The sequence below is a fragment of the Streptomyces sp. NPDC048197 genome (assembly GCF_043202395.1).
Taxonomy (GTDB): domain Bacteria; phylum Actinomycetota; class Actinomycetes; order Streptomycetales; family Streptomycetaceae; genus Streptomyces; species Streptomyces siderophoricus.
Window position 1 is genome coordinate 345,148 of the sequence record NZ_JBIDAJ010000002.1, and the last position, 57,671, is coordinate 402,818.

General features: G+C 72.3%; 27 protein-coding genes and 2 pseudogenes (2 of these 29 only partly in view). 21 read left to right on the forward strand and 8 right to left on the reverse strand.

The window, feature by feature from the left end; all coding sequences use genetic code 11:
* Nucleotides 1-1,736: the 5' portion of an RICIN domain-containing protein gene (locus tag ACGF4C_RS04620; protein WP_393563216.1), read on the reverse strand. Its footprint begins 298 nt before the window's first position; only the first 1,736 of its 2,034 coding nucleotides appear in the window; its start codon is at nucleotides 1,734-1,736; its stop codon lies beyond the left edge, outside the window.
* Nucleotides 1,737-1,911: 175 nt separating this feature from the next.
* Entirely contained in the window at nucleotides 1,912-3,498 is a 1,587-nt protein-coding gene (locus ACGF4C_RS04625) for a sigma-70 family RNA polymerase sigma factor (RefSeq protein ID WP_393563218.1), read from the reverse strand.
* Nucleotides 3,499-3,780: 282 nt separating this feature from the next.
* Between ACGF4C_RS04625 and ACGF4C_RS04630 the strand changes: the two are divergent.
* From ACGF4C_RS04630 to ACGF4C_RS04710, 17 genes and pseudogenes are all read left to right on the forward strand, one after another.
* A pseudogene (locus ACGF4C_RS04630) lies at nucleotides 3,781-4,038 on the forward strand (transposase); the annotation flags it as partial.
* 396 nt (nucleotides 4,039-4,434) lie between these two features.
* A pseudogene (locus ACGF4C_RS04635) lies at nucleotides 4,435-4,554 on the forward strand (peptide-methionine (R)-S-oxide reductase); the annotation flags it as partial.
* A 665-nt stretch (nucleotides 4,555-5,219) separates the two neighbouring features.
* Entirely contained in the window at nucleotides 5,220-5,837 is a 618-nt protein-coding gene (locus tag ACGF4C_RS04640) for a response regulator transcription factor (RefSeq protein ID WP_393563220.1), read from the forward strand.
* A gap of 14 nt (nucleotides 5,838-5,851) precedes the next feature.
* Nucleotides 5,852-9,841 carry a type VII secretion protein EccCa gene (gene eccCa / locus ACGF4C_RS04645; RefSeq protein ID WP_393563222.1) on the forward strand — a complete coding sequence of 1,330 codons (3,990 nt, stop codon included), beginning with the start codon at nucleotides 5,852-5,854 and terminating at the stop codon, nucleotides 9,839-9,841.
* 106 nt (nucleotides 9,842-9,947) lie between these two features.
* On the forward strand, nucleotides 9,948-11,345 hold the full coding sequence (gene eccD / locus ACGF4C_RS04650) for a type VII secretion integral membrane protein EccD (RefSeq protein WP_393563224.1): 1,398 nt from the start codon (nucleotides 9,948-9,950) through the stop codon (nucleotides 11,343-11,345).
* A 9-nt stretch (nucleotides 11,346-11,354) separates the two neighbouring features.
* Nucleotides 11,355-12,680: a type VII secretion protein EccB gene (eccB, locus tag ACGF4C_RS04655; RefSeq protein WP_393563226.1), complete on the forward strand. Its 1,326-nt coding sequence runs from the start codon at nucleotides 11,355-11,357 to the stop codon at nucleotides 12,678-12,680.
* Between the two features lies 1 nt (nucleotide 12,681).
* The gene (locus ACGF4C_RS04660; RefSeq protein WP_393563228.1) at nucleotides 12,682-15,465 is read left to right on the forward strand and encodes a hypothetical protein; all 2,784 of its coding nucleotides are present in this window, start codon (nucleotides 12,682-12,684) and stop codon (nucleotides 15,463-15,465) included.
* Entirely contained in the window at nucleotides 15,462-18,719 is a 3,258-nt protein-coding gene (locus ACGF4C_RS04665) for a right-handed parallel beta-helix repeat-containing protein (RefSeq protein ID WP_393563230.1), read from the forward strand. Before ACGF4C_RS04660 ends, ACGF4C_RS04665 begins: the two co-directional genes overlap by 4 nt.
* 105 nt (nucleotides 18,720-18,824) lie before the next feature.
* Nucleotides 18,825-19,277 carry a WXG100 family type VII secretion target gene (locus ACGF4C_RS04670; protein WP_393563232.1) on the forward strand — a complete coding sequence of 151 codons (453 nt, stop codon included), beginning with the start codon at nucleotides 18,825-18,827 and terminating at the stop codon, nucleotides 19,275-19,277.
* A 29-nt stretch (nucleotides 19,278-19,306) separates the two neighbouring features.
* Nucleotides 19,307-19,597: a WXG100 family type VII secretion target gene (locus ACGF4C_RS04675; RefSeq protein WP_393563234.1), complete on the forward strand. Its 291-nt coding sequence runs from the start codon at nucleotides 19,307-19,309 to the stop codon at nucleotides 19,595-19,597.
* A gap of 1 nt (nucleotide 19,598) precedes the next feature.
* The gene (locus tag ACGF4C_RS04680; RefSeq protein ID WP_393563236.1) at nucleotides 19,599-20,270 is read left to right on the forward strand and encodes a hypothetical protein; all 672 of its coding nucleotides are present in this window, start codon (nucleotides 19,599-19,601) and stop codon (nucleotides 20,268-20,270) included.
* Nucleotides 20,271-20,482: 212 nt separating this feature from the next.
* Nucleotides 20,483-24,001 carry a hypothetical protein gene (locus ACGF4C_RS04685; protein WP_393563238.1) on the forward strand — a complete coding sequence of 1,173 codons (3,519 nt, stop codon included), beginning with the start codon at nucleotides 20,483-20,485 and terminating at the stop codon, nucleotides 23,999-24,001.
* A 182-nt stretch (nucleotides 24,002-24,183) separates the two neighbouring features.
* A complete protein-coding gene (locus ACGF4C_RS04690) occupies nucleotides 24,184-24,606 on the forward strand; it encodes a YbaB/EbfC family nucleoid-associated protein (protein WP_393563240.1) in 423 nt (140 codons plus the stop codon).
* A 128-nt stretch (nucleotides 24,607-24,734) separates the two neighbouring features.
* Nucleotides 24,735-25,103 carry a WXG100 family type VII secretion target gene (locus tag ACGF4C_RS04695; RefSeq protein ID WP_393563242.1) on the forward strand — a complete coding sequence of 123 codons (369 nt, stop codon included), beginning with the start codon at nucleotides 24,735-24,737 and terminating at the stop codon, nucleotides 25,101-25,103.
* A gap of 10 nt (nucleotides 25,104-25,113) precedes the next feature.
* Nucleotides 25,114-40,830, forward strand: coding sequence for a hypothetical protein (locus ACGF4C_RS04700; RefSeq protein ID WP_393563244.1), 15,717 nt, complete (start codon nucleotides 25,114-25,116; stop codon nucleotides 40,828-40,830).
* A gap of 388 nt (nucleotides 40,831-41,218) precedes the next feature.
* Nucleotides 41,219-42,268, forward strand: a complete 1,050-nt coding sequence (locus ACGF4C_RS04705; protein ID WP_393563246.1) for a polyprenyl synthetase family protein — start codon at nucleotides 41,219-41,221, stop codon at nucleotides 42,266-42,268.
* A 280-nt stretch (nucleotides 42,269-42,548) separates the two neighbouring features.
* Nucleotides 42,549-45,449: a BTAD domain-containing putative transcriptional regulator gene (locus tag ACGF4C_RS04710; protein WP_393563247.1), complete on the forward strand. Its 2,901-nt coding sequence runs from the start codon at nucleotides 42,549-42,551 to the stop codon at nucleotides 45,447-45,449.
* On the opposite strand, the gene ACGF4C_RS04715 is transcribed toward ACGF4C_RS04710, so the two are convergent.
* The 3 genes from ACGF4C_RS04715 to ACGF4C_RS04725 form a co-directional block, all read right to left on the reverse strand.
* Nucleotides 45,405-45,731 carry a hypothetical protein gene (locus ACGF4C_RS04715; RefSeq protein ID WP_393563248.1) on the reverse strand — a complete coding sequence of 109 codons (327 nt, stop codon included), beginning with the start codon at nucleotides 45,729-45,731 and terminating at the stop codon, nucleotides 45,405-45,407. The two genes, ACGF4C_RS04710 and ACGF4C_RS04715, sit on opposite strands and share 45 nt — an antisense overlap.
* The gene (locus tag ACGF4C_RS04720; RefSeq protein WP_393563250.1) at nucleotides 45,728-46,168 is read right to left on the reverse strand and encodes a hypothetical protein; all 441 of its coding nucleotides are present in this window, start codon (nucleotides 46,166-46,168) and stop codon (nucleotides 45,728-45,730) included. The genes ACGF4C_RS04715 and ACGF4C_RS04720 overlap by 4 nt, the downstream gene beginning before the upstream one ends.
* Nucleotides 46,169-46,303: 135 nt before the next feature.
* On the reverse strand, nucleotides 46,304-49,144 hold the full coding sequence (locus tag ACGF4C_RS04725) for an AAA family ATPase (protein ID WP_393563252.1): 2,841 nt from the start codon (nucleotides 49,142-49,144) through the stop codon (nucleotides 46,304-46,306).
* Between the two features lie 580 nt (nucleotides 49,145-49,724).
* Between ACGF4C_RS04725 and ACGF4C_RS04730 the strand changes: the two genes are divergently transcribed.
* The 4 genes from ACGF4C_RS04730 to ACGF4C_RS04745 all read left to right on the forward strand — a co-directional run bounded on the left by ACGF4C_RS04730 (nucleotide 49,725) and on the right by ACGF4C_RS04745 (nucleotide 55,111).
* Nucleotides 49,725-50,162, forward strand: coding sequence for a DUF485 domain-containing protein (locus ACGF4C_RS04730; RefSeq protein ID WP_393563253.1), 438 nt, complete (start codon nucleotides 49,725-49,727; stop codon nucleotides 50,160-50,162).
* Nucleotides 50,159-51,790: a cation acetate symporter gene (locus ACGF4C_RS04735; RefSeq protein WP_393563255.1), complete on the forward strand. Its 1,632-nt coding sequence runs from the start codon at nucleotides 50,159-50,161 to the stop codon at nucleotides 51,788-51,790. The genes ACGF4C_RS04730 and ACGF4C_RS04735 overlap by 4 nt, the downstream gene beginning before the upstream one ends.
* Nucleotides 51,791-51,866: 76 nt before the next feature.
* Nucleotides 51,867-53,822: an acetate--CoA ligase gene (gene acs / locus ACGF4C_RS04740; protein ID WP_393563256.1), complete on the forward strand. Its 1,956-nt coding sequence runs from the start codon at nucleotides 51,867-51,869 to the stop codon at nucleotides 53,820-53,822.
* A gap of 125 nt (nucleotides 53,823-53,947) precedes the next feature.
* Nucleotides 53,948-55,111 (forward strand): metalloprotease, encoded by a 1,164-nt coding sequence (locus ACGF4C_RS04745; protein ID WP_393563258.1) that lies wholly within the window; start codon nucleotides 53,948-53,950, stop codon nucleotides 55,109-55,111.
* Nucleotides 55,112-55,267: 156 nt separating this feature from the next.
* On the opposite strand, the gene ACGF4C_RS04750 is transcribed toward ACGF4C_RS04745, so the two are convergent.
* The 3 genes from ACGF4C_RS04750 to ACGF4C_RS04760 form a co-directional block, all read right to left on the reverse strand.
* The gene (locus tag ACGF4C_RS04750) at nucleotides 55,268-55,927 is read right to left on the reverse strand and encodes a 4'-phosphopantetheinyl transferase (protein ID WP_393563259.1); all 660 of its coding nucleotides are present in this window, start codon (nucleotides 55,925-55,927) and stop codon (nucleotides 55,268-55,270) included.
* Nucleotides 55,924-56,904, reverse strand: a complete 981-nt coding sequence (locus ACGF4C_RS04755; protein WP_393563261.1) for a metallophosphoesterase family protein — start codon at nucleotides 56,902-56,904, stop codon at nucleotides 55,924-55,926. Before ACGF4C_RS04755 ends, ACGF4C_RS04750 begins: the two co-directional genes overlap by 4 nt.
* A 175-nt stretch (nucleotides 56,905-57,079) precedes the next feature.
* Nucleotides 57,080-57,671, reverse strand: partial view of a PucR family transcriptional regulator gene (locus ACGF4C_RS04760; RefSeq protein WP_393563262.1) — the end only. The gene runs 1,232 nt beyond the window's last position; only the last 592 of its 1,824 coding nucleotides appear in the window; its start codon lies off the right edge, out of view; it ends in the stop codon at nucleotides 57,080-57,082.

The following is a 57,671-nucleotide window of genomic DNA, read 5'->3' on the forward strand; positions in this document are numbered from 1 at the left end:
CACTGCTGGTTGGCGTAGCCGTGACGCTGCCAGCCGATGAGGACCGTGCCGTCGGCGGAGGATCCGCCGTAGAGGTCGGCGGCCTTGCCGGTGAGGGGGTTCAGCAGTGCGTAGGGCTTGCCGGAGGTGATCGTCTTCGTCGGGTCGCCTGCGGCAGTGGTGTGGAACGACGTCTTCGGGCCCGGCTTGGAAGTACGGCCGTCGCGGTCCTTCACGGCGATGGCGACGGTGTAGTCGGTGTCCGGGCGCAGGTTGACGATCCGGGTCGCGGCGGTGGCGACGCTGCCGATGGACTGGTCGTTCAGGACGATGTCATAGCTCGCCGCGGAGTTGACGGCCTGCCAGCTGAGGCTCGCGGTGTCGGCGGTGATCGTGCCGACGACCGGCTTCGGTCCGGCGGTGGGGCCAGGGTCCGGGTCGGGGTTGGAGCCGCCCTTGATCAGGAACTGGTTGTTCGCCACGTTCCAGTGGGTGGCGAGGTAGCTGCCCGGCCGGGGGTCGGTGTTGAAGTAGTCGTCGTGGTTGCAGTCGAGGCGCTCGTCGTGGCCGCGCTCGGGGCAGACGGTGCGCATCTGCGGGTAGTAGGGGGTGTCCGAGTAGCACATGACGTCCCACTCGTCGGTGCAGTGTGCACCGCGGCTGGTGTTGGGAGCGCTGTTGTTGACGGCGCCCAGGTTGTGGCCCAGCTCGTGGGCGGCTGTGGAGGCGCTCCAGCAGCCGGAGTCGGTACGGCCGTAGGACGGGCCGAAGTTGCTCTGGTTGCTCGCGTCGGGACGTTCGTCACCGGCGAAGCTGCCGATGCCGCAGTACACCTGCGCGTCGGCGAAGATCATGTACTTCCGGTCGCGGCGGTTGTAGCCCCGCTCCGCCAGTGCGTTGTTGGTGGCACTGAACTCGCCGAGCGATGAGGCGGGCAGTTCTACGTCGAGGACCGTGGGGGTGCAGTCGGATCCGGTGACGTACCGGATGTGCCGGGTGCCGCCCGTCTCCTTGGCGCTCTCGGCGTAGATGAGGTCGGCGCCGGCCGCCCACTGCTTGAACGAGGCGACGTACTGCCCGTACCGGGACTGGCCGGGCGCGTGTACGTACAGCACCTGTACGCGGTTGCCGGTGGCGCCGTCGCCGTCGCACACGACCTGCTGGCCGCCCGCCGCAGCCGTGCGGTCTCCGTTGCCCGCGGCGGGTGCCTGGGCCGCGGCGGTCTGCTGGCCGGCGTCCTTCTGGGCGTCGAGTACCGGCGGGGCGTCCTTCAGCAGTTCCTTCGACGACGGCGCGTGGGTGTCACCGCTGTTCAGGTCCGGCTTGGGTGCGCTTGCCTTGACAGCCGGCGGGGTGGTGCGGTGGATGTCGACGCCCTTCGGCGGCTCGTCCGGTCCGTGCGTGCACAGTCCGGAGCGCACCACCTTGTAGACGCCCACGCAGGAGTCGCCCTTCGGGGCCGGCTTGAGGCCCTTGTAGACCATGCCGTGCTTCGAGTCGTTCTTGGGCAGCTTCCCCAGCGGTGCGAGCGGCTTCTTGTGCTCGGGGCTGGCGGCCGGCTTCGTCGCCGTCTGCGACGCCGAGCCGGGCGCGGCCGCGGTCTCGCGGTCGCCAGAGGCACCGCCATTGGTCACGCCGTAGACGACGCCCGTGGCGACGATGCCGGTCGCGGCGAGGACCGCGGCGGCGACTATGCCGGTCCGACGACCGCCACCGGCGCTGCGCGCGGCGTGACGGCGTCTGCTTCTCTTCCCCAACTCTCTCTCCTGCCGTGTGGTGTGTGGTGGTGATGAACAGGCGTTGGGCACGTTGCGGCGCGTGAGCGGTGCGCAGGGTGGTGCCGTGGAACGCCCGTGTTGTGGGGGGTGCGGTGGGGGTTCAGGGGGCCCGGGGGGCGCGGCGGTTCGCTTCAGCGGCGCCGCACCGGCGGAGTCACGTCAGCGGAAACGCGTCAGCCGCGTCGTGACGTGCTGTGTCCGGGCACGGGCCGCGCCGGCCCGCAGGCGACGCCGGCTCCGGCCGTCCGTACAGGTGGGGGTGGGCGCGTGGGGGCGGTGCACCGTGCTGTTCTTCCGGGCGCTCGTCGCTCTCACCGGGCCCGGCCGGCGGAGGGCGGTGTTGTCGACCGGGGCGCTCCGGGAAGAGACCGCCGCGGTGATCCGCTCGGCGGGCCGGTGCCGTCCGGGTCGGTGGGGTCGTGGAGGCGGGGGGGTGCTCAGGTCCTCCGGGTGGCGCTGTACCGCCGGCCGGCGCGTCGGGGCGGTGCGCGGCGGTGGCCGGCCGGTCCAGGTTCGCTCGGGGGCGAGCCGGCCGGCGGCCTGTCGGACGAAACGTTTCTTCTCGGGATTGGCCGGATGTGCGGACGAGTTGACCGGCAGGGGACGCGGCGTGACCGGACGGGAAGGCCACGGCCGGCCGCGGGGCGAAGGGTCTTCGCCGTCGGCCCCGGTCGGCCGGGTGGGCGGCGCCCGTGGGGGAGACAGGCAGCGCTGTGGTGCTCGTAGTCCGTCCGGCCCGGCGGCCGTGGGGTATCCGGTGACGACCGTGGCGGTGGCGGGAGCCGGTGCCACGGCGGTGCCCGGCACGCACGGGAGCATGGGCGCTACGGGGCCCGGCGGCGCCCGCGAACGAGCCCGCCTCGGCTGAGGGCAGCGAGGTCATCCCTCCGGCTGCCCGCGCCGTCGCCTCCCCGGCGTCCGCCTTCGCGCACACCGCCTCCAGCAGCGCGGCCGTCCCTGTCATGGGCGCCAGCGTGAGGTTGACGAGGAGTTTCTCGGCGGGGGCCAACTCCGCCCGGTGGCCCGAACAGCCCGCGCACGCGCGGACGTGCCGGGAGAACCGTTTTCGCCACAGTGGGGAGGGCGCCCCGTCCCACCGTTCCGCCATCGACTCCAGTTCCGCACAGGCCCGGGGGCCCGCCTTGCGGGTCGAGTCCAGTGCCCGCACCACCACCCGGGCCGTCTCCAGCTGGCCCTTCATCCGCTGCACCCGGACGCCGACGTGCTGGGGCGAGAGCTCCAGGGCGGCCGCGACCTCGGCGCGGGTCAGTTCACCCGCCGCCTCCAGCCACCACAGCGACATCAGGGCCGTGTCATCGCTGTCCAACCAGCGGGAGGCCTGGGCGAGTTCGCGGCGCTGGCCCTCCAGGCCCAGGCGCGTGATGGTGGCATCGACGAAGTCGGCGCCGGGGTCGGCGATGTCGAGGGAGTCGTCCAGCCCGTCGTACCCGGGGAGGGGCGCGGTCCGCGACTGGTTCTCGCGCCAGTGCTGGCGTATCTGGTTCATAGCGATGGCCACCAGCCACGACCGGAAGTCCGCCGGGTCGCGCAGGCTGTCCAGGCCGTTGATGACGCGGAGCATGGTCTCCTGCACCACGTCGTCGACGTCGGCGTGACCGTTCAGGGCCCGGCCGACGATGTTGTACACCAACGGCAGGCACTCGCCGACGAGTTCGTCCTGAGCCCGGTGGTCGCCGTTCTGTGCGGCCGTGACCACCGCCACCCCGTTTTCCGCGTCCACGCCCCCCCACTCTCTGCGTTTGCTCTCTCGGCGCCGGTGCGCGCGACTGTGTTCCGCCGTACATGTAAGGAGACGCGGGTGACTGGCGGTGCGTAACAGAAATTGGCGAGCAGACTTTCACAACCCTTCACAACAGGTCCCATTTACCTGCGTTTGCCCGGTTGCCCAAGTCATCCCTCTACCGTTATGCGTTCCACCTGACTACGCATGGTCACGAGGGGAAACCGTTCGGCGAGTTCCGCAACGGCTTCACGGAGGCAAACCGACCCCTCATGAGGGGCGCACGCACCCTCCGGCCGTGAAGTGTGGTGTCCCACCACAGCCGACGTCGACCGTCTGTGGCAGGCGTTTCTGCGACGCTTCGACATCGAGCACACCTTCGGCCTGTTCAAGCAGACCCTGGGCCGGCCCTGCCCGAAGATCCGCACCCCTGAAGCCGCCGACCGCTGGACCTGGTTATCGTCGTCGCCTTCACCCAGCTCCGGGCTCGCCCGCCCGCTGGCAGCAGACCTTCGGCGACCGTGGGGAAAGCCGGCCCCGTGGATCGCAACCATCAGCCCGCCCCGCCCACATTGAGGCACCACCGGGATCGGAAACCTGCGCACGTCCGGCAGCAGCACATGACCGTCGAGCCTGGTCGTCACTGATTCGCTGCTGGCGTCGAAGCGTTGGGACGTGGACGTCCACCAGGAGAGCCCGCCGCGGGGTGAGGAAACGGAGGGCCGTTGGCCGGCGGCGGCGAGACGTTCCCGACTGAGGACGTCCAGAGGCAAGAGACAGTCGAGGTGGCGCCGTACGGTATCCGCCAGGTTGGCGTGGACGATGGCGTGTGTGGCTGCTTGGAGTACTGCGGCACGGGCAGTGAGTGCGCCTGCTCAACGCGTGCGGGACCAGGGCGTGGGCGCGGAGGATGAGGCGCCCGAGAAGCGTGCATCCGCGAACCATGCCGGCTGGCCGTCCTTCTACGACCCCAAGGACTCCGACGCCGTCGAGCTCCTGGAAGACCGCTCGCACGGGATGGTGCGAACCTCGGCACCCCTTGCTTCCCGCGCATCCCCACAGGTGCGGGAGGTGAAAGCCCGCACCCGGGAGTGCAGGAGGGCATTACCTGCGAGGACGACGCTGATTCTCCTGCGTCGACAGAAGACCGAGCACGGCCCGTTCCCCGTGGTGGTTACGTCACTTCTCAGCCACCCACCTGTCCTTGGACCTTCCGAGACATGGCATTCATGACCTGTTGGTGGTAGGTGGGCGGCTTCAAGCACGTCTGCGAGGAGCTGTTCCCTGCCGACAAGCGTGGCCGGGTCATCTCCAAGGGCGGCGCCATTGAGTGGATTCACTGGCAGTCCGACACCGCGCAGCTCCTGCACGGGCTCATCGCCGGTCGTCACCACGGCCCGCTCTTCCTCACCGACCGCAAGGCCCCTGCCCGGACGCCGGCTGTGGACACTTGCCCGGTGACCGGGCGGGCCAGGCTGTCATCTTCCGCGGGCACCAGCCACCCAACACCTCGGCGAGCAACCCCTTTCGGTCGTTGCGGCGTAAACCTTTCGGTGAGTGCCGTCATGTGCGGTGAGGGGAGCGGTCTTTAGCGTGCTTCTTGCGGTCGGGCGTCGCGCTCTGCGGTGGAGCGTGGGAAACGTCAGATGCCCGTTCAGTGGCGTGCGTACGGACCGTTGTAGACCAAGGCGCCATCAGGAGAAGTGTTGGAGAGCGTTTCTTTGACCATCCTGGCTGCCGATCCCATCAGCGGTGCCGGGGCCGCCGCCCTGTTGCGGCCGTACCCGACCGTCAGCCTGCTTGCCGGGGAGCGCAGTGCCGAGGCGGACGTGTTGCTGGTGCTCGCGGGTGAGGTCACCGCGGAGACCCTGGACTCCATCGAGCAGGCGGTCCGGGACGCGGCCAACTCGCGGATGCGGGTGGTGCTGGTCGGGGACATGGTGCGCAAGCAGCACCTTCTGCGGGCCGTCAACTGCGGTCTGATCAGCCTGATCCCGCGCCGTGAGGCCAGCACCGAGCGGCTGCTGCGGGCCGTCATCGGGGCCAGGGACGGGCGGGCCGAACTGCCCACGCAGGGGGCCGCCTGGTTGCTCGACTGGGCCAGGACGGTCCAGTCGGACGTGCTGACGCCGATCGGGCTGACGACCACCGGCCTGGTGACCCGGGAGGTGGAGGTCATCAAGCTGCTCGCCGACGGCCTGGAGACCGCCGCCATCGCGCAGCGGCTGAACTACTCGGAGCGGACCATCAAGAACATCATCCACGGGGCCATGAGCAGGTTGCAGCTGCGCAACCGGGCCCACGCCGTCGCGTACGCCTTCCGAACCGGCGTGATATGAGCAGGGGCCATCCGATGAGTACCGTGATCGTCAAGCGTTCGCCGCGCGCCGATGGGCCCCCGATGCCCTCCGGGCGGGTGGAGCTGGCCGAACCGCCGGTGCTCGGCGAGCCCGCAACCGCCGACTTCGGCTCGGTGCTGCTCTATCTGCCGATGGGACTCGGGACCACGGCGATGGTGCTGATGTTCTCCACGGGCGGCAGCTCCCCCACGAGCTACTTGATGTCGGGGGTGATGGGCATCGCCATGGTCAGCATGACCTTCGGTCAGCTCGGCAGGGCGGGCGGTGAGCGCAAGCGCCGGATCCGGGCCGAGCGGCGGGACTACCTGCGGTACCTCGGACAGCTGCGGGCGCAGGCCCGAGCGGCGGCCGAAGAACAGCGGGCGGCGGTGTGCTGGGACAACCCGCGGCCGCAGCAGCTCGCCGTGATCGCCGCCGGGCCCCGGCTGTGGGAACGGCGGCCGGGCCACGAGGACTTCGCCCGGGTGCGTACCGGAGTGGGCATGCGGCGGGCCGCGTTGGAGTTCGTCCCGCCGCACACCAGGCCGGTGGAGGATCTGGAGCCGCTCTCGGCCGTGTCGCTGCGGCGGTTCGCCCGCGCCGGCAGGGCCGTACCCGGGATTCCGGTGACCGTGGCGCTGCGCCGGTTCACCAGCGTGGAGCTGGTGGGGGACCGGGCGGGTGCGCTCGGCCTGGCGCGGGCGGTCGTCGGGCAGCTCGCCACCTTCCACTCGCCGGACGAGCTGCGGATCGCGCTGCTCACCGACGACGCCGGGCGGGCCGAGTGGGACTGGGTGAAGTGGTTGCCCCACAACGCCCATCCGGAGCGGGAGGACGCCACCGGCCCGTTGCGGCTGACGGCCGGGGACCACGACGGGCTGATGGAGCTGCTGGGGGCCGAGTTCGCCGACCGGCCCGGACACGAGCAGTCGGCCGTTCCCGGGACGACGGAACCGTTCGTGGTGATCGTCGCCGATGGGGTGGACCTTCCCGAGCGCTGCCGGCTGCTCGACGGCGGGGTGCGCTGCGCGGTGGTGCTCGACGTCACCGGCGCGCTGCGCGGCGGCCCCAAGGTGCTGCGGCTCACCGTGGAGAACGGCAAGATCACCTTCCCCACCGGCGAGACCACCGCCGACGCGGAGGCGGACCTGCTCACCGCGGCGGGCGCGGAGCGGGTGGCCCGGACCCTCGCCCCCTGCCGCACCAGCGGCACCGTCGATCTGCTCGACAAGCCGCTGGAGACCGACTTCGACCTCACCGCCCTGCTCGGTATCCGTGACGCGCGCGGTTTCGACGTCGCCTCGCTGTGGCGGCCGCGCACCGAGCAGCAGGCCCGTCTCGTCGTTCCCATCGGGGTCACCGAGGACGGCGAGGTCGTCGAGGTGGACCTCAAGGAGTCGGCACAGGGCGGGATGGGCCCGCACGGGCTGCTCATCGGGGCCACCGGGTCGGGCAAGAGCGAGTTGCTGCGGACCCTGGTCGTCGGCCTGGCCGCCACCCACTCCTCGGACGTGCTCAACCTGGTGCTGGTCGACTTCAAGGGCGGAGCGACGTTCCTGAACATGGACCGGCTGCCGCACACCTCGGCGGTGATCACCAACCTGTCGGACGAACTGCCCCTGGTGGACCGGATGCAGGACTCGCTGACCGGCGAGGTGATCCGGCGCCAGGAACTGCTGCGGGAGAGTGGCTACTCCTCACTGTTCGACTACGAGAAGGCACGCCTCGCCGGTGCCCGGCTCGCGCCGCTTCCGTCGCTGGTGATCGTGGTCGACGAATTCTCCGAACTGCTCGCGTCCAAGCCGGACTTCGCCGAGCTGTTCGTGATGATCGGGCGGGTGGGCCGCAGCCTCGGCATCCACCTGCTGCTCGCCTCCCAGCGACTGGACGAGGGCCGGATCAACCGGGTGGAAGGCCATCTGTCGTACCGGATCGCGCTGCGCACCTTCTCCTCCATGGAGTCCCGGAGCGTGATCGGGTCGTCCAGCGCCTACGAACTGCCCTCGGAGCCCGGACACGGCTATCTGAAGATCGACACCACCAATCTGGTCCGGTTCAAGGCCGCCTATGTCTCCGGGCCGTGCCCGGAGCCGCCGGCGGCAGCGACGCCGAGCGCGCGGGCGGCCCGGGTCGCCAGCGAGGTCGTGCCGTTCCGGCTGGAGCCGGCGCCCGCGTCCGCTCCGGAACCCGAACCGACCCACCAGGAAGGTCCGTTGTCCACCGCGCTCGGAGCCGACGGGGAGCAGGAGAGTGGGCCCACCGGGCGCGGCGAGGGCGGCGAGAGCCTGCTGGAAGTGATGGTCGACCGGCTCGTCGACGCCGGCCCGCCGGCCCGGCAGGTGTGGCTGCCCCCGCTCGACGAGTCACCGAGCCTGGACCATCTGCTGCCCGGGATCGTGCCCGACCCGGTCCGTGGCATGGCCGCGGGGGAGTCCGCGCGGCACGGCGCCCTGCGCGTTCCCCTCGGCGTGGTGGACCGGCCGTACGAGCAGCTGCGCGAGCTGCTGGAGGCCGAGCTGTTCGGGGCGGACGGCCATGTGGCCGTGGCGGGGGCCCCGCAGATGGGGAAGTCCACGCTGCTGCGTTCGCTGATGCTCTCACTCGCGCTCACCCACACACCCGCCGAGGTGCAGTTCTACTGTCTCGACTTCGGCGGCGGGCTGGCGTCCGTCAGCGGGCTGCCGCACGTCGGTTCGGTCGCCGGCCGACTGGACCGCGACCGGGTGCTGCGCACCGTGGAGGAGATCTCGCAGTTGCTGGAGGTACGCGAGCGGCAGTTCGCCGACCTCAGCCTGGAGAACATGGCCGGCTACCGGAGGGTGCGCGCCCGGGGAGAGATCGACTCCCCGTACGGCGATGTCTTCCTCGTGATCGACGGCTGGGCCACGCTACGGCAGGACTTCGAGGACCTGGAGACGAGGATCGCCGAACTCGCCGCCCGCGGGCTGGCCTTCGGCGTGCATGTGGTGATCTCCGCGGTGCGCTGGTCGGAGATCCGCCCCCGGCTGCGGGACCTGATCGGCACCCGGCTGGAACTGCGGCTCGGCGACCCGATGGAGTCGGAGGTGGGCACCCGGGCCGCCGGCGATGTGCCGCAGCAGCCCGGCCGCGGTCTGACCAGCGCCGGATACCACTTCAGGGCCGCGCTGCCCCGGCTGGACGGCAGTGCGGAGACGGCCGAGCTGGCCACCGCCACCAGGGCGGCCGTCGCGGAGGTCGCGGCCTTCTGGTCCGGCGCCGCCGTGCCGGGCGTCCGGCTGCTCCCCACCCACCTCGCGGTGGAACGGCTCCCCGCGCCGGAGGACGGCCCGAAGGTCTGCGTGGGCTGGGACGAGCAACGGCTGCAGCCGGTGTGGCACGACTTCTCCCACACCCCGCACCTGATGGTCTTCGGGGACGGCGAGACCGGCAAGTCCAACGCGCTGCGCCTGACGGCCCGGGCCATCACCTCGCACTTCGGTCCGGAACGGGCCCGCATCCTGCTTGCCGACCCCGGCCGGGAGCTGCTGAAGGAGGTACCGGAGGCGTACCGCGTGGGGTACGTGGTGGACACCGAAGCGCTGGCCGACCTGGCCAACAGCGCCGCGGTCTCGATGCAGAAGCGGCTGCCCGGTCCGGAGATCACCCCGGAGCGCCTGCACCGACGCGACTGGTGGGAGGGGCCGGAGCTCTTCGTCCTCGTCGACGACTACGACCTGCTCGCCACCGGTGGCACGGTGGGCGGCCCGCTGGCCCCGCTCGTGCCCTACCTGGCTCAGGGCGTCCACATCGGCCTGCACCTGGTGGTCTCCCGCAGCACGTCCGGAGCGATGCGGGCCATGATGGACCCGCTGCTGCGCCGGATGTGGGAGCTGGGAAGCCCCGCGCTGCTGCTGTCCTACCCCAACGAGGAGGGCAAGTTCCTCGGCGAGGCCAAGCCCCGCACCCTGCCCCCGGGACGGGCCCAGTTGGTGACCCGACGCGGCGTCAAGCTCGTCCAGACCGGCCTGGTCCGTCCGCGGTGACCGGTGCCACGGTCCCGTCCGCGGTGACCCGCGCCGCACCACTGGCCGTCCCACCCCTCTCGCCCCTCCCTCCCCTCCCCTTCCGTTCGCGCATCCGAGGAGCTCCATGACCACCGCGAGCAGCACCACCGTCGCGGGCCGTTCCGACGTCTGCCGGCTGACCGTCGTGGGGCCCGAGCGCCGGGCGGACCTCGCCGTTCCGGCCACGGTGACCGTCGGCGACCTGCTCGGGGCGGTGCGCGGCCACGTGTGCGGCAACCCCGGGCGCAACGACGGCGACTGGGTGCTCCAACGGCTGGGCGAACCGCCCCTCGACCCGGACGGCACCCCGGCCACGCTCGACCTGCGGGACGGCGAGGTGCTGCATCTGCGTCCGGTGGACGACACCCTGGCAGTGCTGCACTTCGACGATGTGGCGGAAGGCGTGGCCGAGGTGGTCGGCACCGCGGCCGTCCGCTGGCGGCCCGAGTTGACGCGTCGGCTCCTGCTCGGCCTGGCCTGCCTGGTGCTCGGCGTGCTGGCGGCCGGGGTCTGGCGGGTCGGACCGGGGCGGGGGATGGCGGTGGCGGCCGCGGTGGTCGCGGTGGCCCTCGGCGCCGCCTGCTTCGTGGCCACGCGGCTGCGCCCCGACCGGGCCATCGGCATGATCACCGGTCTCGGCTGCTGCCTGTTCGGCGCAGTGGCCGGGGCGACCGCCGCGCGCGGCGCCGCCGGCGTGCTCGCCCCGGGCCGGGGCGATATCGCCCTCGCCGGAGCTTGTGTCGCCGTGGCCGCCGCCGGGGCGCTCGCGCTGCGCCGGGCGCCGGCCGAGGTGTTCGGCAGCGTGCTCGCCACGTCGGTGGCGGCCCTCACAGGGGTCGGGATCTCCACCGTACTGGGCCTGGACGCCACCCGCTCGATGAGCGTGCTCGCGGTCGGCGCGTTCGTGACCGCCACGCTGGGGATGCGCATCGCCGTCCGGGTCGCCCGGCTGCGAGTGCCTCAACTGCCCCGTACCGCAGCGGAGTTGCAGGAGGGCATCGAACCGGAGCCGGCGACCCGGGTGGCCCGGCGGACCAGGATCGCGGATGTCTGCCTGACGTCCCTGGCGGTGTCGGGCGCGGCGGTCTCCGCCGTGGCGCTGTGGCTGCTGAGCCGGGAGCCGGCGTGGATCGGCCCGGTGCTCGCCACCGTACTGAGCGGCGCCGTATTGCTGCGGACCCGGGTCCTGGTGGGCCCGTGGCAACGCATCCCGATGGCGGTCAGCGGTGCGCTCGGCCCGATGCTGGTGCTGCTCTCCCTGGTGGCGTCCGCGCCGCCCGTGGTCGGCGCGGCTCTGCTGCTGGTCCTGTTGGCGGCCGCCGGACTGCTGCTGGTCGCCGCGCGCCGGATGCCCGGCTCACGGCTGCTGCCCGTATGGGGCCACGCGGGAGACCTGCTGGAGACCTGGACGGCGGTGGCGCTGATCCCGTTGCTGTTGCAGCTGGTGCACGTTTACGCCGCTGTCCGTGCGCTGGTCGGGTGAGGAGCGGACGTGCGGAGTCGACGCGACCACGTACAGGCGTACCGGTTCTCCATCGGCCGGCTGATATCGGCGGTGGTCACCGGCGACCCGGGAAACGGGGAGTCGCCCACCCGCCGGGCCGACCTCGGAGCCATGATCGGACTGGCGGTCACGGCACTGCTGGTCGGTGGTGCCGCGGTGTACGGGCTGATCAGCCCGGGTGCCGACAACAGCTGGCGCAAGCCCGGTTCCCTGATCGTCGAGAAGGAGACCGGTACCCGCTACCTCCTCCTGGACGGAGTGCTGCGCCCCACCCGCAACTACGCCTCCGCGCTGCTGGCGGCCGGCGCGAACCCGACCGTGCGCACCGTCTCGCGCGACGTACTACGGGACGTACGGCGCGGCGCCCCGTTCGGCATCCCCGACGCGCCCGACTCCGTACCGGCGCCCGCCGAACTGCTCCACGGAGCGTGGAACGTCTGCCTGGACGGGCGTGACAAGGAGGCGGTGCAGATCGACTTCGCACCCGGACCCGACACCGGGCTCGGCGGTGACCGGCGGATCCTGCTCGCCGACCCGGACGGCGCGAAGTACGTGCTGTGGAAGGACACCAAGTACCCGGTCCGCGACTTCTCCGCCCTGGTGGCGCTGGGGCTGGGCGATCACGAGCCGATGGAGGCGCCGACGGCCTGGCTCTCCGACCTGCCCACAGGGACGGCACTGGCTCCGGCGGACATCCCGGGGGCGGGCAAGTCCGGGCCACGGGTGGGCGGTCGGCCCGCCAAGGTCGGCCAGCTGTTCCGGACCGGTCAGGCGGGAGCGAGCCAGTACTTGGTGCTGCGCTCCGACGGCCTGGCCCCCCTCACCCGTACGGAAGCGGCGCTCCTGCAGGCCCGGCCGGGGCACGCGGCCCCGGTCGAGGTGGCGACGGCCGATGTGGCCGCGGCCCGCGGCTCCCACGACCGCACCCTGCTCAGTCGCCTCCCCGACCTGCTGTCGGTCGCCGAATGGCGGGGTGACCCCGACCGGTTGTGCGTACGGCAGAAGGCCGCGGGCACCAAGGTCAAGGCCACCGTGGTCGTCCGTGACCGTGCCGTCTCCTCCGGCGCCGGGGTACGGGTGCCGCCGGGGCGCGGGATGTACGCGGCCGAGCTCGTCCCCAGGAAGGGCGAGCAGGCGCCGCGCCGCTACCTGATCACCGATCAGCGGCGGAAGTACCGGCTCACCGACGACGCGACCGCGTACGCCCTGGGCTACGGGAGGGTGGCGCCGTTGCCGGTGCCGAGGAAGGCGTTGGACGCGGTACCGAGCGGCCCGGCCCTGGCGGCCGCGGGCCGCGGCAGGGGAGGGCGGTGACATGCGGATCCCCGTAGGGAGCCTCCGTCCCACGGCGCCGGCCGTGGAGTGCCTGACCGTCGGCCACGCCCTGCTGGTGCGGCCGAAGGGGACCGATGAGCGGGGCGGCCGCCGGTCCCGGAGCTGGGCGGAGGGGCTGGCACTCGACCCCGACCACCGGTTGGTGGTGGTGGATGTGCCCGCGGCGCTGCCCCTCACGGCCTGGCGGCCGGTGGCGAGCAGGCTCAGCCGCGACGAAGGTGCCGGCCGCGGCCTGCGTCTGGTGCCCGTTCCCGGCAGTACCGGGGAGTTGATGCCCGCCGGACAGTGGCTGGCCGACCGGCTCCGCACCGAAGTGCTCGTCCCGACCGGGGAATTGGTGCGGGTCGACGACGGCTCGCTCTTCGTCCGCGGTGACGCGGAATCCGGCTGGATCCGGCTGCGGCCGGACGCGGCACCGCACTGGGACTCGCGCCGCGCGCCGAAACCGCTGTGGGAGGACTGGATGGTCAACCAGTCCTGGACCCCGGGTCCGTTGGGGGTCTGCGAGCCGCTGCCGGGCGGGGCGTGGCTGCGCCCGGCGTCGGACGCCCTCTGGCACCGAGCGCACCGTTTGCGGTTGACGAGCGTGGTGCCGTGCGACCGCAGGCGGCTGTGCGTGGTGCTGGGCCACCCCGGCGATGCCGCCCTGCCGTTGACCGACGTCGCGCGTTTTTGGCGCGCGGTACCCGAGGAACACCGCGGTGAGGTGCGCTTCGTGGGCTACGGCCCGGTGGCGGCCCCCGGGGAGGAGACGCTGGGGCAGGCCCTGTCCGACCTCCTGGGCCGGCCGGTGACCGTCTACTGCGGGTTGCCGGTCGCCGGTCCGGCGGTCACCGGGGAGCCGGACGTGCACGCGGTGTGCCCCGACGGCTCGCCCGGCTGGCGGCCGTTCGCCAGGGAGCTCGGCTACCTGCCACGCCAGCAGTGTGGCGGTCAGGTCCTGCCGCCCCGTCCGTTCAGCCATCGGCTTCCGGTCCACGGTCTGCCCGAACTCTCGCCCGGGGTCTACGGTTACGCGCCGGACGCCGTGCTGGAGGTGACCCAGAGCGGGCTGTGGATGCGGCCGCCGACCGAGCCCGCGGACGCGCACGCCGTCCGGGCCCTTCCCCTCGACCCGACCGCCGCCAAGATCCTCTACGACACCAGCTCCCGGCAGAGCGCCGAGCGTATGCAGCTGCTCGCCCTGGGGGCGCTGTGGCGGCTCGATCCGGCCACCCGCCAGTCCTCCCAGGTACTGCCGGCTGCCATGGCCGTGTCGGGGGTGGCTGCGCCCGGGGGGCAGGAGGTGACCGTTGGGCAGGTGGTGTCCGGTGGACAGGAGGTGCCCGCCGGGCCGGCAGCGGGTGGGCTCGCGCCTGCCGGGTCCGTACCTGCCCCGGAAACCGTTACCGCGCGACCGGGCGCGGCGGCGGCCACCACGGAGCCGGATCCGGAGCCGGCGCCAGACCCGGCCCCGGTGACGCCCGGGCCCGCCCCGGTGACGCCGGATCCCGCGCCGGCCACGGCTCCCGCGGCGGCGGCCGAGCCACCGGAGCCGCTTCCCGCACCCCCGCCGGCCGTCCGCCTCGAGGCGGATCTGCTGCCGCCCCCGCCCGAGGCCGAAGCCGCTTCTGCCGCACCCGTCTCCGCTGCCCCCGCGTCCGTACCTGCCTTCGCCGGTGACACCCCTCCGCCGCCCGGCGGTGCGGAGCCGGTGCCCGACCTGCCGGAAGCACCGACGTCCGGCGAACCGGCCCCCGAGGGGGTGCGGAAGCAGTCGGAGCCGAAGCAGCCGGCGCCGACCGCATCCGACGACGGAACAGCGCCGGTCGGCGCGCAGGCGGGACCGGGCCAGGTGACAGTCCCCGAACCGTCGGACGACGAACCGTCGGACGACGACCCGCGGGTCCAGCCGACGCCGCGGCCCGAAGCATGTGCGGTCCCGCCGCCCGGTGGCATCGACCGGGAGCGCGACTGGCTGCGCGGCGCCCTACGGCAGCAGTACGACGCCGCCGCCAGCTCCCTGGCCCGGCTGCTCTCGCAGTCACCGGGCCTGCGTGGCGACGCCAGGAAGCCCTCCGAGGACACCCTCACCGACCTGGTCGCGGTGCGGCTCTACCTCTCTGCCGAGGGCAGCAAGATCGACGCCGCGGTGCGCGGTGCGACGGTCGGCCCGCATGTGCCGCTGTCCCGCTGTGTGTACGAGGGACTCCGCCGGCTGCCGTCCCATCGTGGTGCCGGCGTGCTGCGCACCACCGTCAGCGACGCGCAGTGGCAGTGGTACCGACAACAGCGGCTGGTGACGGAGTGGGGCTTCTGCCCGGCCCTGACCAGGGACCCCGGCGAACTGCCCGGCACCGTCGACTTCCTCATCTGGTCGCTCACCGCCCGCCGCACCGTCCTGCTGGAACCCGCCGTCGCCGACCGCGTGGTCTTCCTGCCCGGGACCAGCTTCAAGGTGCTGGACGTGCGTCAGGCAGACCGGCGCGAGGTGTTCCTGCGGGAGTTGTCGCCCTCGGAGATCGGGCCGGACGGCACGGTGGACCTCGCGTCCGGTCCGCTGGACGAGGCAGCGGTTGCCGGCCTGGAACGCGCCGCCGAGAACTGGCGGGGCGCGCACCCTCCGGAACCGCTGCCGGAGCACGGGCGGGACGGCTTCGGCAGCCCACCCGGGCTGATCGGCTCGCCGAGCATCGCCCCGCAGCGAACCACCCGGGGAACCACTTACGGAGCCACCCAGGGAACCGCCCAGGAAAACAGCCAGGTAAAGGGGTCACCGTCGTGACGCGGCAGGTTCTGCTGGTCTCCGCACAGCGCCCGGGCGCGCACCGCTCGATCGCCGAGGCGTTGAGCCAGGCCGGCGAGGGCGCCCTGGTCTCCGTGGAAGCCGGGCGGTACGAGGAACGGATCCTGCTCACCGGCGCGGTCACCCTGGCCGCCCAGGACGGGCCGGGCAGTGTGGAGATCCACGCGAGCACCGGCAGCGCACTGGTGGTGGACTCCGATGAGGTGCGGCTTTCCGGGCTGGTGCTCTCCGGGGCGGACGAGCAGTACCCGGCGGTGGACCTGCGCCGGGGCCAGGCCGCCTTCGACGGCTGCTCGATCTCCGGCCGGGCCTGGACGGCCGTACTGGCGCGGGACCAGGGCACGCTGGTGGCGCGGGACAGCACGGTCGACAACCCGCGGGGCGCCGGCATCGTGGTGACCTCGCCGGGTGCCAACACTGTGGAGAACTGCCGGGTGGCCGAGGCCGGTTCGTCCGCGGTGGTCGTGGCGGCGCAGGGGCGGCTGACCGTCCGCGGGTGCACGCTGACCGGAAGCGGTGGCAACGCGGTCTGCGTCAACGGGCAGGGGCAGGCGACCGTCGAGGACACCACCGTTGCCGACAGCAGAAAACCCGCCCTGGTGGTCGAGGAGGAAGGCAGTGCCGAGGTGCGGCGGGTCGTCGTGACCGGCAGTGCAGGACCGGACGCCTATCTGACCAGCAGCGCCCCGGTCACCCTCACCGACTGCACCTTCTCCGGCGCGGAGGGCGAGTCGGTGCACATCGCGGCCGGCTCCGCCCCGCTGCTGCGTGGCTGCACCATCACCGGCGCGGGGCGATGCGGGGTGCGGATCACCGGTGCCGCCGAGCCACGGCTGGAAGAGTGCGAGATCCGGGACTCTCCGCTGGGTCTGGTGGTGGATGCGAACAGCGCTCCTACCGGGAGCCGGCTCGCGGTCCACGACGCGCGGCAGGTCGGGGTGCTCGTCACCGAGGGGTCCGCCGCGGAGTTCGGCGGGCTCACGGTGGTCGGGGACGCGGGCGGAGTGCGTGTGCTGGGTGCCGCTCGGCTTCAACTTCGCGTCGCCCGGGTCGAGTTGGCGTCCGGTGATGCCGTTGAGGTGGGGGAGGGCGGCACCGGCCGGTTCGGCGAGTTGACGGTGCGCACGGCGCGGGGCGCGGGGCTCAAGGCCACCGGCGCGGCCGACGTCCTCGCCGAGTCCGCCCTGCTGCACGGCGGCGGGGTGGTGATCGACACGGACGCGGTGGTCCGCCTGGACGACACCGTGGTCGCCGCCTCGGACACGGACGGGATCCGGGTGCTGAACGGGGGCTCGCTGGTCGCCGAGCGCTGCCGGGTGCACGGCGCCCGCGGGCACGGTGTGCGCCTGGACGCCACCGGGCGGGGCGAGCTGCGCTCCTGCACGGTGGAGGGCAACGAGGGCGAGGGCATCCGCAGCGACTCCGTCGAGCCGGTGCGGATGCAGGACTGCGAGGTCCGGGACAACGGCGGCCCGCGGCCGAAGCCGATGCGCGAGGGCCGGTCGGAACCGGTGAACCGCGCCGGGGCACCGCCGGAGGAGGGCGACGGCCCTGGGCGGCCGGATCGTGGCACACGACCGGAGACCGCCGGGCAGGCGGGCAACGGACCGCTGGCCGAACTGGAGGCGCTGGTCGGGCTGGAGAGCGTGAAGCAGGAGGTGACCGGCCTGATCAACCTCAACCGGATGGCCCAGCGGCGCGAGGAGATGGGGCTGCCGATGCCGCCGATGAGCCGCCATCTGGTGTTCGCCGGACCGCCCGGCACCGGCAAGACCACCGTCGCCCGGCTCTACGGAGCGGTGCTCGCCGAACTCGGCATCCTCGGTGAGGGGCATCTCGTGGAGGTGTCGCGGGCCGACCTGGTGGCTCAGATCATCGGCGGCACCGCGATCAAGACCACCGAGGTCTGCACCAGGGCGCTCGGCGGGGTGCTCTTCATCGACGAGGCGTACACCCTGACCAACCAGGGGAAGGGCAGTGGCCCGGACTTCGGTCAGGAGGCGGTGGAGACGCTGATGAAGCTGATGGAGGACCACCGCGACGAACTGGTGGTCATCGTGGCGGGCTACTCCGAGCAGATGGAGCAGTTCCTCTCCTCCAACCCGGGGATGGCCTCGCGCTTCTCGCGCACCGTGGAGTTCCCCAACTACAGCCCCGCCGAGCTGGTCACCATCACCCGCAACATGTGCGGGCGGCACTACTACGAGCTCGACGACAGCGCGCACGAGGCGCTGGTGGGATACTTCGAGCAGATTCCCAAGGGCGCGACGTTCGGCAACGGCCGGGTGGCGCGTGGGGTGTTCGAGTCCATGGTGAGCAACCAGGCGTCACGGCTGGCGATGGTGCCCGGCCCCGGGGATGCCGAGCTGAGCCGGCTGTCCGCCGCGGACGTGCCCGAGCTGCCCGGCGGTGACGACCCGGACCGCCGCACGCCCGGCCCGGAGGGCGCGCGGGGACGCGGCAGCGGCCGGCTCGCCGCGCTCGTCGGTCTCGCCGAGGTACGGCAGGCGCTGGCCGCCAGGCTGTCCGGCCTGGGGCAGCTGCGGGTCGAGCAGCAGCCGGTGGCGCTGACGGCCAACCTGGTCTTCGAAGGCCGCCCGGGCAGCGGACGGCGGTCGGTGGCCCGGCTCTACGCCCGCGCGCTGGCGGAGCAGGGAGTGCTCGCCGCCGGCGTACTCCACCGGGTGCCGCTCTCCGCGTTCCCGGCCCGCTGGCACGGCCAGGCCGAGACCTTCACCGCCGGCGCCTTCGACGAGGCCGCGGGCGGGGTCCTGCTGTTGGAGGCGGACCGGCCGTTCGCGGACCGACCGGACCAGGAGCGTTCCGCCGTCCTCGACGCCGTGCAGCGCGCGGCGCGGGCCGGCCATGACGTGGCGGTGGTGCTCTCCGGTGAGGCGCCGCAGCTCGCCGGGGTACTGAGGGAGAGCCCCAACCTGGCCGGTTGCTTCGCCGAGTACCTGAGATTCGCCCCGCCCGGGCCCGAGGAGCTCGCGGAGCTGGTCCTGCGCCGGCTCGCCCGCCACGGCAGGGCGGTTGACGACGGGCTGCGGCAGGCGCTCGGCGGCCACTTCGCCGACACCGCGCATCCGGAAGGCGCCTACGGTGCCCACCGGTTCGCCGACCGGCTGGCCGCCACGGCCGGCACCCGGACGATCCGGGTGGCCGATCTGCCGGACGGCACCGGAGCCGTGGCGGCGGCACCGGCGGTCGCGAGCACGGCGGCGCGCGGCTAGGCCGGCGCTTTCCTCCAACTCCCCTCGTCGGCACGGAAGTTGGGCACGTCACGAGGGCCCTCACCGACAGTTGTCGGGTGGTCGGGTACATCGGGGCACCGTGGGATGACAGCGAGGGCAAGCGCCGGGCCGCACAGGCCAAGGGCCGTTCGTCGTGGCCCAGCATCGAAAGGCACATCCACCCGGCACGTCTTTGCAGGCGGAGCCGGCACACAGGTAAGGAGCAACAAGGTGACCACACCCACCTCAGTGACAGTCGAAGGCATGAATGCAGCGCTGGGCGCCTTCCGGGAGGCGGACAGCACGGCGCGGGCACAGCTGTCCGCCATGCAGGAGCAGGTGTCGGTGCTCACGAGCAACTGGACGGGTGACGCGGCCGCACGGTTCGGCGGTGCGATGCACACCTGGCTGGAGGACTTCCAGACCGTGGTCACCGCCCTGGACCGGATGGTGAGCACCCTGGAGCAGAACACCGGCGTCTACCGCTCGACCCACGACAGCACCGAACAGGCCGCCAGCAGCCTGGCGTCCCGGATGCACGCCCCGCTCTCCCTCTAGTCGGCCCGGCCACCCCTTCAGGAGCACACATGCCTACGTACACCGTCAACTTCGCCCAGGTCGACCACGTCACCGAGGAGATGACCACCATCTCCCGCAACATCAGCAACATGCTGTCGTCGCTGGACGCCAGCGCCCGGCAGCACCTCGCCGAGTGGACCAGTGCGGCCCAGACCGCCTACGCCGAGAACAAGGCCAAGTGGGACACCGCCGCGGCCGACATGGTCCAGCAGGCCACCAACGCCGGAACCGCGCTGCAAGAGATCCGCACCAGCTACTCGCAGGCCGAGGGCACCAACTCCAGCATGTGGAGCAGGTGACGTGGGAGGGCAGATCTTCACCGGAAACAGCCAGGCCGGGTACACCCCGCCGTCCAGCGACTCCGACAGCTCGCGTCCCGCCATTCAGGACTGGGATCCCGGGCAGGTCACCCTGCCGCCGGGCCGCACGGTGGAGGCGCAGGTGCCGACACCCCCCGCGGTTCCGGGAACCAGTCGGGGAATGGGTTCGACCTCGGTGGACACCCCCTCCCTCGACGTGGTCGCCCGGAACATCGAGAGCCTGAAGGAACCGGTGAAGGACGCGATGGACCGGCTGCGTCAGGTCCGGCTTGCGCCCGGCTCGTTCTACGACGCCGACCAGCTCAAGACCAAGACCGTAGGGGCCAACGCGGACGGCGGTCTGAAGGAGCAGATGGTCAAGGCGCTTTCGGACCTCTACAACGGCCTGACCGACGTGAGCGACGCCATGCGGACCCTGAGCAGGAACTACTCGACGGCTGAGGAGGCCAACGGCATCAAGGCCGCCGACCTGCGAAAGTCCATCGAGCGGGCGCAGGCGGACTTCGGCGCCATGCTCAAGGACACCGGCGGCGCGCCTGCCGCGCCGGGCGAGGGTGGCGGTTCAGCGCCCTCCACCGGCGGCTCGGCGCCGTCCGCCGGCGGCTCGACGCCGTCCCCTGCCGGTTCGGCGCCCTCCACCAGCGCTGCCTGAGCCGGCGCACGGCTCGTCGGCCGAGCCAGGCCCGGTGTGCGGCACACCGGGCCACCTGGTCCGCCGGGATTCCCGGCGGACCTCCGCGGTGTCGTGGCGGAAGTTTCTGCGGCGTCCGCTTCAGTCTCCGGACACGGGCTGATCAGCCTTCGGTTCACGTGGTCGGAGCAGTGTCATCCGGGAACCGAAGGCTGACTGGGAGCACGGAGCCGATGGCGGACAACAAGAACGGATTCGACAAGGGGGACGACGGCGCGCTCTACGCCGCACCCTCGCAGGCGAGTTCCGTCAACGACTACGACACCTGGGACTGGAAACAGATCGAGGCGGCCATCGCCGGCGGCGCCGCCATGGCCGACACCTCCGACCACACCCGTGCCAACGGCGTCTCCGACCCGGCCACGCTGGTGGAGGCCGGCAACATCTTCTACCGGGTGCAGTTGGTGCTGGAGATGGTGTCGAAGAGCCTGGACGAGCAGTCCACCGCGCTGGCCGGAGAGAGCGGGCCCTGGCGCGGTGAGGCCGCGGAGTCGTTCCTGGCAGCCATGGGGACGTTCTCCCATCAGGTGTCCGCCATCGCCGGGGTGCTCTCCGGAGGCTCCTCCCACCTCAACTCGGTGCCGAACCAGCTGGTGCGGAACGGCAACCAGCTGGCCGAGGCCCGGGCGAGGATCGCGGCCATCGATGCCTGGTACGCACAACAGGCCCAGATCCAGGGCGTCAAGGCGATGTCCAACGGGCTGATCCCGGTGAGCAAGAACCAGACCATCGTCAACATGATGAACCGGGACATGCGGGACGTGCTCAAGAGCCTGGCGAGGCAGTACCAGTTCACCGTTGACGCGGTGCGCCCGCCGTCGAACGTGACCCCGCCCGTCAAGGGCCCCAACTCGCCGGCGTCCCCGGCCAACGCCCCCCAACCGTTCCGCATGCCGCCGGTCGGGCCGGGCGGACTGCCGTCCGGCGCCGGAGCGGGGCTGCCGTCGGCCTCGCCGTCGGAAGCCCCTCCCGTACAGCCCTTCACGGCACCTGGCGCCGGCCCGTCGACCGCGGGGCTGCCCACGGATGCCCCGGCCCCGGCCGGCGGGGGACTGCCCCTCGGGTTCCCGGGCGCGCCCCAGGTCGGTTCGGGCGGTGCGGGGATGCCCGCGCTGGACAGTCCGGGCGGTGCGGGGATGCCGACGGTGGGCAGCGGTCCCGGTGTTGCGGGGATGCCCGTGCCGGACGGTCCCGGTGTGGCGGGGATGCCCACGCTCGACGGCCCTGGCGCCGGTGCTGCCGGGTCCGCGGGCGCTCCGGGTATCGACGCTGCTCCACCCGGCCTGCCGGCGATGGCTGCCGCACCCGGAATGGGGGCGGACGCGCCCGTCCTCCCGTTCCCCGGCACCCCGTTGGTGGGTTCGGGCCTTCCCGGGATGCCCGCAGCAGCGGGCGGCAATCGTACGGGCAAGGACACGGCGCCGGCCGCCTTCCCGGGCGTTCCGGGGGTGGATTCGCAGGCTCCGGGGATCGATGCGCTGGACGGCTCGCCGGTCGGCGGTGCGGGCGCGCCCGCCGGCTTCCCGGGGATCCCTTCGGTCGGGTCGGACGCACCCGGGATCGGTGCGCTCGACGTCGGGCGGGCCGGGCAGGCGGGAACGCCGGTGGGCTTCCCCGGAAGTACGGGCGTCGGGTCCGGCATGCCCGGGGCCGGCGGCTCCGCGCCGTGGCTGAACTCCGCCCCCGCTCCACTGCCGCTCGCGGGTGGGCAGGGCGCCGGAGCCGCCCCCGGAGTGGCGCCCTTCAACGGCTCCACGCAGGTGACCGGACCGGACGCCATCGCCGGACTTCCCGGTCACGGCGGCGGCTTGGCCAAGGCAGGGGGCCTCGACGGCGCCGCCTTCACCCACCCGGGCCATGTCACCGGTTCCGGCATCGGCGGGGTGGGGGACGGGGCCGGCGGCGCCCACAACGGGCAGCCAACTACCCCCCACATCACCGGTTCCGGCATCGGCGGGGTCGGGGACGGCGCCGGCAGTGCCCACAACGTACGGCCCACTGCCCCGCACGTCCCCTCGTTCGGACCGGGCGAAGGCGCGGTGCCCGGTGGGGCCGCGGCCGGCGGCACCCCGTCCATGGGCCCGCAGATGCCGATGATGCCGGGCATGGGGATGATGCCTCCCCACGGCAGGGCCGACGGCGAACGCTCCGACGCCTCCGGACTGTTGACCCCCAGCGGGACACCGTGGGCCGACGAGTCGGGCGCCGACCACGACGAGGAGATCGGTGCGCCCGACGGCGCCCCGTCGGGCGCACCGGCCGTCGACGGGCAACCCGAAGCCACCGGCACCACGCACTCCGCCGAGGCGTCGGTCACGGCGACGGCTGCCACGGCGGGCGCCATGCCCCTGGCGACGGGCGCCGCGGCGGTGGCGACCGGGGACGACAGGTCCGAGGCCGCCGGCCTGCTGGAGGGCGCCACCGCTCCCTGGACCGCGGAGGGTTCGGCCGAGGAGCTGCCGTTGCGGCCCGCGGGCGATGCGGACGTGACAGCCGCCGAACCGGACCGGACGGCGCAGGCCACCGCGGACGGCGCCACCGTTGCGGCAACGGGTGCGTTGGAGCCCGCCGTGGAAGGCGCCATCGTCGCGGCCACAGGTGCCCCGGAGCCCGCCGCGGTCGATGCGGATGCGGGGCGACCGGCCGAGGGGGGCCCGGCAGAGGAGAGCCCGGTGTCCGCCGCCGGCGCGGCAACGGCGACCGCGGCCGTCGCCACTGCGGCAACGGCCGTGGCGACAGCGGGAGTCGCGGCAGTCGGAGTCGCCGCAGCCGCGACCACGGCCCCTGCGACGGCCGGCCCTGCCGCGACCGCGCCGGCTGCGACGACCCCCGCCGCGCAAGCGACCGCCAGGGCGGCCTCCGCAGCCGGAGCGACCGCTGAAGTCCCCACCGACCAGGCCCGGAGGGCCACCCAGCCCCCGACGGCCGCCCAGGCCCCGCGTACCGCCGCGGCGTCCGCCCGGGGCACGGTCTCCCCTGCCGGAACCGCCCCTGCCGGAACCGCCCCTGCCGGAACCGCCGCCGTAATGACCACGAGCACCCCCGTTCCGCCGGCGTCGATGTCGACCGCAGCAGCACCCGCACGCCCCTCGGTATCCGGCCCGGCAGTACCCGGCGAGGTGGACGAGCGGGGCGACGGACGCATGCCCGGCGTGAGCCGGCCCGACCGGGTGCCGCTGCCTGACCGGGTGCCCCTGCCTGACCGGGTGCCCCTGCCCTCCTCGTCCGTCTCGAGCGAGGACGTCGTGGCCTGGGGTGCCACGGCCGCCACCTCCCTCGCGCCGTTGCTGTCGCGGTCGCTCGGCCGCCGCGGCCGGGACGAACGGGCGGACGGTCAGGCTCCGTCCACCGCGTCCGCCGACGGGAACCCGCCGGCGACCGATGCGCGGAGCGCCGAGGGCGCCGGGACCGAAGCCACCGCCGGTTGCGGGCTGCCCAGCTGGCGCCGGTCCCCGGTCACCGGCGGGGACCGCGGCGCGGCCGCCGAGCCCCCTCAACTCCGCTCGGGCTCCTGGCTCGGCGACGAGGAAGAGGACGAGGACGAGGGCCCCGCGGAGCAGGCGCCCGGTGTGGCCGAGGCGTCGTCCGCGGACGGCGACGACCCGGAGGCCGGAAGGATCGCGGAACTGCTCGCCAGGAGTGCGACACCGTGGGGCACGAAGGACGGTGACATCCCCGGCATCATCGACTGATCTCCCGCCGGCCACCGGGTACGCCCGGGCAGAGCTGGAGGTACGGACGGCCACAGACCCGCCGCCCCCGGGGCCCCAGCCCCGCCTGATCGGCTTGGCTCGACCCGCACAGCAACCTCACCGGCCCGCGCCCACCGCCCGAGGTGGGCGCGGCAGCCGGTGGCAACGGGAGAGGGGTCGGCGTGGCGAGCCCGTACGACGAGCGGATCGAAGAGCTCCTGGAGGAGTACCGCAGGCAGCGGCAGGAGGCCGGTGAACTCCAGCAGCGGCTCCGGGAGATCTCCGCGACCGGGACGGCGCCCCGGCAGTCCGTCAAGGTCACGGTGGGGGCGCAGGGCGAGCTGACCGGTGTGGAATTCCCCACCGGTGCCTACCGCAGGATGGCTCCCGCCGAGCTGACCGAGGCGATCCTCACCGCCGCCCGGTCGGCCAGGGAGGAGGCGCTGGCCCAGGCAGGGGAGCTGATGGCCTCCCATCTCCCGGCGGAGATCCCGGCGGTCGATTTCCTCCAGGGCACCGCCGACCTGACGGCGCTGCTGCCGGAGCAGCCGGCCATGCCGGAGGCGGTACGCGCCTATGTCGAGCAGGGCCGGTCGCCGCAGTGAACGCAGCGCGCTCCGGCCGGCCGGGGCCGTCGGCCGGGGTCAGTCACCGTACGGCGCCGAGCGTTACGGCGTACCGCTCCGGGCGCCCCACACGACCCACCGCATGACGAGACGACACGGAGGAACTGATGGACAGTGAGCTTTCTGTGGACACCGACCGCCTCGAAGGGGCCGTCCCGCACGTCCGCGAGCTCGCCGGCGGGGCGGAGCGCGTCCTCAAGACCCTGGAAGGGGAGCTCAAGGACGTAGGCAAAGGGTGGGACGACCCCCTTGGACGGGCCTTCGTCGAGGGGTACGAGGGCCCGGCCGAGACCGTGCAGCGCGGCCTTGCGGACATCTCGCACGTGGTGACCAGTACCGCGGACGGGGTGCACACCATGGGCAAGAGCTTCGCGAACACCGAGTACAACAACCTGGACGCGATCCGCAACCACGGTGCGACCCGGGAACCCGGCCACCCGAGCACGCGTCCCACACCGTCGCACGGCCGCGGCTGACGGGCTTCCCATGGGCATCCAGATCCCCCCGGAAATCGCCTGGGCCGTTTCGTGGGCGGCCGGCGGGGACTGGCCCAAGCCGGACGAGGACCACGTCCGGGCGATCGGTGCCGTGTGGAAGGGCGCCGCCCGCGAACTCGACCGGGTCGCCGCCGAAGTCGATCCGGTGACGGCCCGCGTGCTCGGCAGCGTGAAGGGCGCAGCCGCGTCGGCGTTCGGCTCCTTCATGTCACGCCTTCGCCAGACCGTCCCCTCGATGGCCGGTGCCGCCGACGACATCGGCACCATGAGCGTCAACACCGCCCTACAGGTCGAGTACGCCAAGTACATGATCCTCGCGCAGAGCGCGTGGCTGGCCGCCGAGATCGTCGCCCTGACGAGCTCCTTCTACGGCTCCGCGCTGATTCCGGCGGAGATCACCGCCGTCCGGATCAACGTCCAACTCATCCTGCGGCGGGCCTTCAACGCGGTGGTCAGCGCGGCGGTTACCCAGGCGGCGATGGACGCCGCGGTGCAGGGCATCCAGTTCCTCAAGGGCGACCGCACCGAGTGGGACGTGCAGGGCACCGCCCTCGGCGCGGCGATGGGCGGTCTGGGCGGCGCCATCGGCATGCCGATCTCCTTCGCCGGCAGCGCGCTCGCCCCCAAGTTCTCCGGCACCATCGCAGGTCACGCCGTAACCGGTGCGGTGTCCGGTGTGGCGGTGGGCGCGGCGACCAACTTGGTGTTCGACGCGGGTCAGGACCTCGGCCTCGCCGCCGCCTCCGGTGCGATCGGCGGCGCGACCGGATGGCGCCACCGGCCGGGCGGGGCCTCGCCTGAGGGCATCGAGAAGGCCGAAGGAGTGCCCGAGGCGGCCAAGCTCTCCGAGGACTTCACGGGTGAGGCCGGGCCCCCGGTACACCCGGTGGACGGTGCGTCGACCGGACGCCCCTCGGACGAGCCCGTGACGACCGAGGCGGCGCCCCAGACCGACGCCGCATCGATGACCGAGGCGCCGCCGCAGGCAGACGCTGCGTCGACGACCGGAACGGCACCGGGCGGCGGAGCTGAGTCCCCTTCGGGCACCACCGCGCCGACCCTCGACGGCAGGACCGGCGACACCGGACGCACGACACCGACCCTCGACGATGAGGGCCGCGACACCGGACGCACCCCGCCGACCGAATCCGCGGACACGCGGGCCGGGAGCGCGACGACGATCGCGTCCGCGGACACGCCAGCGCGGGGCGCGGCGACGACCGGGGAACGCCGCGGCAACAGCGGGTCGCAGCAGCGCGAGGAGGCCGGGACGGCCACCGCGACGCGGCCCGAGTCACCCGCCGCGACCGCCCCGGAGACCGCCCCGCAGACCACCGCCGGAGGCATCGAAACGGAGCGGGGGGCGGCGACCACCGCCCCGTCCACCGCCCCGTCCACCGCGACCGACTCCCCGGCCGGCGCGACCCGGGCGTCCGGCCCGGCTACCGGCCAGCCGGAGCAGCACGCTTCTACGACCGCCTCGGCTGCCTCGGCTGCCTTGGACGTTCCGACGATGTCCCCGGGACATGCGGAGGCCCCTGCCACTCTCGGCTCCCACGCGGAACCTCCCGCCACCGTCGGCTCCCACGCGGTCACCCCGGGCCCGCCGGAGCACCAGGCGCCAACGACCACCCCGGCCACCTCCACCGCGTCGACGTCACCGGCGACGGCGGAGGCGCCCAGGGCAGAGGCCCCCAGGGTGGAGGCCCCCAGGGTGGAGGCCCCCAGGGTGGTGGAGGTGCCCACGGCCGAGGCGGCATCCGCGTCCACGGTGGCGGCCCCCTCCCTCCCACACAACGTGCCGGAGCACACGACGGGCCTGCCGGGGATGGATCCTGCCGCCAGGACGGCGGAGCAGCCCGCTTCTCCGCACCCTGTTTCCTCGCACCCTGCTTCTCCGCCCCTCGCGGACACCTCCGTCGCGTCGGGCACACCGGCGGTCGAGCACCACCCGTCACCAGCGTCTGAGCCTCCGTCAGTCACCTCCACCGACCCGCTGACCGTGCTGCCCATCACGCACCAATTGGGCAAGGCCGCCGGGGAACCTCAACACCCCGGCCTGCCTGGCCTGTCCGGCCCGCCAGCCGAGGGCACGTCGACGCAGACAGCGCAGCCCGAGCGGGTACCGACAGCGCACCCCGAGCGGGTACCGACGCAGGCGGTGCGTGCGGTGGCCGAACCCCCGGTGGGACCGGCGGGCGGGACACCGGTGCGCCTCAGCTCGACGGGTACGGAGGCGCCCAGGTCGCTTCCCACGGTGGCCGCCCACGACCCGGCAGCAGACAGTCCCCTCCGCACCGCCGGTGGCCCCCCGCGAACCGGGGAGCCCGCCACCGCCTCGCACGGAGCCACCACCCACGCAGCGGCGGAGCCACGGACGACCACGTCCACGACCACGGAGGGTTCCGCCGCGCCCGCGCACCCCTCCGCCGACTCCAACGGGCAGCCGCTGCACGCCGAGCCGCCGCAGGGCTCGCCCCACGACGACCGCCGGGACCCGCCGGACGGCGGCGGCGACCCGCACCCCCCGCACCCTCGCTCGGACGACGACCCCACGGCGCACTGGCCGTCCTCCCGTCTCCCCGAGTACATACCGGCACCGGACCACGCCCAGGCATCACCGGAGCAGCAGCGCCACTGGGAGCAGGCGCAGCGGGAGCTGCACGGGGCCTACGACGCACAGCTCACCGAGGCGGCCAGGGTGGCGGGCGAGCGGGCCGAGGTACGGGAACGTCTCGACGCGGCGTTCACGCAGTGGTCGGAACGACTGCCGGAGCACAGCCCGGAGGAGTTCGCCGTCGCCGTCCGGAGCCGCGCCGAGGAGATGGTGCGGGCCGAGCTGGCGGCCGCGCCGGAATCCCGTGAGCGGATCCTCGGTGACCTGCACGGACGGCTGGAGCTGGCCGCCGTCCGGGAGGCCGCCGTGCGCGTCGGCATGGAACGCTTCGCGCGGACCGTCGAGGCCGCGTCCCGCCAACTGACGGCGCCCGCAGACGAGTTCGGGCCGCAGCCGGTCCTGTCCCGCGAGATGGTCGGCCGGGCCCAGGATCACCTGTCCGGGGTGTTCCGGAACCGGGTGGAGAAGGCGGCCGCCGAGGCGTACCGGACCCCCGAGGACGTGGGGGAGGCCCTTCCGGAGCGGACCGTCCGGGGCGAGCGGGCACTGGACGAACTCACCGCCGCCCTCCCCAGGGACCTGGACCTGCGGGTCGGCTTCGAGACGGCGCTGGACAGCGCCGACCGTGCGGTCGAGCACACCGCCGGGGCCTGGCGGAACGGTCTCGACGCCGCCGGCGAGAGGCTGTTGGAGCAGACGGGTGTGGCGGCGGACGCCGGGGTGTCCCAGGAGAGTCAGCGACTGTTGCGGACGACGCTGCGGGAGCAGGTCGAGTCGGACTTCACGGCGGTGTTCTCCTCGGTCGACTCGGCCGACGACTTCCACGGCTCCCCGCAGGACGCCGTGGCGGACTTCAACGGCCGGTTCGAGCAGCGCCTGGAGGAGCTTCCGCACCAGTTCGCCGTCCAGGCGGCCCGGGAAACCGCCATCCGCACGGTGCTGGACACCGTTCATGAGACGGCCGAGGGCTGGCACGAGCAGGGCCTGTCCCGGCTCGACAGGACCACGGCGGAGACGTTCGGTCTTTCCAACCCCGTAGGCCCGGCACCGGAGCACCTCGCCGACCGGGTCGCCGCCGAGATCGCACGCGGCATCGACGGGCGACTGCTGCGTACCCGCGACACCGAGATGGACACCTGGGGCAAGACGTTCGGAGAACTCACCGCAGCCGACCGCATCCACGACCTGATCACCCTCCACGCCGCCCGCGAGCACGGCTTCCACGCCGCAGAGGGGCAGGCCCGCGAGCGCGTCGCCGCCTGGCGTGAGGGCCACATCCTCTCCTACGACGCCGCGGAACGGGTCCGCGAAGGACACGCCGAGCGGGTACGCGAAGCCTTCGACGAATTGTTCCCCACGCCTGACGCGCTCCGTGGCGACGGAGTGGCGGACCGGCTCCAGCGGTGGCACGAGACCCGCCAGGCCCTCGACGACGACCTCGCGGCCCACTTGGCCTTCGAGTCCGCGGTCATGCCCGCGCTGGAAGGCGCGGCCCGCGGTTTCGACGCCCTCGCCGCCGACAAGGACCCCATCCCCTTCGCAGAGCTCTCCGACCTCAAGGAGCGTTACGGCGAGGCATGGTTCACCGAGTACCGCGAGCACTGGGGACCGGAGCGACTCGACGCCGACAAGTGGCTCGCCCACGAGGCCATGCACGAGAACACCTTCCGGGTGGCGGACGGTGACGCGACCGCCGATCACGGCAGCGCGCAGAGCCTTACGCGACTCGACGACGGGCGCGCCCTCCCGGATCTCGACGGCGGGTCACCGCCCCACGAGGCCGACCGCTGGCCGACCTCTCGTTCGCCGGAGGGCGACGCGCGTTCCGACGTATCACCGGCCGCCGTCGTTCGGGTAGCGGGCGAGGAACCGGTGCCCGCGGATTCCCTCGACCGCTGGTCCACCTCGCGCGCGTTCGAGCAATCCGGCGCCGGGGATGCGCAAGTCTTCCCCGAGCTGCCGGCGAAGTACGCCGAACGATCCGATCTGGAAGAGCTGCTTCAGAACAGCCGGTGGCGCATTCTGGCGGATGGAGACCCGATGCTCGTCGCGCAGTTCCAAGACGGCAGTCTCATCGGCGAGTACAGCGAGAACGGACCGCTGATCGGAAGGGTCGGCGATGTCGAGGGGAAGCTCCACGGTGGTGACGGGAGCCTTCCTACCCCGGCCTGGAACTGGTACGACCACAACGGCACACTCCTGGGGTCGTCGGACGGGCGCACCGAGAGCCTTCCGGACGTGGACCGGGCCGCTCAGAATCCCCCCACGAGCCTTCCGCACGTCGCGGGCCGCGCGGTCGATCCGGCGGCGATCCACCCGATTCCCGTATGGAGCCGGCCTTCCGGCGCGGACATCTACCGCAACAGCGAGTACGCCCCGGAGAGGGTGTTCGCGGAGGGATTCCCGCCGAAGGGAGTGTCGATCCCCCATCTGGTCGACTATGTCTTCAACGGGCCCCAGGACACCGTGTTCGTCAGCGCGACCACCCTGGACGACTACGTCGAGCAGACCATGAAGCAGACCGGTCGCGTGACGAAGTACCGCCATATCTACGCCATCGACCCGCTCGGCGGCATCGACATCAACGCCACCCTGGACATCGCCTCTCCCTTCCCGGACCAGCAGGAGATCGTCTTCCCCGGCGGCGTGCAGAGCCGCTTCATCAAGTACGCCCAAGAGCTGAGCACCGTCGACGGCAAGCCGGTCGGCGACCGTATCCCCAATCCCCACTACCAACCGCTGACCGCGGAAGAAAGCGCCACGCACCGGCCCCAACCCGGCCCGCCGGAGCAGCCGGCCCCCCTTGCTCCCGTCACGCCAGGTGGCAGGGTGGCCGATTTCGCCGCGCCCGACACCTGGAGGCACCGCAGCGACAACGCGCCTTCCGCGCTACTGCGCAGTGAACGGTTCGACCCGGCCGGCAACCCGCTGGACCCGAGCCGCTTCCCCGGCACCCTTGCCGGTGCCCAAACCCTCATCCGCGCCGAAGTCCGCCGTGTCCAGGCCGACAACGGCACCTGGGTCCGCGACCACACCGTCGCCCTCCCCGTCCGCCTCGACCACACCGTCACCCCGCACGACCTCAGCGCGCTCAACACCCGGCTTCAGGAATCCCTCGACGCCCACGTCAACACCGGCTATGCGCTTCCCCGTTCCGGCGACCAGCTCCACGTCACGCTCCACCTGGTCCACGACGACCACCACCCCGAACACGTCCTCCTCTCGCGCATCCCCACCCCCACCGACCAGCGCCACTGGAACCTCCCCCGAGACAGCAACGACACCGCCCCCCTACCGAAAATCACCCACGAGGTCCTCCATTACCTCGGCCTGCCGGACGAATACCTCAAGGAGAATTTCCTCTTCCGCTCCGACCGGGAACGCCCAGCCGTACATTCCGACGACGCCCTCATGGTGCAGGCCGACCGGTTCACACCCCTGCCCGAGCGCTACCTCACCACCATCGAAAACACCGTCGACGCCAACACCGTGCTGCGCGACCACCCCCTCGCCGTCCGAAGCGATGGCACCCCCGTCCAGCGCAGCCACCACCCCACCACCGACCGCTGGCCCACATCACGCTCACCCGGCCCAGAGCAAGGCAGCTCGGGCCGACCGCCGCAGCACTCGGACGAGCAGGTGCCGACCGACGCACAGGCGGTCGGCGAGCGCCCTCACGCGCAGGATGAAGTGCGCACCGCGGGTCCTGCCGTGGTGCGACGTCTGGCCAGGCCGTTGCGGGAGCACATCGGTGAGAGCGTGGCGCCGGATGAAGTGATCGCGGAGGTGGATGCTTACGACAAGCTGAAGGATTCGCAGCTCACCGCGCAGCAGCGGACGCTGGAGAACATCGCGAGCCGGCTTCCGGACGGGGCGGAAGACTTCCGTGAAGTCGTGCTGGGTGAACTGGAGCACGTGCGGGGCGCCCTGGACTTCCTCAGGTGGTCGTCCAGCACGCCCGAAGGTCCGTATGAGCTCATGACCCGCCAAGGACTGCTCTGGTCGCAGGAGAGCTTTGCGATGAACACGGGCGCAGTAGGAAAGAGTGGCAAGGAATACTTCGACGAACTCTCGGCCATGCATCTGCGATCGTTGCGGGAGGAAACCGAGGCGATCAGTGGAGACGACGCCGAGTGGTACAGCGCCATGCGACAGCCTCTGGAGCAGGAGCTGAAGGGATTCATGCTCCGGCACTACACCAGGTCGGAGCGGGTACCCGCGCTGCTGGCCGACGGACTGCTCAAGTCCAAGTCGAAGATCGAGGTGGAATCGGGCGGCGCCCACAACACGGATCCATTCGATGATCACGTGATGGCCAACACAGGATTCGTGTTCTTCTTCATCGAGGCGCCGGACAACCAGTTCCGCGCCACCCGATTCGGTGATGCCCGGATCACCGTGGGCCTGGAGGAGATGTCGTCGGGGTGGGCGATGCTCAGCGATTTCTCGGCGCGTGAGTTCCCGACGTTGATGGCCAAACACACAGGTGATCCCAACGTGGCCTCGTTCACCGGCAGCAAAAGAAAATTCCTGCTCGACAGGTCCGTCTCCGGGCTCACGCCGTCGCGCTCGTGGGACCAACTGCGAATCTTCAAACGTGGCGCCGGAATGGGCGCGACATCCCTCCCGGACGTCTCGGCCCTGCAGTTGACCAAGGAGCGTCGGCAGCAGCTGAGCCACATACAGATGCAGCTGGGGGACGAGGCACACGGCAGGCAGGTGTACTCGAACCAGCGACAACGCGTCGAGCGCCCGGAACCGCTTCATCACAATGTGCTGGTCGGCCCGGACATCGTCCCGGGTCTGGTCGAGCGGACCCTGGCCGAGGTGGCGCGCATCAGCGAGGTCGACCCCCAGATAGGCCGAGCCCTCCGGGAGAAGGACGCGAGGCAACTGGCGCGCTTCCTGCTCAAGGACGTAGTCCGCCCGCAGGTCATGGTGCCTAACTCGGTGCCGGTCACCCGCGAGAACATCGAGCAGAAGCCGGGAGAACACGCCACGCACCGGCCCCAACCCGGCCCGTCGGTGCAGCCGGTGCCCCCCCTTGCTCCCGGCGCGCTCCCTACCGGCGACCACACCCCGCACGGGAACACCGCCGGGGTGGTGGGCGGTGACGAACCCGCTGAACACGGGGGCGTGCAGAGCGCTTCGCCGCTCGACGGCGGGCGGGCCCTCACCGACGGCCCCCCGAAGCCCGCGGGCGACGCCGCAACCAGCAGCGTCGCTGTGCCGCGTGGGCCCCGACCGGCGGCGGAGCCGTCCGCCCAGGAGCGCGGCGGCACCGACGTCCGTTCGCCCGCCGTCCCGGGCCCCGACGGCGGGTCACCGCCCCACGAGGCCGACCGCTGGCCGACCTCCCTCGCGCCGGACGACCCGTCGGGGGAGTCCTTCCGTGCGACCGAGGAGATCGCCTTCGGGGAGGGTTCGAAGCGACCGGGGGGCGATCAACTGACCAAGATCAAGGACTTCTCGGATGCGGTCGCCGCCGAAGCGGTGCGGCGGGTCACCCATGACGAGAAGCCGCTCCGGGTTTACGTCGAAGGAGGCGGGAACGGGGCCGGCAAATGGGGCTCGTTGCGCGGAATATCGAGCCGGGCCGACACCGGGTTGGTGCGTGCCCGGGCGGTGTGGGACGTGCTGCGCAGCCGGTTGAACGAAGAGATCTCCCGGCTGTGGCCCGGAGATCCGGACATTCTGTCCGGCACTGCCCTGCTCCAGGCTCCCCGCTCCCGGGGCCAGGGCGAATCCACCGCTCCATTTCCCGGGACGCCCGCGGAGTCGCGGACCCCCGAGGAGGCTCGTGCGGCCCGGCGTACGGTCCGGATCTGGGCGGCGGACGACGGGCCCGCACGCGTACTGCGGCTGCTGGCGCACGACCGGACGCAACTCGACGCCGACCGGCGCGAGGCGCTCCGCGACTACGTCGACGAGTCCGCCAGGCGTGGCCAAGATGCCAGAGTCCGGCTCCTGCTGCGCCGATTGGAGCTTCAGAACCTTCACGTACTGCGCGGTGAGCTCGACGCGCGCTACGCGGAGCGGGTTGCCGAGAGGATCGCCCTGCCCGACGGTGCGCTCACTCCCGTACCCAAGGACGTGCACTTCTTCTGGATCGGCGAGGAGCCCAGCGCGGGGGCGTTGCACAACCTTGAGGCGTGGGCGCGATCGGCCGGGGGCAGATGGCAACAGCATCTGTGGACCGACGCGACCTTCGCTGAGTGGAGCGAGCCGGTGCGCACGCGTCTTGAGCAGCTCGTCACCGTCCACCAGGATGCGCTTGAGGCGCTGCGCATAGCGGACCGGCCCCAGGTGCTTGAGGTCTACGAGACGGCTGTGGCGCATGGGGCTTACAACCTGGCCTCCGACATCGCGCGCTACGCGGTCCTTGAACGGCTCGGCGGTGTCTACGCCGACGTGGACCTGCATCCGGGAACCGTGGATCTGTCCTCGATGGCAGAGATCACCATGCGTGCTGAGGACCTCCCCCTGCTCGCCCCGCGGGTGCGGGACATGGGCAGCGTCGCCGACGCGCTGGCCGCGGCAGGGGCGGACGCTCCCGCCGACCGGATGGCGCAGGTCGATCTGGCGGCGCGGCTTCGGTGGGACGCGGGAGTCCTCGGCAACCACCTCATCGTCACGCCACCGGGATCGGAGTTCATCGCCTCGCTCTTGGACGCGATACCCAAGAACTTCGCCGCGCTCCGGAAACACATGACGGTGCCCTTGGCGGATCCGTCGCGGTTCCCCGAGGAGCTCAAGAACCTGGCACCGCAGATCAGTGGCCCTGGCATGATCGAGGACCGGATCCCCGGTGGTGAAAAATTCTCTCCGCTTCAGCGGTTCGCCATGAAGGCGGGTGCGGAGGGTGTTGCCGAGTTCGATGGTTCCTCCTATCCGACATTCCAGCGGAATGAGGCCATAGCGCTGTTCTCCCCTCGTGCGCTGGAGGCTTTCCAGGGAATCCGCTGGGTCACTGCGGAAAGCGAGCGCCAGTTGGACGCGGTGCCGGTCGAGAGGTCGGCGGCAGGACCTTCGGTCGGCCTGGCGCCACTGCACGTTCCCGAAACCCCGTCAGACGCCCCGGCGCTGCCCCGTCCGGCCGGCCAGGTGCCCCTTCCCGCCGACCCGTCGGCCTGGGTGGGGCGGCGGAACGAAGTGCCGGAGGGGTCAGTCGGGCATCTGCGTGCCGAGAGGTTCGACCCGGCCGTCGACGCCATGAGTCCCCACCGTGCTCCCGGCACGCTGGCCGGCTCACAGACCCTGATGCGCGCCGACGTCTCCCGTATCCAGGCCGGGAACCGCACCTGGGTGCGCGACCACGTCGTGACGCTCCCGGTCCGCCTCGCCGGCAGTGGCTTGTCCGAGCATGACCTGGCCGGCCTTCAGACAGGCATCCAGGCCGCGCTGGACGAGCACATCAACGATGTCGGCTATGCGCTGCCTCGTTCCGGTGATCAGTTCCATGTCGAGCTGCGGCTGGTCCATGATGACGGTCACCCCGAGCATGTGAGCGTGAGCCGGTCCGACAACCCTGGTCGTTCCGACCAGCGGCACTGGAACCTCGGCCCGCACACCGAGGACCGGAAGTACCTCCCGATGGTGTTCCACGAGGTCTTCCACTACCTGGGCCTGCCCGACGAGTACCGGGACCCGAACTTCCTCTTCCGCCGGAACGCGGACAGCGCGTCCGCCCACACCGATGGCCTGATGGCGGACACCACGCGCCTGGCGCCCCTGCCGGAGCGCTATCTGGCAGCCATCGAGGACACCGTCGACGCCAGCGTCGTCCTGCACGGCTACGCACTCCGGAATCCGACCGCCGACGGTGACCGGCCGGGGGCCGGGGCCTCCGCTCCGCACGACGGAGTCGGCCTGGACCGGTGGCAGACCTCCCAGTCGCCGACTGTGCGAACGGCCGACACCGAGCACACGTTCACCGGCACCTCCCGTTCCGATGGCGGGTCGATCCGCTCGGCCGACAGCGCCCCCGGTCCGGTCGCACCACAGCCGCCCCAGCCCCGCCCGCCCTGGTACGTGGACCACGGTGCCCACGGTGGGATCGAGGTCGCCGGGGCGGCCAGGTGGGATCGGGCGCGGGTGGAGACCGAGGCCGCCGCCGTCGCCGGGGCGCTCACCGGTCTGCCCGGTTCACCGGCGCACCAGCAGGAACTGCGGGCCGGCATCGAGCGGGAGTTGCGTGAGCTGCTGGCCGCCGACAGCGGTGACCAGTGGAGCGAGCGGCTGCGTCAGGGGCGGATGGCCGCGGTCGCCGGTCAGACGGTGTGGCTGCGGCCGGTGTTGCGTGAGGTGACCGCGGCCGGAACGCCACATCCTGAGGGCGCCGGGGACCACCAGGTCTTCTACGGCTCCGCCAAGGTGAGCAGCGGTACCGAGCGGGAGACGCGGAGCGCGCTGAACGCCGCGTTGGCCACCGTGCTCACGGTGGGCGCCACGGGGTTGTCGACGGTGGCGGGCCCGGTCCCGCAGCTGTCGGCGGGCGGCAGCACCAAACGCAGCCACACCGACGGGTTCGAGGTGATCTCCGGGCGAACGCCGAAGACCACCGGCTCCACGGACTTCGCCGCTCAGTTGCACGTCGAGGTGTCGGTGGACGGCCAGGTCGCCCCCCACGACACCGTCACCCCGCGGGATCTGACCGTGCGCTTCCCCGAGGTGTTCTCCTCGGCCCAGGAGCCCCGGCCCGACGACGTCGCCCACCCGATGCGCCCGGTCTCCCCGGACGCCCCGCACCTGACCCGGGCACCGCTGACCCTGCAGGCCATGGACACCGGCCCGGTGGTGGCCGGCCTGGTCCGCGAGCTGCGCCGGGCGGGCATCCCGGCGGACACGGTGGCCGCCTTGATGCCCAAGCTGAGCAAGGAACTGACCAACGAGGACATCGTTCGCACCCGCAGCCGCTTCTGGACGACCACCGGCGACTCCTCCGGTCTGTTCGACGAAAGCACCTCCGTGCTGAGGCGTTTCACCGGCCGCTTCACCGCGAACACCGTCTGGGAGCGTGCGCAGTACGTCGGTACCACGGCGGTGCGGATCCAAGAGGATCTGGGGCTGGTCACCCACGACAAGAACGCACGGGCAACGACCGGCGAGAGCCGTATCGGCGGTGGCATCGACGTACTCGGCATGAGTGCGACGGGCAACGGTCATCTGGGCAACCTGTCCGTGGGCGCGTCGGCCGAGTCCTCCCGCACGGTCTCTCTTGCGGTCAACAGCAGCCGGGAGGCACACACGGTGCTGACCCGTCACGAGGACCATGCGCGCTATCACGTGCAGACCCGGGTGGAGGTGGTCACGCAGTCCGAGACCCACCCGGACGTGCGCCCGGTGCGGGTGACCGTGGCGACCGAGATCCTGGTACCGCTGAGGACGGCTGCCGAGTTCGAGCGGCGGATGTTCGGCGAGGTGGTGACCGAGGCGGTGCGGACCGGGGAACCCGGTACCGACCCTGGGGGAGTGGAAGCGCTCGCGCCCCGGCAGTTGGCTTCCGGTCGGGGCCAAGGGTTCGGCACGCTCATCGGCCTGCCCGGGGCGGAGCGGGTGTACGGCGAACTGCGCCGGCAACTCGACTCGATGATGACCGAGTTGCGCAGTCGGCCCTCCCTGGCCGACCGGTCGAGACTGGAGGCGCTTCTCACCACGTACTACGGCCGCCCCGCGTTGGAAGGCGACCTCGGGGTGGTGCTCGCCGGACTGGATCAGCGGCTTTCGATCGGCGGGGAGAGCTTCGACGTCTCCGCCAGGCTCCACCTGCGCGACCGGCTGGAGGGCACCGAGACGTATGCGATGACGATGGACGGGAAGGCGGTCAGCCGCGCGGGGATGCAGGTGCAACGCTCCCACGGGATCGCCCTGTCCGCCTCGGCCAACGCCGCCGCTCAGCTGAAGGTGTCGGACCGGTTCACGGTACGGGTGGGCAAGTTCCAGGCCGGCGGCAGCTGGAGCAGAGCGACCGGCAGCACGCTGTCCGCCGAGTACAAGAACCACCGCCGTACCCAGACCACCGGCCTCGTTCATGAACTCGCCTACGACGCGGTGTGGGAGGTCAGCGTCCACCACCCGAAGGCCGACGCCCACTGGTGGATCGAGGACCAGGGCACCGTGGCAGCGGTCTTCGCCGTCCCGGATCAGCACACCCCCGCCCGCGCCGCCGCGCTGTCGCCCGCTCCCGACCCGGCCCCGGTCGGTGCGGGCTACGGCGCCGTGCGGACGCTGACCGACTGGCCGGCCACCGCCCACATCCCCTTCGAGCACCACTCGGGTGCGGTCTACCCGGTGTTCCTGCACACCGACGAGCTGCTGCGGGCTGCCGTGGAGCAGTACCGGCGGGTCAACGGCATCCTCCCGGATGTGCTCAGCGAGCGCTGGGAGTTCCCGCTCGCACTGCGCCACAGCATGCACACCTCCGCGTTGCACACCGAGTTCGACGCACTGACCTCACCGGACGGCTGGCATGTCCCACTGGACCCGCACAAGAACTGGAAGCAGGCGCTGCGGCTGCGCCTGCGGGCGTACGACCCCGTCCACCACGGTCGGCCCGATGTCTCGATCGAGCGGGCTCTCCAGGGCAGGGACCGCACCACGGACAGCTCTCGTTCCGGGCACGGACTGCAACTGACCGGGCAGCTCGGCGTGCAGGTGCGCCATGACACCCGCGAGGCGCTGGCGAGCCTGCTCGCGAGCGGGTCGGCGTCGCGGCACCACCATCACGAGGCGCAGCAGGGCGCCGGCGGGCAAACCCGGGCCACCTACGCGGGGCCGGTGCACGCCTACCGCTCGGACGTCGTACTGGAGGTCACCGCGATCCGGTGGAAGGGCGGCACCACCGAGTCCGAGACCACCTATCTGCACATCGGCCAGGGAATGGACAGTCTGGTACCGCACCGGCTCGTCAGCGACCTGGGGCTCGCGGTGCCCGACCACGTCCAGGAACACATCGACGGGGACGACGGGCACCCCGCCCCCCGCCGCGGTCCCCATCGCCTGTTGGACGACGGTGTCACCGAGGCGCCCCTCCGCCGTTACCGGGAGCCGGCGTTGGGCGTGCTGACCGGGCACGCCGAGCAGCTGCATGCCGCCGGAGTCCTCACCCACATCCAACAGGTCCTACAAGAGCGCGGGCTGCTGCCCCACGACGCCGGGCTGCGCCCCGACCTGCGCATGCAGGCACTGCGTCATCGCTTCTCCGAGGAGGCGCTGGCCGGCAACCTCCCTGCGCTGCTGGGCAACGGTGTCCACGCGTGGATGCCGATCACGGGCGCCTTCGGGCAGACCCACTTCGTCGCGATCCGGGTCACCGCGAAGGCGTTCGAGGCGGTCGAGCACTGGAGGCGCCCCGAGACCACCCTCATGTCGGGCGGCGAGCGGTCCACCGTGCTGAGCGACAAGCAGGTCGTCGCGAGCGACCGGAAGGTCACCGGGGAGGCCGAGGCCCGGGGAAGCGTCGGCTCGGTCAAGTTCGGCGGCGGCGGCGAGGCGGGATGGCTGAGCAAGTCCTCGGACACCCGGTGGACCAGCACGAACACCAAGGACGTCTTCCGGCTCAAAACCCGTGAAGGCTCACAGGAGTTCACCCATCCGCTGCGCTACCGGGTCGAGATCGACGTGGCCGCCCAGGGGCCCCATGCGGTGCACTGGATGGGTACCCGGGTCAGGGACGGCGTACTGGCGCTGGGCAGCCTGTCCGCCCGGTTCCTCGGCACCGGGAACGAGGTGGCCGCCTTCTGGTACGGCCACCAGGTGGGCTCCTGGAGCAGTGACACCGCGGCCGAGGGCAAGGTGATCGACGGCAGCCTGCGGACCCTGGTGCCGGACCACCTCACTACGGCGCAGCCACGGGCCCAGGTCGACCCGGAAGCCGCACTGATCGACCGCGGGCACACCCTCGGTAAGCGGGTCCACTGGCACACCGGCGACCGGCCGGCGCCCGGCCCGGTGGAGACCGAACTCGCCGCGCACCTCGTCCCGAAGGCATTCCCGGCCGGCGAAGCGGTGGCCCGGTGGGCCGCGTTGACCACTCTGCCGCCCCGGCAGCGGCCCGGGGACCTGGGGCTCCCGGGCGCCTGGCAGGTGCCGGGCCTGGGGCTGGACAGCAAATACGGCATGCGGCTGCGGTTGTCCGCGACCGACGGAGCCCTGCGCGCCCACTCCGGCGAACTGCTGGGACACACCTATCGGTTGCCGCTGCGCGACGGCGGCTCGGTCACGGTCGGCCTGCGGGTGGTGCGGGCCGAGCAGGTGGCCGAGGCACAGTTCAAGGACCGTTCCTACGCCGAGGCGGAGGAGCTGCCGCTCGCGGTGCGCACCCGCGCCCGGGGGTGGGACGTGGCCGGCCGCTCCTACGCGAGCGGCCCGGGGGCCGACGGGACCGGGCTGCGTGGCACGGGTGGACTGTCCTACGGCAGGGTGCACGGCGCCAGTGAGGAGGACGAGACGCGGCTCGACTACGAGAACAACGCCGTCACCCCACGCGAACTGCGCTACTACGGCTTCGACGTGCAGGCGTTCCTCATCGGACCGTACGGGACGCTGGCGATGGAGGTCCCGGGCGGCCTGTACGGGATGCTGCCGACCGAGGTCGCGGAGGGCCTGCACGCCGCGTATCCGGACCTCTTCCACGGCCCGGTTCCCACCGCCGAGGCCAAGGGCAAGGCGCCCGAGGCCGCAGCCCTGGACGACCTCATGGCCGGTTGGGAGCCGCCGGCCGCCGGGAGCAGCACCGCGCCCGTCCGCCACCTCGCCGACAGACTGCGGGACGCCGGCCTCGCCGAGGGCAGCGCACCCCTCCGGCTCCGGGCCGGCGACACCGCGCACGCCGCCGACCTGGCCCGAGCGGCGGCCCAGAGCGTTGGCAGGCCGATCGACCTCGTCCTGGACAGCGGGCTCGAACAACGCCTCGTGCCCGACGGGACGGACCGTTCGGGGGCAGCGACCCCGACCGGTTCCGTGGGTCTGCCGTCCGGCCCTGCCCAGGACAACGATCCGGCCCGGTCCGAGGCGGCGCCCGCCGCGGTGGTCACCGAGGTCCCGGCGCCGGGAACCGACCCGCCGTCCCCCGGTGAGTCGCCTGCCTAATCCTTCGGTGTCGCCCGTCATCCCTCGCGGCCGGTTCACGACCTAATTTGACCGCAGAAGGGTTGTGCTCGCGGCCCGGCGCGGCTACCGCCGAGCCCGGCTTCGCACAGGTGCCGCAGGCCGGGATCGCCGCCACTGTCGGCTCCGCGCGGGACCACGGCGCGGACCGGACGAGACCCGCCGGGCACGCATCTGCCGTGCCCCGACCGTGCGCGGTGTGCGAGGTCCGTTCCAGACCGCGCTCGGGACGACCGACCGGGCTCCGGACGACCGGCCGCGCTCCGAATGACCGACCGGGCTCCCTTCCGTATGCCGACCGCCCATCGTGGGCGCCGGACGGCTGCCTGGACGTCCACCTGAATCCCCACCCGAAAGGACACTCCCGATCATGACGCCCGCTACAGCGCCCCTGGCCGCCGCGTCGCAGACCCTGGCCCGCTGCCGCGAGTTGGTGCAACCGGCGCTTGTGGAGGCCGTGGAGCGCCTCCACCCGTGGCTGGGCGAAATGGCGGCCCACTCTCTCGGGTGGACCAAGGCGCAAGGCAGCTTCGTCCCCGGCTCCCAGGGCAAGGGGGTGCGCCAGGCGCTCACGGTGCTCTGCGCAGAGGCCGCCGGAGCACCTGCGGAGTGCGCCCTCGCCGGGGCGGTCACCGTGGAGTTGGTGCACACCTTCTCCCTCGTGCACGACGACATCATGGACGGCGATGAGACCCGTAGGCAGCGGGCGAGTACCTGGAAGGCGTACGGTCCCGGACCCGCGATCCTGGCAGGTGACGCGATGTGCGCCCTCGCTGCCCAAATCCTCTGCGAATCTCCCGCGGCACAAGTCGGAGCAGCAGTACGGCACTTGGCCGACGCCTTGCACGACATGGCGCGCGGGCAGGCCGACGACCTCTTCTTCGAGTTCCGTTCGTGGACCGGACCGGACGCGGTCCGGGTGCGCGAGTACCGGTCGATGGCCGAGCACAAGACGGGCGCGCTGCTCGGGTGCGCCACCGGTCTGGGCGCCGTGCTCGCCGGCGCACCGGCCGCGACCGTCGCAGGTCTCACCCGAGCCGGTCGGCACCTGGGGGTGGCCTTCCAAGCGGTTGACGACCTGTTGGGCATCTGGGGGGACCCGCAGGACACCGGCAAACCGGTATACAACGATCTGCGCCGGCTGAAGAAGACCTACCCCGTCCTGGCGGCGCTGGCCACGGACACCCCGGCCGCGGGGCAGCTTCTGGGGATTCTCGAATCGGGTGGGACACCGGACGACGCCGACGCCCGTCGGGCCGCCGATCTCATCGAGGAGGCGGGCGGGCGCGCCGCCACCCAGCGCGAAGCCGAACAGCACCTCGACCGGGCCAACGACTGCCTGACCGCGCTCGACCTGGAGCCGACGGCATACGACGAGATCCGGACATTGCTGCCTTTCCTCATCCATCGCAGAGCGTGAGGGGAACGCGGAATGCGGTGATGACGTGCCGGCCGGCCAGCGCTCGGTGAACGACCGCCGACGGGCGCCCCTACGGGAGGAGCGGCCCGCCGCGGCGGGAGGCCTGGGTGGCCACCGTCTGTATCGATCAGTGGACACTCCGGCCCGTCGCACGCGCTTGCGGCGATAATGACTACCGGGCGTCACTTCCCGGCAAGTGCCGGCCCTCGGTTCTCAGCCAATGACCGATGACAAGTGGACCGTTGACTGATGCCGTGGATCGGGAACGTTGGAGCAGGGCATGGCGGCACTGCGGATCGCCGCACTGGGACCGTTGAGGGCATGGCGCGGTGAGCGGCAACTGGACACCGGACCGGCCCAGCAGCGTGCGGTGCTCACCTCACTGACCCTGCGGTGCGGCCAGGTCGCCTCCGCGGACGAGCTGGTGCGGGACGTCTGGGGAGCGGAGCCACCGGCCAGTGCGCATGTCGCGGTGCGCAACCACGTCTCACGGCTGCGCACCGTCCTGGAGAGCGAGTCCACCGCACCCAAGGCCCTGGTCTCCGTCGCCGGCGGCTATGCGCTGCACCTGCCGGACGGGGCGCTGGACGTCTCCCGGGCCGAACGCCTCTATGCCCGGGCGCAGGCGGCCCGCAGCCAGGGGGACCTGGAGCCGGCCGTCCGCCTGCTGACCGAGGCCGAGGCACTCTGGGAGGGCACCCCGCTGACGGGAGTGCCCGGCCCCTACGCCCAGCGGCAGCGGGACCGCCTCGTGGAGTACCGGCTCCTCCTCGTCGAGGCGCGGCTGACCCTGGAACTCCAACTCGGCGACCACCACCGGGTCGTCGGGGAACTGCTCACGCTGGCCGACGAACATCCGCTGCGCGAGGGGCTGCGTGCGTTGCAGATGCTCGCGCTGTACCGCTGCGGCCGGCAGGCGGACGCGCTCGCCGGGTACACCGCGGCCCGACGGCACCTCGCCGCGGAGCTGGGCGTGGATCCTGGCCCTGAGCTGGTGAGTCTGCACCAGCGCATCCTGGAAGCGGACCCGACGCTGGCACCGCCGCCGGGTGTGACCGCCGTGTCCCCGGCACCCGGCCCGGCCGCCGGGTCGGACCGGCCGAGCTGGGTACCGCCGGCGCAGGCCCCGCCCGACATCCCTGACTTCACCGGCCGTACGGGGGAGAGCCGGCACGTACGCGATGCCCTGGCCGGTGCCGTACGGACGGACGCCACCGCTCCGGTGATCTGCGTGATCCACGGCATGGGCGGCGTCGGGAAGACCGCGCTGGCCGTACACGCCGCGCACGCCGTGCGGGAGCAGTTCCCCGACGGCCAGCTCTACGTCGACCTGCGCGGGGCCGGACGCGAGCGCGCGAATCCATATGAGGTGCAGGATCTGTTCCTGCGCGCCATGGGGGTCCTGGCCGGCAATGTGCCCAGTGGACAGGAGGCGCGCACCGCGCTCTACCGTTCGCGAATGGCCGGCCGCCGGCTGCTGCTCCTGCTGGACAACGCCGCCGACACCGAGCAGGTCAGCGACCTGCTGCCGGGTACCGCCGGGAGCGCCGCGCTGATCACCAGCCGTACGGCGCTGATGTGCCTCCCGGCGACCACCCGCACCGCCCTCGAACCGTTCAGCGAGCCGGAGGCCCTGGCCCTCCTGGAGCGGATGGCCGGCAGTGAGCGGTGCCGTCAGGAGCAGCAGACCGCCCGCGACCTGGTGCGGGCGTGCGGCCTGCTCCCGCTGGCCGTCCGTGTCGTCGGCGCCCGGCTCGTGGCCCGGCCGCGCTGGACGCTCGCGACGCTGGCCGAGCGGCTCAGCGACCGCTCGCAACGGCTGGGCGAGTTGGAGGCCGGCAGCCTGGCCGTCGAATCGGTCTTCCACCTCGGCTACTCGACGCTGGACGACGCGGAGGCGCGTGCCTTCCGGCTGCTGGCCATCCCCGAGGTGCCCGACCTCTCCCCGGCCGCCGCGGCGGCGGTACTGCAGTGTGACCGGCGGGAGGCCGAGGAACTCCTGGAGGCCCTGGCCCACCACGGCCTGCTGGAGCCCGGGGAACCCGGCCGGTACCGCTACCACGATCTGCTGCGGCTGTTCGCCCGCCACCGGACCCTGGACACCGACCCCTCCACCACGCGGCAGGCCGCCCTGAGCCGGGTCGCCCACTTCTACCTCACCGGGACCAGCAGCGCCATGCGCGCCGAGCGGCCCTACAGCCGGCTGCCCGACGCCGCCGATCCGGACGGCATGCCAGGCGCCGCGGCCTTCACCGACGCGCTGCACGCGCAGGAATGGGTGTTGCACGAACTCCCGGCGATGCTGGCCGTCGCCGGCCAGATCCTCCACCACCCCTATCGACCGGTGAGCGCGGCGGACACCCGCACCCTGTCGGGTCTGCTGGCGCTGCTCATGCCGTTCACCGACTTCTGCCTGCCGTGGGCTGCCATCCACCAGCTGGCCCATACGCTGCTGCGCGCCGCCGACCACCACGGGGAGCGGCTCGCGACCGTCTTCAGCTGTGTCGCGGCGGCCGCCGCCTGCGCGCAGGTCGGACACCACGAGGAGGCGGCCGAGCTGGCCGCCCGCGCCCACGAGACGCTCGACCCCGCGGACCGGGTCCTGGCCCCCCGTGTGGTGTACACCATGGGGGTGGTCGCCAGTGCGCGGCCGGACGGCCTGGACACGGCCATCGACCACTACCGGAAAGCGCACGCCCTTTCGTGCGAGAGCGGCGAGCCCGGTATGGCCGCCCAGTGCTCCGTCAGCCTCGCCCGCGCCCAGCTCGCCCTCGACCGGCCGCACCGGGCGGTGGAGGCCGCCCGGGATGCCCTGGCCCACTGCCAACCCGGGGACAGTCCCGTGGGCATCGCCCTGGCCCAACGCGTGCTGGGCGACGCCCTGGCCGAACTCGGCCGGTACGAGGAAGCGGTGACGGAGTACAGTACGGCGCTCGCCGTCTGCCGGGTGCACGGACTGCACGCCCAGCGCGCCCATACGCTGCTGTCCCTCGCCTCGGTGCTGGCCGCCGTCGGCCGGCCGGATCAGGCCCGTACGTGTGCGGCGGAGGGCGGGGCCGCCCTGGCTCAGCTCGGCGACCCCACGGGTGAGGAACGGGCGCGCGCCTTCATCAACCGCCTCCCGGCGGCCGGTCCGTCAGGCCTGCAAGAGCAACGGACGGCAGCGGAGGGCGAGCAGTGACGTTCCGTCCGGACCGGCGGCCCGGTGCACGGGGGCCGCGACGGACCAGGTCACCTCGACGGTGTCCGGTAGCCGGGTGCCGGCCGGGCAGGGCAGATCCGGCACGCTGTCGTCCGGCAGCGGGCGCGGCGGCGGTGCGGGTGTGGTGCTCGGCGGGGGGCTCGGGGTGGGGAAGTCGGCCGGGCTGCCGGTCAGACCGCAGCCACTGACCACGGCCACGGTCAGGGCCAGGGGTATCCATCGGCTACCAGGCGGCAGGGGGCGGGGGAGTGCGTTCATCATGAGCGCTCCTCGACCGCTTGGGCACGGAGCCGGTCCCCGTGCAGCGCGTCGAGGAACCGGTCCATCTCCGGTCGCCAGCCGCGGCGGACGTTGAGCCAGACCGGCTTGGCCTCGCCGGGGAACCGGAACCGGAAGGTACTCCACAGGGGACGCCGACGGACGTCGCTGATCCGTGTGCGGACCTGCTCGTGCTCGACGCTGTACCGCAGCTTCCCCGGCCGGTACCCCGCCGAGGTCACCTCGTGGAACAGCACGGAGCGGTCGGTGAGGGTGATGAAGAAACTGTCGTTGTCGGCGATGCCGCCGGACAGCACGGTGTACAGCAACGGATGGCGCCCCGACCCCACGCCCAGGGTCACCACCGGGCGGGCGAGCGGGTCGGACTGCCGTACGGCCTCGATGACTTGGGCCACGGTGGTGGATTTGACGAGCCCCATGGGTCTCTCCTCGGTAGGGAAAAGGTGCACAGCGGGAAGTGGACGGAGGTATGTAGGGGGCGCGCGGTTGACGTCGTGGTCGGTGCCGAAGGAATCGCGGGGGCGGTGAAGCTGTGAAGCGCAGCTGACTCGACGTCATGTCCGGTCGTCGGCACCGGAATTCGCCAGTGCGCGGGTCAGCCCCGCGCGGCCGTCGATGGCGAGCTTCCCGTAGACGTTGGTCAGGTGCACCTCCACGGTGCGCAGACCGACGAAGAGGCGCTGGGCGATCTCGCGGTTGGTCAGGCCCCGGCCGGCGAGGTCCGCCACCCGCCGCTCGGTGGGGGTCAGTGCGCCCACGCCGTGGAACGTCCGGGTGCGCGGCCGGTCACCGGCGGCCCGCAGTTCCGCGAGCGCCTGATCGGCCAGCGAGGTCGCCGCGCACTCATGGGCCACGCTCACGGCCCGCCGCAGGTGCGCACGGGCCTCGGACAGCCGGCCGACCTTGCGGGCCAGGACACCGCAGTCGGCCAGCGCCTGGGCGTACCGCACCCGCGCGGGCGTGCCGTCCAGGAGCCGGACGGCTTCGCCGAGCAGATCCAGTCCCGTCCGCCCGCCGACCACCACCCCCAGGGCGCGCAGGGCCACACCGGTCACCTCGGGCACGCCCCAGATGCGGGCCAGCCGCACCTCCTCCTCCGCCAGCGCCCTGGCCGCCTTGCCCTGCCGCAGCGCGGCGTGCACCAGGGCGGCTTCCGAACGCCAGGGAAAGAAGCCGGGGTTGGGCATCCCGCGGGCGCAGGTCCGCTCACCGCACAGCAGGAAGTCGGCCAGCCCTTCCGCCAACCGCCCCTGGGCGCAGCGCAGCCAGCCCCGCACCATCAGTACGTAGTCGTTGATCCAATTGCCGTTCAGCCGGCCGGCCAACTCGCCGCGTACCAGCAGGTCCTCGGCGGCGGCGAGTTTGCCCTGCCGGAGCAGCGTCTCCGCCAGCGTCGTGATCGCGAAGGTGCTGAGGCCGTTGCACGGGCCGACGCCGATGCGGTCGAGTGCTCCCAGCGCGGCCTCCGCATCGGCCTGGCAGTCCGCCAGCCGGCCGAGCCGGCAGTAGATGTTCGCCCGGGTGGTGAGGGCGTGGGCGTAGTGGAAGGCCGAGATCCCGGGGTGAGCCGCCCGCACGGCCGCGTCGGCGTACGACAGCGCCAACTCCGTCTCGCCGGCGGCCCCCAGGGAGGTCACCGCGCCGGTGTAGACGATGGACTCGTCGTCCTCCGGGGCCATGCCGTGGCTCAGCGCCAGCCGGGCCAGGGCCACCACTTCCCGCGTGGACGTTCCCGTCATGGCCGCCCGCAGGCTCAACAGGGCAGCCAGCGGCCGCTGCACCGGGCCGCCGGCCGCGTCCGAGACATCCAGCTCCATCAGCCGCGGCACCACGGCCGGGGCCGAAGTGGCCTCACTCAGGCTGGTGTGGATGAAGTCGATCTCCAGTCGCATGGCCTGGGCCGGGTCCGCCCCCCGGACCGCCTCGCTGGTGCCTCGCAACGTCTCCAGCGCGTCGGGGTGCCGGTCGAGAGCCAGCAGCGCGCCGGCCAACTTGCGGGCGATGGCGGTCTGTTGCGCAGGGTCCGTGGACAGTTCCAGGCTGCGCTCCAGATTGCGGACGGCGACCGGGAGGCTGGAGGTGAGTTCCAGTTCTCCCAGCCTCACCAGCAGGGTGGCCCGCAGTTCCGCCGTGAGCTCCTCGCGCAGCGCGCGGCGCAGAAGAGCGGCGGCGTGCGCCTCGTCGCCCTGCTCCGCGGCCAGCGTCGCCGCCCGGCCGAGCAGCTCCGGCACCCACGGCTCACCCAGGGGGCCAAGCAGCAGATGGCCGGCCACCCGCAGCAGCGGAGCCTCGTGGGCCAGCAGGTGCCGGGCCGCCCGGAGGTGGAGGTCCCCCCGCCGGCTCGGCAGCACCACCGCGGCCACCGCCGCCGGCAGGACGTCGCAGACGAAGGACAGGCCGTGCTCCGTCCCGGTCATCCAGCCCGTGCCCACCAGCCGGTGCGCCGCGTCCGCGACGGCCGGCTCCGGCAGGCCGGTGACCTCCGTGATCAGGTCGACGCCCGGCGCACCGCCGAGCACCGCGACGGCCTGGGCCGTGGTCACGGCGTGCGGATCGACCTCCTGCATCCGCATGAGCACGGCCGAGCCCAGGTCGGCCGGGACATGGCCGGTGATCCGGTCCGACAGTTCCGCCCGGGGGCGCTGCCCGGATGTCCGGAGCCCGCGCAACACGGCGTGCAGCAGCAGGGGATTGCCGCCGGTGGCCTCCCGGCAGGCGACGGTGAACGGCTGCTCCGGGGCCTCACCCAGCACCTGGGTCACCACGGCCTCGACGGCGTCGTCGGGGAGGCCGTCGAGCGGCAGCCGGTGCGGGAACAGCGGCTCGACGGTGGCCACCGCAGCAGTGTGCGGATGCGCGTCCCCCGGGCCGAGCGCGGCGAGCACGACCAGCGGCAGATTGTCGGCCCTGCGCAGCAGGTACCGCAGCCAGCGGAGGGAGTGCGGATCGGCCCACTGCAGATCGTCGACCGCGATCAACAGCCTCCGCTCACCCGCCAGTCGGACGATCAGCCGGTACAGGCCGCCGAGGGCCTCCACGTCCTGCCCGGTCACCGTGGTCGCCGGGCCGTCCGGCCGCTGCTCCCAGGGGGCGAGCACCCGGGCGGCGTCCAGCGTCCCGTCGCAAAACGGCGGCTCCGACGGGTCGCTGTCCGCGCCCAGCTGCTCGAAGAGCCGGCGGACCACGCCGAAGGGCAGATCGCGCTCCAGGGGGTCCGCGACCGCCGAGACGACGCAGGTTCCGGGGTCCTGGCGGAGGTCCGCCAGGGCGGCCCGCAGCAGTGTGGTCTTCCCGCTGCCCCAACTCCCGCTGATGAGGGCGGAGTCACCGCCGGTCCAGGGGGCCCCGAGCAGTCGGGTGAGGGCGCTCAGCTCACGTTCTCGCCCGATCAGCACCGGACCGCGCCCCGTTCCGCATCGGAAGCGGGCCTGGCGGGGTTGGTCGGCATCTCACACCACGACTGTCTGGAGGGCGGCCCCCGTCTGACCGGGACCCGCTGTCTTACCTGGCTGCAGAGCTGCCGGCCGCACCGGCGACATGAAGGCGCAGGGGGGAGGCCCGCATCAGCCGGGGCCGGCAGCTCTGCCCAGAAGGGTGGCGTCGGCGTGTAAGGAATCGATAATTTTCCGGTAAGCGGGCCGGGACGGCTCACCAACGGAGCGCGGCCGCGAGATCTTTCGGTGCCTTGCCCAGAACAGCGTCCGCTTAATCCTTCGGTACGGCCCGTCATCCATCGTGGCCGGTCCAGCCCCACACTTTGGCTGAACAAGGGTCATGCGACCGGGTGCCGTGCCCCACCGCGCGGTTGTCACAAGCCGGCTCATGCCGTCCCGCACTCCGCGCCGACCCGAGTCCCCCTGCCGCTCACCCACCGGCGGGGAAGCCCGTTCACCGGCCCCGTGAACCGGTGAGCGCCCCCGCCCCGTGGCCGGTCCGGCTGCCGGGCCACGCCGAGCCCCACCACTGGAAAGGCCCATGACCACGCACGCCTCCCCTCCCGGCAGCTCCGCGGCCGAAGCGCCCGGCAGCAGCACGGGAACCCCGCCCGCCACGGACGACCTCACCGCCACGGTGTTCCGGAACGCACAGCAGAGCCAGTCGTTCGGCCGGCTCCGGCGCGCGCAGCGGGCGTTCGCCGTAGTGGCGACCACCGCGGTGCTCAGCCTGTATCTGCTGTACGTCCTGCTGTCCAGCTACGCGCCCGGTCTCATGGCCGGCAAGGTCGTCGGCAATCTGAACGTCGCGCTCTTCCTCGGACTCGCCCAGTTCGCCGCGACCTTCCTCGCCGCGTGGCTCTACACCCGGCATGCGAACCGCCGGCGGGACCCGCTCGCGGAACAGATCAAGGAAGGCATCGAGCAGGCCCGGATCCGTGCGCACAGCCACGTCGAGGCGGAGGGGACCGCGGCATGATCACTCCACTTCAGCAGACGACCCTGGCCGCTGCCCCGGGTGCGGACGGCGGCCGCTGGCTGACGATCGGCCTGTTCCTGGCCGTGGTGGCGGCCACGCTGGGCGTCACCCTGTGGGCGAGCCGGCAGACCAAGGGCACCACGGACTTCTACACCGGCGGCCGCTCGTTCTCCGGATTCCAGAACGGTCTGGCCATCTCCGGCGACTACATGTCGGCCGCCTCGTTCCTGGGCGTCACCGGCCTCATCGCGCTCTTCGGATACGACGGGTTCCTGTACTCCGTCGGCTTCCTCGTCGCCTGGATCCTGGCGCTGGTCCTGGTGGCCGAACCCCTGCGCAACACGGGCCGGTTCACCATGGCGGACGTCCTCGCGTTCCGTCTGCGTCAGCGTCCGGTGCGTACCGCCGCGGGCATCTCGACCATCGTGATCTCCGTGGTCTACCTCCTCGCCCAGATGGTCGGCGCGGGTTCCCTGGTGGCCCTGCTGCTCGGTGTCTCCGGCGACGCGCCCAAGAGGTGGATCATCCTGGGCGTCGGCGTGCTGATGATCCTTTACGTCGTCGTGGGTGGCATGAAGGGCACCACCTGGGTGCAGATCGTCAAGGCCGGCATGCTGATGGTCGGCACGCTGGTGCTGACCGTTCTGGTGCTGAGCAAGTTCGGCTGGAACGTCTCCTCGCTCCTCGGCTCGGCGGCCGAGGCCAGCGGCAAGGGCCATGCCTTCCTCTCGCCCGGCCTGAAGTACGGCGCCGGCCCCACCACCAAGCTCGACTTCATCAGCCTCGGGGTCGCGCTGGTCCTGGGCACCGCGGGCCTGCCGCACATCCTCGTCCGCTTCTACACCGTGCCGACCGCCAAGACCGCCCGGACCTCGGTGAACTGGGCGATCGGCCTCATCGGCGGCTTCTACCTGATGACGCTCGTACTGGGCTTCGGCGCGGCGGCGCTGGTGGGGCACTCGACGATCGAGGCCGCCAACCCGGCGGGCACCACGGCCGCGCCGATGCTGGCCGAAGTGCTCGGCGGCGGCCCCGGAACCACCATGGGCGCCACCTTGCTGGCGGTGACCTCGGCGGTCGCCTTCGCCACGATCCTGGCGGTGGTGGCCGGTCTCACCCTCACCTCGTCCACCTCCTTCGCCCACGACCTGTTCGCGCACGCCCTGCGCAAGGGGAGGACGAGTGAGCGCGAGGAGATCCGGACGGCGCGGTTCGCCGCGGTCGGGATCGGCCTGGTGGCCGTCGTACTGAGCATGTTCGCCGACAAGCTCAACACCGCGGCGCTGGTGGCCCTGGCCTTCGCCATCGCGGCATCGGCCAACCTGCCGACGATCCTGTACAGCCTGTTCTGGAAGCGGTTCAACACCACCGGCGCGCAGTGCAGCATCTACGGCGGCCTGGTGGCCGCGGTGGTGCTGGTGATCTTCTCCCCGGTCGTCTCCGGCACCCCGGCATCGCTGGTGCCCGGTGCGGACTTCCACTGGTTCCCGCTGGAGAACCCCGGCCTGGTCTCCATCCCGATCGGCTTCCTGGCCGGCTGGCTGGGCACCCTCGCCTCCCGCGAGAGGGACCCGGACAAGTACGCGGAGCTGGAAGTCCGTTCCCTCACCGGCGCCGGCGCGCACTGACCCCCGGCCCCGCGACGCCGTCGCAGCACACCACTTGGTCCCTCACCCGACGAACGACTCCAAGGAACAGCACGTCGTGAACAACGCAAGCCTGGCGAACGTCCTCCACGAGGAACGGCGGTTCCCCCCACCGGCCCAACTGGCGGCGGTCGCCAACGTCACCGCCGACACCTACGAGAAGGCCGCCGCCGACCGGCTCGGCTTCTGGGCGGAGCAGGCCCGCCGGCTCGACTGGGCGGTGCCGCCGACCGAGACGCTGGACTGGTCCGACCCGCCCTTCGCCTCCTGGTTCGCCGACGGCCACCTCAACGTCGCCTACAACTGCGTCGACCGGCATGTGGAGAACGGCCTGGGCGACCGGGTCGCGATCCACTTCGAGGGCGAGCCGGGCGACAGCCGCGCGATCACGTACGCCGAGCTGCAGCGCGAGGTCGCCAAGGCCGCCAACGCGCTGGCGGAACTCGGCGTGGCCGCGGGCGTCCGGGTCGCGATCTACCTGCCGATGATCCCCGAAGCGGTCATCGCCATGCTGGCCTGCGCGCGCCTGGGCGCACCGCACTCGGTCATCTTCGGCGGCTTCTCCGCCGAAGCGGTCGCCGCCCGCATCCAGGACGCGGACGCCCAGCTGGTCATCACCGCCGACGGTGGCTACCGCCGCGGCAAGGCGTCCGCCCTCAAGCCGGCCATCGACCGTGCGGTGAAGAAGTGCCCCACCGTCGAGCACGTCCTGGTGGTGCGCCGCACGGGCGAGCCGACCGCCTGGTACGGGGACCGGGACCTGTGGTGGCACGACGTCGTGGACCGCCAGAGCGAGACGCACACCCCCGAGGCGTTCCCCGCCGAGCACCCGCTGTTCATCCTCTACACCTCCGGGACGACGGGTAAGCCCAAGGGCATCCTGCACACCACCGGCGGCTACCTCACCCAGGTGTCGTACACCCACCACGCCGTCTTCGACCTCAAGCCGGAGACCGACGTCTACTGGTGCACCGCCGACGTCGGCTGGGTGACCGGCCACTCCTACATCACGTATGGCCCGCTCTCCAACGGCGCCACCCAAGTCCTGTACGAGGGCACCCCGGACACCCCGCACCAGGGCCGCTTCTGGGAAATCGTCGAGAAGTACGGCGTGACGATCCTCTACACCGCCCCCACCGCCATCCGCACCTTCATGAAGTGGGGCGACCACATACCGGCCCAGTACGACCTGTCGTCGCTGCGCATCCTGGGGTCGGTCGGCGAGCCGATCAACCCCGAGGCATGGGTCTGGTACCGGGAGCACATCGGCGGCGGCCGATGCCCGATCGTCGACACCTGGTGGCAGACCGAGACCGGCGCCATGATGCTCAGCCCGCTGCCGGGCGTCACCGCGACCAAGCCCGGCTCGGCGCAGGTGCCGCTGCCCGGTATCGCCGCGACCGTGGTCGACGACGAGGGGCACGAGGTCCTCAACGGCGCCGGCGGCTACCTCGTCCTGACCGAGCCGTGGCCGTCCATGCTGCGCACCATCTGGGGCGACGACCAGCGCTACCTCGACACGTACTGGTCCCGCTTCAAGGGCAGGTACTTCGCCGGCGACGGCGCCAAGAAGGACCAGGACGGCGACATCTGGCTGCTCGGCCGGGTCGACGACGTCATGCTGGTCTCCGGCCACAACATCTCCACCACCGAGGTCGAGTCCGCCCTCGTCTCCCACCCCGCGGTCGCCGAGGCCGCCGTGGTCGGCGCGAACGACCCGACCACCGGCCAGGCCATCTGCGCCTTCGTCATCCTGCGCGGCACCGCCACGGAGTCCGAGGCCCTCGCGGAGGAACTCCGCGCACACGTCGCCGGGGAACTCGGCCCGATCGCCAAACCCAAGCGCGTCCTCACCGTGACCGCCCTGCCCACCACGCGCTCGGGCAAGATCATGCGCCGGCTGCTGCGTGACGTCGCCGAGAACCGCGCCCTGGGCGACGTCAGCACCCTCACCGATGCCTCGGTCATGGATCTCATCCAGTCCGCCCTCCCCACCGCCCCGGACGAGGACTGACGACCGACGACCCGGCCGTCAACGAACGGTAGCGAGGCCCCGCGGGCGGTGTGCGCCCTGGGCGGGGCCTCGCGTCGTGCCGCGGCGCGACCGTCGCCGCGTCGGAACGACCAGAGAGTCCCACCATGCCTCAAGCAACAGACCGCTTTCTACGGAAAAAGCTCGTCATAGCAGGCTCCGGAGTCATCGCACTGATCGTCGCCGCCGCCGTCTCCATCACCCTGCTCTCCGGCGGGGCCGGTGCGGCCGGTGCGCCCGGGGCGGCCGCCAAGAAGATCTGCCTGAACGGCTCCCTCCACTTCGACTACCGGTCGGCCGAGAGCGGGCCCGGCAAACCGTGGAAGACCAAACCGGTACGCAATGCCAACGTCGAACTGTGGGGCCGGGAAGGGGCGTTGGGCAGCCCGCGGAAACTCAACACCCAGGCCCTGTTCACGGATGTCTCCAACGGGGGCTTCCAGGCGTGCTACACCCCCGAAACCCCGCGGTCGATGGAACGGATGTGGGTCCGGGTCTCGGCGGAGAGCAGCAAGCTCTGGAAGGTCACCAACGGCAGCGGAGCCACCTTCACCTGGAACTCGCCGGTACAGAAGGCCGTGTCCGGCAGCCGCTCGTTGGGAGCCAGGAAGCCGCCGTCCGGTGACATGCGCGCCTGGCATGCCTTCGACACCGCGAACGAGCTGTGGTGGAAGCGGGGCAACCCCAAGAGCAACTGCTGGAGCCCCGGGGAGACCGACAACACCACCTGCACCGAACTGGCCATGCGGTGGGACTCATCGGCCCCTTCCGACGCCCTCTACGACCCCCAGCACAACACCGTCCACCTGGACGGTGATGTGCCCGACTCCGAACACACGGTGCTGCACGAGAGTGCGCACTTCCTCCAACACCGGCTGTTCGGCGGCTGGTTCCCGCAGACCACCCGCTGCCGCACGCACTGGGTCGACCAGGCGAGTTCCGAAACCTGCGCATGGACGGAGGCCTTCGCCGACTCGGCCGCCGCCTACGTCCTGGGCGACTACCGCTACGTCGGGTCGAACGGCATGGCCATCGACTTCGCGCACGGCTCCACGTACGACGACGGCGACACGGTCCAGGGCAACGTGGGCGGCTCACTGCTCGACCTGTGGCGCACCGTGGACGGCGGCACCTGGAACCGCACCATCGCGCTGCTGAGCACCCACAAGGTCTCCACGTTCCGCGAGTACTTCGCTTTGCGGCCTACCGCACACCTCGTCACTGACAGCAAGGCACGGCAGATTCTGCGGAACCACACCATCAACTACTAGAAATTCTTCCTCTTCGACCGGCCGAGCAGGTCGTCGGTCGCGCTGGGGATGCCGGCAGGTGGTCGGCCTACCGGCACGGCAGGCAGGAGCGGGTGGTGCCCGCGAAAGCCTCGGCCTTTGCGGGCACCGCGCGTTTTCCGTCGGGAAGGTTCCGGATCAGGCCGGCATGGTGATGGCTGTCACCACCAGGCCCTCCTCGACCAGCCAGCGGCCGGTGAACTCGGTGACTTCGGTGCCGTTGACGAGGGGGCCGGGGACGAGGAGGCGGGCGGTGAAGGTGGCGTCGGTGGGGTCGAGGGTGAGCAGGGCGTCCTCGAAGCCGAGCCAGCGGTGGGCGAGGGGGTACCACGCCTTGTAGACGCTCTCCTTCGCGCTGAAGATCAGGCGGTCCCAGGAGATCTCGGGTTCGAGATCGGCCAGATGGTGCAGCTGGGCGCGTTCCTCGGGGAGGGTGACGAGGTCCATGACGCCCGGGTCGGAGACCGGAAGGTTGGGTTCGGCGTCCAGGCCGACGGTCCGGATGTCCCGTTGGCGGGCCACCGCCGCTGCCCGGTAACCGGCGCAGTGCGTCATCGCGCCGACGATGCCTTCCGGCCACTCAGGCGCCCGGTCGCGGCCGGGGAGCAGTGGTGCCGGGGCGATGCCCAGCCGGGACAGCGCGGCGCGGGCACAGCCTCGTACCGTGCCGAACTCCCGCTGGCGCTTGGGCACGGCGCCTGCCACCAGTGCCCATTCCTCGGGGAACATCTCGGACAGCGGGGCGTCCTCGAAGGACTCGGCGGTCACGATCGGCGCCGGGAGCAGCTTGTCGATCACGCCCGGACCCCCGTGGTGCCGGAGCCCACGGTGGCGGCGGCCGGCAGGATCTGCACCGGACGGCCCGGTGTGCCGGAGCGGCGCCGCCACTCCCGGGGATAGCCGAGCGAGACCTCCTGATGCGGTACGCCGTCGCAGATCAGTAGGCGGGGGATGTGCAGATGGCCGTAGACCACGGTGGCGGCACGGAACCGGCGCGGCCAGTCGGCGGTGGCTTCTGTGCCGCACCACAGCGCGAAGTCCGGGTACCACAGCGGGTCGGTGGGCTCCCGGACCACCGGCCAGTGGTTGATCAGGATGGTCGGCAGGTCCTCCGGCAGGGCCGCGAGCCGTGCCTCGGTGGCCGCCACCCGGGCCCGGCACCAGTCCTCGCGGGTGGGATACGGGTCCGGGTGCAGATGGAACTCGTCCGTGCACACCACCCCGGCCCGCTCGGCCTGGGCGAGCGCCTCCTCCTTGGAGGTCACGCCCGGTCGCCGGAAGGTGTAGTCGTAGAGCAGGAACAACGGGGCGAGGATGACCGGGCCGCCGGCCCCCTCCCAGACCGGGTACGGGTCCTCGGGCGTCAGGACGCCCAACTCCCGGCAGATCTCCACCAGATGCTCGTACCGCGCCACTCCGCGCAGCTGCACCGGATCGTCGGCGGGGGTCCACAGCTCGTGGTTGCCCGGCACCCACACCACCTTGGCGAAGCGTTCGCTGAGCAGGCCGAGCGCCCAGCGGATGTCGGCGACGTACTCGCCCACGTCGCCGGCGACCAGCAGCCAGTCGTCGGCGGACTCCGGTCTTAACCCCTCGACGATCTCGCGGTTCTCGGCATAGCGGACATGCAGGTCGCTGACCGCGACCAGGGTGCCGGGCCCGTGGGCCGGTGCGGGGTGCGGGGACGGAGCGGGGGCCGGGGGCGGCGCGGCGGGGCCGTCGGCCCCGGGAGCGCCGGGAGCGCCGGGACTGAGGGTGCGGATCTCGTAGGTCACCCTCGCAGTAAAGACGGTGCGCCGGGGAGAGTGAAGGGCGGGCCGGGGGACGGGCGGTGTGTCACCGGTCCGGGTGCAGGGGGCGGGGCGCCACCGGTCCGGGTGTGCTCGGGGGACGGGCGGTGCGTCACTGGTCCGGCTGTGCCGGGGGAGGCACCGCCCCTCCCCTCTCGCGTCACCGCTCCGGCTGTGCCGGTGGAGGGGTGGCCGCCGTAGTTCGGCCGGCAGACCCCGGGGACGGTGTGCCGCCGCGGCGGATGCGGGTGGCCAGCCACAGGTCGAAGCGGTCGTCCGGGTCGTCCAGGCGGCGGCCCGTCAGATCCATGGCCTTGTCGAGGCGGTTGCGGACGGTGTGCCGGTGCACGCCGAGCCGGCGGCTGGTGGCGTCCCAGGCGCCGCCGGTCTCCAGCCAGGCCGCCAGGGTGGCGAGCAGCTCCTCGCCGTGGTCGGCGAGGTCGAGCGGGCCGAGCACGGTGTCGGCGTAGCCCTGCAGCGTGCGGCGGTCGCCGAGGTCGAGCAGCAGTCGGCTGGCCTGGCTCTGGCGGGCCTCGGCAGGCTCGCCCGACGCCCGGCTGACGGCCAGTAGACCGGCCGCCTGCCGCAGCGACACCCGTACCGCCTCCGGTGCGGTGACCGGTCCGATGCCGGCCGGTCGGCCCGGCGCGAAGCGGGCCAGTACGTCCCGGATGTCCAGGTCTTCGCCGACCACCGCCTCGACCACCGGGCCGGACAGCCCGCCTGGTGTGCGGTCCGGTGCACCGGCCGGA

Bases quoted from the DNA above. Each gene is read 5' to 3' on its own strand.
- eccCa (WP_393563222.1), top strand. From the start codon at position 5,852: ATGAGTACCGTGATCGTCAAGCGTTCGCCGCGCGCCGATGGGCCCCCG.
- eccD (WP_393563224.1), top strand. From the start codon at position 9,948: ATGACCACCGCGAGCAGCACCACCGTCGCGGGCCGTTCCGACGTCTGC.
- ACGF4C_RS04660 (WP_393563228.1), top strand. From the start codon at position 12,682: ATGCGGATCCCCGTAGGGAGCCTCCGTCCCACGGCGCCGGCCGTGGAG.
- ACGF4C_RS04670 (WP_393563232.1), top strand. From the start codon at position 18,825: ATGACAGCGAGGGCAAGCGCCGGGCCGCACAGGCCAAGGGCCGTTCGT.
- ACGF4C_RS04675 (WP_393563234.1), top strand. From the start codon at position 19,307: ATGCCTACGTACACCGTCAACTTCGCCCAGGTCGACCACGTCACCGAG.
- ACGF4C_RS04685 (WP_393563238.1), top strand. From the start codon at position 20,483: ATGGCGGACAACAAGAACGGATTCGACAAGGGGGACGACGGCGCGCTC.
- ACGF4C_RS04695 (WP_393563242.1), top strand. From the start codon at position 24,735: ATGGACAGTGAGCTTTCTGTGGACACCGACCGCCTCGAAGGGGCCGTC.
- ACGF4C_RS04700 (WP_393563244.1), top strand. From the start codon at position 25,114: ATGGGCATCCAGATCCCCCCGGAAATCGCCTGGGCCGTTTCGTGGGCG.
- ACGF4C_RS04705 (WP_393563246.1), top strand. From the start codon at position 41,219: ATGACGCCCGCTACAGCGCCCCTGGCCGCCGCGTCGCAGACCCTGGCC.
- ACGF4C_RS04710 (WP_393563247.1), top strand. From the start codon at position 42,549: ATGGCGGCACTGCGGATCGCCGCACTGGGACCGTTGAGGGCATGGCGC.
- ACGF4C_RS04715 (WP_393563248.1), bottom strand. From the start codon at position 45,731: ATGATGAACGCACTCCCCCGCCCCCTGCCGCCTGGTAGCCGATGGATA.
- ACGF4C_RS04720 (WP_393563250.1), bottom strand. From the start codon at position 46,168: ATGGGGCTCGTCAAATCCACCACCGTGGCCCAAGTCATCGAGGCCGTA.
- ACGF4C_RS04730 (WP_393563253.1), top strand. From the start codon at position 49,725: ATGACCACGCACGCCTCCCCTCCCGGCAGCTCCGCGGCCGAAGCGCCC.
- ACGF4C_RS04735 (WP_393563255.1), top strand. From the start codon at position 50,159: ATGATCACTCCACTTCAGCAGACGACCCTGGCCGCTGCCCCGGGTGCG.
- ACGF4C_RS04745 (WP_393563258.1), top strand. From the start codon at position 53,948: ATGCCTCAAGCAACAGACCGCTTTCTACGGAAAAAGCTCGTCATAGCA.